Below are 57,671 nucleotides of genomic sequence, written 5' to 3' on the forward strand. Positions count from 1 at the left end.
AAATTGAATGGATGAGAATCCGAAAATATTATAACAAATAATAAAATGGCAAATCACAAGTCGGCATTAAAGAGAATTAGAAGAAACGAAGCAGTTCGTTTACGTAACAGATATCAGCATAAAACTACCCGTAATGCTATCAAAAGATTGCGTGCAGAAGAATCTAAGAAAGATGCAGAGGCTCTTTTTCCAAGTGTTGTTAGTATGATCGATCGTTTAGCTAAGCGTAACATTATACATGATAATAAAGCTGCCAACTTAAAAAGTAAATTGGCAAAGCACGTTGCTGCATTGTAAATTTCTGCTATTATAATATTTTAAAGCCTTCCAATTTGGAGGGCTTTTTTTGTTTGTAACAGTTTCTGCAAAGATGTTGATGACTTAACTAATTATTGGTCTATTTAAACGAGCGTTTGCTGCTGTTCAAGAAACCAATAGTTAGCACACTGTACATTAATACAATTAGAATGTTTAATGCCAATCTTAAATTATAATATTCCCACAAATCATATTGGGTATATCCTATAATCAATAAAAAGGGCGATGTAGAATAAAATATGATCAACGAACTATTTATCCAGAATACGAGATTATAGCGATTGATGATTTTTGCTCCTGCGTCGTATTTTTCTTTGAAATTAATGAATATGCAATATAGTAATGTTAAAGAGGCAATGGTGTATGCATAAAAGAGGGTAATGTCCATAGGGTTTTGAAAAAAACAACTTATAATATAGCTAGACATGGCTATTATTGACGTCCATAAAATTCTATTTCTATTTATTTTATTCGATGAAAGTTTCCAATAGGCGTAATAGAAATAGGGGAAAAATACAAGGTCATACAAATTGTAGATGATTTCATTATACTGGCTATCTTTTAAATCGTTGAAAAAGGTATAATCAGGAAAATACTTAATCATATAACCCAATAATTCATTGCAAAAAGTATAGGTAATTATGACCGGAAGATATTTAAAAACGGTATCAAAATACTTTCTATACGTTTTAATAGATGCTATTAATGCAATGCCGTAAATAATTACAAAGTAACTTCTACTGAAAAAATCCAATATCATTTGGGGCATATTTTAAAAATCTGTCCGAGGTGGTGGTCCGCCATTTCCGCGGTTTAATGCAAGACTGGTTGCTCTGGTTTGTAAGCTTGAATTTAAAGTGAATGTTGGTATTATGCTGGCATATGATTTTTCAGTTTCATCATGTCTGTAATTACCTATGCCGTTAATTTGATTCATTGTTAAGTCACGTATCAATTTTGCTTTTCCATTTTCTCCAATATAAAAGGCGTAATCTTCTCCTTTTTATTTAATGTGGGAACTATAAATATAGAGTTCTGTCTTGGGTGTACAAATGGTTTACCGTCAGGGAAATTTCTTTTGGTAGGGTAGTTTGCAAAATACAGGCGTAATTTAGTTACTTTTTCTACACCTGCATTTTTAGCTTCTTGGTCAACATAGGCTATATAGTTTTTTATGGTTTGGTAATCAAAATCTACAAATCTACCTACTTGAAATTCTTTTTCTGGGGCACGTACCTTTTGTTCATATTGTTCAATTATATCAGCTCTATGCTCTGTATAATTATTATATAACGTACTTGCTTCTTTTATAGAAATAATGCCTTCTGGAGCACTTACTGTAGCTATAGGGTGTGGTTGCTCAATATCCTTTTTCTCTTCTTTCTTGCAGTTAATAAAGGCTATAAGCATACTTGAGTATAAAATTTTACTGATTAGTGTGTGTGGTCCTTTCATTTTCTGAGAATTAAAATGATTAATTAGAAAACTAGTAAAAGACTGGGGAGAGTTCTTTTGTTGGAGCAATAAAGATATTAAAAATAAATTTGAGACAATGTAAAACATTGTATGTCAGTAAGAAAAGTGTATAAATGAAAAAATCCCGATTTCTAAAGAAATCGGGATTTTTTATGATATTAGAAAAAGTTCTATTGATTCATCGTCATCAAGAACTCTTCGTTATTCTTAGTTTGTTTAAAGCGTTGCTCTATAAACTCCATAGCTTCTACAGGGTTCATATCCGCAAGGTACTTACGCATTATCCACATACGTTGTAGTGTGTTTTCGTCTAACAACATGTCATCTCTACGTGTACTAGAAGAAGTAAGGTCAATTGCAGGGAAAATTCTTCTGTTTGCAATCTTGCGATCTAATTGAAGTTCCATGTTACCTGTACCTTTGAATTCTTCAAAGATAACTTCATCCATTTTAGATCCTGTCTCTGTTAATGCCGTGGCAATAATAGATAATGATCCGCCGCCTTCTATATTACGTGCGGCACCAAAGAATCTTTTTGGCTTGTGTAATGCGTTGGCATCAACACCACCACTCAATACTTTACCAGAAGCTGGTTGTACCGTATTGTATGCTCTTGCCAAACGTGTAATAGAATCTAAAAGAATTACTACGTCATGACCGCATTCTACCAAACGCTTCGCTTTTTCTAAAACAATGTTTGCTACACGTACATGCTCTGTTGGTTCTTTGTCGAACGTAGAAGCAACTACTTCGCCACGTACGTTACGTTGCATGTCGGTTACCTCTTCTGGTCTTTCATCTATTAATAAGATAATTTGATATACTTCTGGATGATTTGCGGCAATACCGTTCGCAATATCTTTCAATAGCATTGTCTTACCGGACTTTGGTTGCGATACGATCATACCTCTTTGTCCTTTACCGATAGGGGAGAACAAATCGATAATACGGGTAGATATGGTACTTTGGCGTTCTGCCAAATTAAATTTTTCTTGTGGGAATAAAGGAGTCAAATGTTCAAATGATACACGATCACGAACTATCTGAGGATCTATACCGTTAATTTTATTCACCTTAATAAGAGGGAAATACTTTTCACCTTCTTTTGGTGGTCTTACGTTGCCCAGTACGGTATCGCCAGTTTTTAAACCAAAAAGACGAATTTGCGATTGAGAAACGTAAATATCATCTGGTGATGATAAATAGTTATAATCAGAAGAACGTAAAAAACCATATCCGTCTTGCATGATATCCAATACTCCTTCACTGGCAATAATGGAGTCAAACTCATACTCAGGTTCCTTGTACCTATTTTTTAAGTCCTTGTCAAAATTACTTTTGTCGTGGCTGGGTCTAGGGTTAGGTTTTTTATTGTGATTGTTATTCTGGTTAGAATTCTTTTTGTTAGGCTGGTTTGCAGCTTTTGGTCTAGGTCTAGGTCTTTTTTGTTCTACAGGTTCCTTAGATACACTTTCTGTATTATTCTCTTTCTTCACCGGGGCAACTTTCTCAGGAGTAGTTTTTTCTTGAGTTGGTTTTGCAGGTACCTTAGATTCTGTACTGGTATTTTTGACAACACGTGGTCTAGGCCTTGGCTTCGGTTTTGGTTTTGCCTCTGCAGGTTTGCTGGTCTCCTCTGTTGCGGCAGGAACTATAGCTGCGGCAACTTTCGGATTTGCAGCTTGCACGTCCAAAATTTGATAAACTAAATCTAGTTTTTTTAAGGTTTTGAATTTAGGAACCTTTAGTCCCTTAGCAATTTCCTGAAGCTCAGGTAGCTTTTTTGATTTTAAATCTGAAATCTCAAACATTAAGTAGTAGAATAAATTATATGTAGTTTGTATTGTAAGAAGTAACTGTTTTAATTGGATAATCTCAAGGAGATGTTTTCCTTACTGGTAGGCGTTATGGCATGATAACGTAGCAATATTACAAATTATTTTGAATAAAAGGGTTATATTTTTTGAAAAGACATGTATTTTTGCAGTGTAAACTGGTAATTGATTATATGATTCAAAGAATACAAAGCATTTATTTGTTAGTCGTAGCAATACTTACGGGTGTTCTACCGTTCTTCTTTAACCTATGGATAGATATTGATGGTGTTGAAGTATTTGCAAATAATGAAATGCTTATATCTATTGCCTTTTATGCAAGTACTGTTCTTGCCGTTTGGGCCATAGTACAATTTAAGAATAGAAAATCTCAGTTTGTTATAAACAGACTGAACATGATATTGAACCTTATTTTATTAGGATTTTTTGTTTATCGATCACTAAACTTATCCGGAGAGACTTCGGTCTCTGAGAAGGGTATTGGGATGCTGATTCCAGTATTTTCTATCATTTTTTTATTTCTAGCAAATAGAGCTATAAAAAAGGATGAAGATCTTGTAAAATCTGTTGATCGCTTGCGTTAAACCTATAATCTTAGTAGTATTAGTGCGTTAAAACCCGGGGTAGTTTCCGGGTTTTTTTATGCCCTTTTCCTTATTTATGCAATAACTCCTTCTTTATATATCACAAAATTATTGCAGCTTTTCTCTCTAATGTGATTAACTGTTTACTTTTTCTTGAATTCTTCGTGATACCCCAATTTTATGTTTGTACCCAAGAAACAGCAAGGCAAACGATAGTCGTTGGTTACCTGTTTTAAAACTAAACATTTTAAAAATTAAAATTATGAAAAACAGAAAATTTACTCTTGTATTACTAGCTAGTGTTATGACAACTTTCTTTGTCAGTTGTTCAGATGATGATGGGGAGGTGGTAACTGTTACCGAAACGGAAACTGTAGAGGTAGATTCGTCATTGCCGGTGGGTGATTTAATGGTTAACCTAAGCGGTAATCTAGTTGCTGAAAGCGGTACGCCTACACAAGGTTTGGTTGAAGTAGGTGTTGATGCGGACGATACAAACTTTGTTCGTTTTGCAGATGACTTTACTACTGAATTAGGAACTGGTACCGTTGGAATCTTTTTGTCTACTTCTGAAGTTTTTACGGCTGATCCGGCAAACGGAAATCCAGATTTAATGTTAATAGGTAACGTGGCTGACAACGGTGAAATGTTCATTAAACTAGATGCTGCACCAGATGCTAAATACACACACATTATTCTTTGGTGTGCTACTGCAAACATACCATTTGGTAATGTTGCTTTGAACTAATAAACTATTTGCAGCCTTTGGGAATAGAGACACATGGTTCTGTTTTTCTATGTCTCCCAAAGGCTTTTTATAAAGGTTATATCTCTATAACTTAAAATCAAAGAATTATGAAAAATTTAAAAAGCATCATAGTCATATGTTGTTGCTTATTCACTTATAACGCCCAGGCACAAAGTGGATGGACGAGAGAGGCAAAAGCATTTTATGTTCAAGCATCTGCAGCACATTTCTCTTCTAATAACTATTATACTACAGAAGGAAGATTGGCCAATGAGGGAAGTACTTTTAATACCAGCGCATTCTTAATTTATGGTGAATATGGAATAACCGATAGGATTACGGCAATTCTCGATTTGCCCCTGGTGCGTTTAAATAGTTTTAGTACTACCGAAACTGTTGGCGGAGTTGGGAATATTCAATTAGGCGTAAAATATAAACTTTTAAAAACCTTCCCGTTATCGTTACAACTTGCCTTAGATATACCCACCAATGATGGCAGTAATTTTGCGCAATCAAAAAATGCCAATGCCTTTGGTCAATTTGATGAAATAAATCTTCCGGTTTCTGATGGCGAGTTTAATGTTTGGACAACACTTGCGGCATCTCATGGTTTTGATAATGGTAAAACATATGCTTCAGCTTTCTCTAGTGTAAATTTTAGAACAGAGGGTTTTAGTAACCAATTACAAGCAGGGGTAGAATTGGGGCATTTGTTTTTTAATAGACTATATGTAATAGGAAAATTGAAAATTCAAGAGCGGTTATCTTCCGAAAATAATGTACAAAGTGGTTCGTTCTTGTTTGGTGAGGGTACTACATTTACCAATTACGGGGTTACTTCAATGTATAAGGTTACCGATCATTTCAACGTGGTAGCCCAATATTCCGATTATGCCGGCTTTTTGGTTGAGCGAAAGAATATTTATGATGGTGGCACATTTTCTTTGGGCGTTTCGTTAGAATATTAATTAGTGAGATACAGGGTTTGGTTAAACATTAAAATCCTGTATTTTATCTTTTGCCCAATTCTATTACCTCAAGGTCTTTGATGTTATCTCCTTCTATGACAAAACGCAACATAGTACGTACTTGGTGAAAACCATGTTTACCACATGCTCCCGGGTTCATGTGTAAAACGCCTAATTTTTTATCCATCATTACTTTTAATATGTGCGAGTGTCCGCAAATGAACAATTTTGGCGGATTCTCTTTTATAATGTTTCTTGTTCTAATGTTATATTTAGGAGGGTAACCACCAATATGGGTAATTAGTACATCTACACCTTCACAGAAAAATCTATTGTTTTCTGGGAATTCTTTTTGAATGATGTGATCGTCAATATTACCGTAAACACCTTTCAAGGGTTTTAATTTTGCAATGGCATCAGTAACTTTTAACGAACCAATATCGCCGGCATGCCATACTTCATCTGCCCATTTCACGTGCTTTAATATAGCATCGTCTATATGTGAATGTGTATCGGAAAGTAATAGGATTTTGGTCATTTTTAGTTTTGGTTATGCGGATAAGAAGATTGAATTTAATGGTTGCTTAAGTATTTAAAATGGTAATTCTAATGTTTAGAATTACAGCTTAATCCATTCAATGTTAAAACGTATCCTTTTTAATACCTTTGTGAGATACAAAACTAGTACATCCTTTTGAGATTCTTCATTCAATTTTCATACTTCGGTAAAGCTTATCATGGCTGGCAGTACCAACCAAATGCCATTACGGTACAAGAAGTGCTAGAAAACGGTATGTCTAAACTTTTAAATTCTAAGGTTTCACTTATGGGTGCCGGTCGTACAGATACCGGTGTTCACGCTAAAGAAATGTATGCCCATTTTGATGTTGATGCTATTGATAATATTGAAGAATACGTTTTTAGACTAAATTCTTTCTTGCCGAATGATATTGCGGTAAATAGCATATTTGAAACAAAAGAAGATGCCCATGCCCGTTTCCATGCTACTGCTAGAACTTATGAATACCATATTGATAAAAAGAAAAATCCTTTTGCTACAGAACTTGCCCATTATGTAAAAAAAGAGCTGGATATTGAACAAATGAATACTGCGGCAGAATTGTTGTTGGGTAAAAAAGATTTTGAATGTTTTTCAAAATCCAATACAGATGTTTTTACCAATATTTGCGATTTAAGAGAAGCACATTGGCAACTAGAAAATGACAAACTTATTTTTACGATCACTGCGGATAGGTTTCTAAGAAATATGGTCAGAGCTATAGTTGGCACCTTAATTAATGTGGGTTTGGGTAAATACCCGGCAGACTATGTTAATACCATATTAAAAAGCAAGGATAGAACAAAAGCAGGTGTTTCTGTTCCTGCAAAAGGACTATATTTGACCTCTATTGTTTACCCCAATACTATTTTAAAGAATGGATAAGGATTCTGGCAAAGCATTTGACACACGTCTTTTTAAACGCCTACTCGCCTACACAAAACCGTATAAAATTACTTTCTATGGCGTTGCTTTGGCCGCAATTCTATTATCCGGTTTTGCCATTCTTACGCCTTTGATCGTAAAAGAAATTATAGATACCGCTATTAAGGGCAACAATGATGAGATGTTGCTTTACTTAACTATTGCTATGTTGGTAGTTTTATTGGGGCAAGTAATTTGTCAATTGGCATTTAACTACTATGCCAACTGGCTTGGAGAATCCGTGATTAGAGATGTTCGCATCAACCTGTTCAAAAAGATGCTTTCCTTCAAGATGACCTATTTTGATAATTCATCATTGGGCGTATTGGTGACCAGAGCGGTGGCCGATATGCAACGGATCGGAGAGATTTTTAGTCAAGGATTTTTTGTTATTGTTGCAGATTTGTTGAAAATGGTCGTTGCTGCCATAGTAATGCTTTTTATTAATTGGAAACTCTCGTTAATAGTCTTTGCCTTGTTGCCCGTTATCGTATATGCTACAAGATGGTTTCAAAAAGCCATGAAAGTTGCTTTTACGGAGGTTAGGGCAGAGGTCTCCAATCTTAATTCATTTGTTCAAGAGCGTATAACGGGTATGAAGATAGTGCAGCTGTTTACCCGTGAAAAAATTGAGAGTGACAAGTTTAGGGAAATCAATGAAAAGCATAAAAAAGCATGGTTGAAAACAGTATGGTATAATTCTATTTTCTTCCCAATCGCTGAAATTGTTTCCTCTATTACCGTAGGATTGATTGTATGGTACGGCGGATTGCAAAATGTAGCTAATATTTCTACGGATATAGCAGGTACTGTATTTGCCTTCATTATGTTGATAGACTTGTTGTTTAGGCCACTTCGTCAAATAGCAGATAAATTCAACACGTTACAAATGGGGATGGTTGCCGCCAATAGGGTATTTAAAATTTTAGATACCGATAGCCACATTCAAGATGTAGGTTCTTATCAAAAACAAATTGTCAATGGCGATATTAAATTTGATGATGTTCATTTTGGATATTTAGAAAATGAAGAGGTCTTACACGGTATTTCTTTTGATGTAAAAGCGGGGGAGACCGTTGCTATAGTTGGCGCTACAGGTGCCGGAAAAAGTACCATTATTAATCTATTAAATAGATTTTATGAAATTAACAGCGGGTCTATATTAGTTGATGGGGTAGATATTAAAGATTACGATCTAGCATCTCTGCGTTCTCATATTGCCGTAGTACTGCAAGATGTCTTTTTGTTTGCCGATACTATCGCCAATAATATTTCTTTAAAAGATCCAAGTATCACAGTTGAAAATATAGAGAATGCGGCCAAGGCTATAGGTGTAGATGAGTTTATTTCTAGTCTGCCAGGTGGTTATCATTATAATGTAAAAGAAAGAGGTACCATGCTTTCTAGCGGTCAACGACAATTAATTGCTTTTTTAAGAGCCTATGTTAGCAACCCTAGTATTTTAATTTTAGACGAAGCTACATCATCAGTAGATACCTATTCAGAACAATTGATACAATTGGCAACTGATAAAATAACTCAGGGAAGAACCTCTATAGTTATTGCCCACAGATTGGCAACTATTAAAAAAGCCGACAAAATTATTGTAATGGATGCGGGTAATATCGTGGAAACCGGTACGCACAAACAGTTACTAAAAAAGGGAGGATACTACAGTAATCTTTATGAAGCCCAGTTCTTAGCTGAGGAAGTTGCTTAATTATGGTGCTATTTTTTAAAAGTATCTGTGAAAAGGGCTATGTAAACAACCCCAATTATTATCATCATCAAAGTACATATTGCAGCAAATAAAACAAGAAAGAGTAAAAGTTTTAATATGGTCTGCTTTATGGTCAAATTATAAAGTTTGTAAAATACCCGGGTGAAGTATCCAATTTGGAATACTAAATTGAACATGGAAACGTAGTAGAGTAATTTAGAATTCCACAAAATTAACATATAAATAATATTGATAATTATGGACAAATGTGAGTAAGCATAGATGTTTATTATAAAATGTTCACTAAGGTTGAATTGTTTTTTATTGATAAATACGAGTCTTGAAATCAAAGCCAAAAATGGTAGCATGGCCATGTAAAAGAGACTTTGATATTTGAATAAATACGTATTCCATTTCTTTTGAAAATCTTGTCCAAATTTTTCCGCTTCAGTTAAGGATGAAGAATTTTCATATCTAAAATCAAAATCTAAGGCTTCAGGAAAAAACTCAGTGTACACATAAACAAATAATCCCCCAAAAGTAAGGGCTATCGTAAAATAGCTTATTGGGTTTAGGTATTTCTTTCTTACACCATTAATATAGCCTCCGATAACTTTATCAGGTTTTGTAAAAAGATGCTTGAAGGTTTTTAAAAAAGTATTGTCAACATTGAAAAAACGTTCTGTGGCATCATTAATAAGATTCTTCACCGTAAGTCTATTTCGAATTACCTTAGCACCACAATCAGGACAATAAGTAAAATCTGTTCTTAAGTTGCTTTGGCAGTTCTTACAATTCATTACACCAAATCTTGTTTGATCATATTGCCTAATTGCGTTATGGAGTCATACAGCACAAATTCTCCATTTTTAATGTAAGAAATCAGTCCTGTTTCTTCACTGACAACAATACTTATTGCATCGGTCTTTTCGCTAATACCTACGGCAGCTCTATGTCGTAAGCCAAAACGTAACGGAATATTACGTTCGTTAGATACTGGTAAAATTACCCTTGTAGCAACTATATAATTACCAACAATAACGGCTGCTCCATCATGAAGTGTACTGTTTTTGTAAAAGATACTTTCTAAAATAGGTTGGTTAATTTCAATATTCATAGGGTCTCCCGTACTTTTTATAAAATCAAGTGAGTTGTTTCGTTCAATAACCAAAATAGCTCCGGTTTTACTACTTGCCATTTTTTCACAGGCTTTAAGTATGGCATCAACATCGGTGTCAGTAGATAAACCTTCTTGCTTTAAAAACTTAAAATGCTTTACAAAGTTTCTTTTGTTCGCAAAATTGGTAGAGCCGATCATTAAGAGAAATTTTCTGATCTCTTGTTGAAAAACAATGATCAATGCAATAAGACCTACTTGCATAAAAGCCCCTACCATACTGCTGATCATTTGCATGTCCAATAATTCGGTCAATTTCCAAAAAGCCCAAACTATAACAATCCCAATAAAAATATTGATGGCAACAGACCCTCTAACAAGCTTGTAGATGTAGTAAAGAAGTACGGCAACAAAAATGATGTCCAGAACATCCGTAATCTTAAAGTCAATAAAATTTAAAAAATCCAATCGGTACCGTTTTAGTAAAATTAAGAAATTAGATAACAAGAAATCAATTTAACCCTGAGCATTTAATTGTTCAAAGAGTTTTATACATTCCACAGCTTCTTTAACATCGTGTACGCGTAATATTTTTGCTCCCTTTTGCAAGCATACCATATGTAACGCTGTTGTTCCATTCAATGCATGCTCAGCAGTAGTATTCAAAGTTTTGTATATCATTGATTTTCTACTGATACCTGCTAGTAGTGGATGTTCGATCACATTTAAAACTTCCATGTGATTTAAAAGCTCATAGTTCTGTTTTAAATTTTTTGCAAATCCGAAACCTGGATCAATGATCATATCCGTAATACCCAAAGCTTTAGCTGCTCCCAATCTTTCTGAAAAAAAGAAAAGTATTTCTTTTAAAATATCTTCGTAACCGGTTTTTTGCTGCATATTTTGTGGAGTTCCGCGCATATGCATCATAATGTAGGGTACCTTCAATTCTGCAATTGTGCTTAGCATGTTTTTATCCTGTACTCCCGCAGAAATATCGTTTATTATTGCAGCTCCTCTTTCTATACATGCTTTGGCAACATTACTTCTAAAAGTGTCAATAGAAAGTACTGCTTCTGGAAAATTCTTTAGAATCAAATTAACTATTGGGGTAATTCTTTTTAATTCTTTTGCCTCATCAACTTCTAAAGCGCCTGGTCTTGAACTGTAGGCACCAACATCGATAAAGGTGGCACCTTGGAAAAGCATTTTTTCAACTTGTTGCAGTATACTGGATTCGTCCTTATATTTTCCTCCGTCAAAAAAAGAATCTGGAGTAACGTTTAGAATGCCCATTACCTTGGGCTGGTCTAGTGATATGAGTTTACCGTTGCAATTTATGGTCATCATCAATTATTATCAGGAAATTGTGGCATTTTCCAAGTTTAAACCATCTATCTTGATGGTTACAATTTTTTAAGCGAAATTTACACAAATTAGATAGAATTACATGCTAGATACGGCAAAGGAATACGATGAGGTAATTCAGGTTTGTTTAAATCTGTACCAGAAAAAAATGTCAGATTACGGTAGTGCATGGCGCATATTACGATTGCCATCGTTAACGGATCAAATTTTTATAAAAGCACAACGCATACGTAGTCTTCAAGAAAATGAAGTTAGAAAGGTTGACGAAGGTGAGCGATCTGAGTTTATTGGTATCATAAATTATTCTGTAATGGCCTTGATTCAGCTAGAATTAGGGGTTGCCGATCAACCGGATCTAACTACTGAAAAAGCAGTTGAATTGTATAACAAGCATATAAAGGTCACCAAAGAATTGATGTTGAACAAGAATCACGACTATGGTGAAGCTTGGCGAGATATGAGAGTAAGTTCACTTACAGATTTAATTTTACAGAAACTTCTTCGTGTAAAACAAATTGAGGACAACAAAGGCAAAACCTTGGTAAGTGAAGGTATAGATGCCAATTATCAAGATATGATCAATTATGCAGTTTTTGCATTGATACATTTAGGTTCAGAATCAGAAAAATAAGAATTGAATGAAGTATTTAGTAGGGGTCGTTAGAATTTTTGTTGGTGTACTTTTTATTATAAGCGGCTTTATAAAACTGAACGACCCTGTTGGGTTTTCTTTTAAGTTAGAAGAATACTTTAGTCAAGGTGTTTTGGATTTGCCTTTTTTAACTCCGTTCGCATTAGCTATTTCTATACTTGTAGTGATTGCAGAAGTAATGGTGGGAGTTATGCTAATACTTGGATATAAACGTAAAATTACCATATGGACATTGATTGCGATGATCGTATTCTTTACGTTCCTAACTTTTTACTCTGCTTATTTCAATAAGGTTACAGATTGTGGCTGCTTTGGCGATGCTATAAAGTTGACGCCCTGGGAGTCTTTTACAAAAGATGTAGTGCTATTGGTTCTAATATTGATTATTTATGTTGGTAGAAAGTTTATTACACCCTTAGTAAATTCAAAAATGTTGATGACAGCCTTAGCGGTATCATTTTTTGCCTGTATAGGTTATGTATATTATGTGCTGAACCATTTGCCGGTAATAGATTTTAGGCCTTATGAAATTGGTAAGAACATTGAAGAGGGTATGAGTGTACCGGAGAATGCTCCAAAAGCTATTTTTGAATATAAATGGAAGTTCAATGTAAACGGTAATGAAGAAATTCATGTGACCACAGGAGATTACCCTTCGGTAAACGGTGAGTTTATAGATGTGGAAACAGAAGAGATTCAGGCAGGATATGAGCCACCTGTCCATGATTTCACCATAGAACAAGAGGGTGAAGATTTTGCAGCTTCTTTACTACAAGAACCCAAACTGGTAATGGTGATTGCGTATGATTTAAGAAAATCAAATTTAGAAGAGTTCAATACTATTAAGGTAGTGGCAGATAAGGCAATAAAAGCGGGTTATAAAGTAATTGGTATGTCGGCATCGGGTCCTGATCAAACAAATGCGTTGATAAAAGAATATAATTTAGATTTTGAATTCTACTTTACCGATGAAACTACATTGAAGACCATAGTAAGATCAAATCCTGGTGTATTGGTCTTAGAAAAAGGTACTATAAAACAGAAAGTACATTATAACGATTTAGAAGATTTGATTTTCAATTAAAATTTGAAACGAAAACAATATAATTAGAAACAAAAACAACATGAGAGCAAAAATAGTAGCAGGTAACTGGAAAATGAATAAGAATTTAGCCGAGACCGAAACACTTTTAGCGGAGTTGTCTGCAAAATTGCCGGATACCGATGCAGAAGTTATGGTAGCACCAACATTTGTGAATTTATCTTCCGCAGTTCATGCATTAGAAAGTTCTAAGATAGAGGTTATAGCACAGAATATGCATTATGCCGAGAGTGGGGCGTATACAGGTGAAATCTCTGCAGATATGTTATTGAACATTGGTATTGATACTGCTATTATAGGACACTCAGAAAGAAGAGCTTATTTTGGGGAAGACGATGATATTCTTTCAAAGAAAGTTGCAACTGCTTTAGGTAAAGGTATACGTGTTATGTTTTGCTTTGGTGAAGAATTAGAAGATCGTAAATCTGGTAATCATTTTAAATTGGTGGAGAGTCAGTTAAAGAATGTTCTTTTTGATTTGGAGCCATCTGCGTGGTCTAAAATTGTTTTGGCATATGAGCCGGTATGGGCAATTGGTACAGGTGAAACGGCTTCTCCTGAGCAGGCTCAAGAAATGCATGCCTTTATTCGTAAAACCATTTCAGAAGCATTTAATGCTACTATTGCCAATAACGTAACCATTCTTTATGGTGGTAGTGTTAAGCCGGGCAATGCCGAAGAAATCTTTTCTAAACCAGACGTAGATGGTGGTTTGATCGGTGGCGCTTCTTTAGTTGCGGACGATTTTATTGCTATCATTAAAGCTATTTAAGCTAGTATTTATAAATGAGCGATAACACATATATTGAATACCGTTTTACGGTAGAACCTAAAGATCCGGCTTCAGACCTTCTTATTGCAGAATTGGGCGAAGTCGGTTTTGAAAGTTTTATAGAAGAGGAAGATGATGTTTTGGCATATATTCAAAAAACTGAATGGTCTGTAGGTATATTAAAAGATCTTCCTATTTTACAGAATTCCAGATATAAATTTACATATGACTACAAGGAAATAGAACAAGAGAACTGGAACGCTACTTGGGAGCAAAATTTTCAACCTATAATTGTTGATGATATTTGCATGATAAGAGCTCCTTTTCATGAGGCTATTGATGTGAAGTATGATATTGTCATTGAACCTAAAATGAGTTTTGGTACTGGTCATCATGAAACTACACATATGATGTTGCAACATATCCTACAGTTAGATGTGAAGAATAAAACTGTTTTAGATATGGGCAGTGGTACGGGTGTTTTAGCAATTTTAGCAGCTATGCGGGGCGCAACTGACATTGATGCCATTGACATTGATAATTGGTGTTATTTGAATGCTAAAGAGAATGTTGCGCGTAATAAAATGGATTTCATTTCTGTATACGAAGGAGATGTTACATTGCTTGAAGGTAGGAAGTATGATTTGATCATTGCAAACATTAACAGGAACATTCTGTTAGCGGATTTGCCTAGTTATGCGAAATCCTTAAATTCAGGGGGTGTTTTATTGTTAAGTGGTTTTTATACAGAAGATTTAAAAATGATTTCACAAAAATGCACAGATTTAGCGTTAAAATTTGAAAAAAACCTTGAACGCAATAATTGGGTTGCGGCAAAATATGTAAATTAGAAGGTATTAATTGGAATATGATGAGTACAAGAGAAGAAATTTCCGAAGAATTACTTTTAGAAGAAGAAACGGTTCAGCAGAATGAAATCGTTCTTTTTAATGATGAAGTCAATACATTTGACCATGTTATAAACACACTTATGTCTGTATGTGAACATTCTCCGGAACAAGCAGAACAGTGTTCCTTGATCGTACATTATAATGGAAAGTGTACGGTAAAAACAGGGGAGTATGAAGAGTTAAAACCAAAATGTTCTAAATTATTACAGGCTGGGCTAAGTGCAGAAATCGTTTAATGAAAACACGTAAAACTTGGAATGTTGTTTATTTTAAGTTTTCAATAATAAAAAATCCCTTGATCAAATCAAGGGATTTTTTATTTTTAAATCTCTATAGAGAATTTAAATAAGTCTGTAAATCTATAAAACTTATACTAAGGGTACTCCGTTCAATCTTTTTTCAATCTTCTTCTTTTTGACTGTAACTTCTTTCATTACATCCATCAAGTTAGAATCTTTAGTTTCCTTGTATATTTCGTTAATGCTTAAAATAAGTGCTTTTGCCTCTCTTGACGCCTCTACTCGGTCACTAGTAGACATATTACTCATTTTTCGACCTATAAATTCCTGAGCTTTTTCAAGTAACTCCATTTGCTTCTTTTTTTTCAAAGTTAACATAATATTCAAATTACGCAATTCTTTGTCAATTGTATATAGTTATAGAACTATTAGATAATAGTATTTATGAACAATTTAACGAAATAAGTATGTTTTGACCTCTTTTTTGTGTTGTTAATAGAATTTTGGGGATATTTTTCTAGCTCATTTCAATTTGTTGCCATGAATGGGCTTAATAATTGTAGCTATTTCATTAGCTCAAGGTGTATTTTTGTGAATCGTACAATTTCTAATAATAAAGTTAGGTATTATCACATTTTCTGATTGATTTACTTGCTAAATATATAAAATAGGATATATTTGTGTAATCGATTGCATTAAAATTTTAATCTGTTTTATGAGATAGTAAAATTGTCGTGACTTCTTAAACTATAAATAGTACGAAAGTTTTAACGCTATATTTTACAATGTGTATTATGTATTCAGGTTTTATAGATTGGAATGTTCATAACATCATTTTTGATGGTAAACCATTTAAATGACAATCAATAAATGAAGAACAATGAGTAATTCTATAGCAAATAATAATACGTTTATTACCCATGATTTTCTTTTGGAAAATCAATACTCGCAAAGGTTATTTCATGACTACGCATCACAAATGCCTATCATAGATTACCATTGTCACTTGCCGCCAGCTGAAATTGCGAGGAATAGACAGTTTAAGAACCTTACAAAAATATGGAATGATGGCGATCATTATAAATGGCGGGCCATGAGAACTTTTGGTATAGATGAAAAGTTTATTACAGGTAATGCTACAGATAGGGAGAAATTTTTACAATGGGGCAAGACTGTACCATATACCCTAAGGAACCCGCTATATCATTGGACACATTTAGAACTTAAACGCTATTTTAATATTGACCTGCTGTTGAATGAAGACACTGCAAATAATATTTATGATGATGCAACAGCAAAACTTCAAACACCTGAGTATAGTTGTCAAAGTCTCATTAATAAAATGAATGTTGAGGTTATCTGTACTACGGAAGATCCTATTGATAGTTTAGATAATCATGTAAAACTTAAGAACAGTCATTTTAATGTAAAAGTGAGCACTGCATTTAGGCCCGATAAAGCTATTGTAATTTCCAGCGAATCTTATCTAGATTATATAGAAAAGTTATCTACAGTAAGTAAGGTTTCTATTAATTCATATAAATCTTTGTGTGATGCGCTCTTGTTACGTTTAGATTATTTTGAGGAAAATGGATGTTCATTGTCAGACCATGGCTTAAGTTACGTTCCGTTTAGAGCGTTTACGGATGCTGAAATTGAAAACATTTTTCAAAAGAGAAGGAATAAAAAGCAATTGACTTTAGAGGAAGATGAGAAATTTCAAACTTCAATCTTATTATTTCTGTGTGAGCAATACCATTCTCGCGGGTGGATTCAACAATTTCATTTAGGAGCTTTACGAAACAACAATGCTAGAATGACCCAAATTCTAGGTCCTGATTCTGGTTGGGATTCCATAGGTGATTATTCGCAAGCCAGAACTCTTTCCAGCTTTTTAAATGCTTTGGATAGAAAAGATAAACTAGCCAAAACTATTTTATACAATCTAAATCCATCGGACAATGAAGTTTTGGCCACTATGATAGGTAATTATAACGATGGTAAAGTAAAAGGTAAAATGCAGTTTGGTTCCGGTTGGTGGTTTATGGATCAAAAAGATGGTATGACAAGGCAGTTGAATGCATTGTCAAATATGAGTCTAATTAGTTGTTTTATAGGAATGTTGACCGATTCTAGGTCATTTCTCTCGTTCCCTCGGCATGAATATTTTAGAAGAATAGTCTGTAACCTTTTCGGACAAGAGATGCAGAGAGGAGAACTGCCAAAAGATTTTGATTTGGTGGGTAAGATAATTCAAGATATAAGTTACAATAATGCCAAAGAGTATTTCAAGTTTTAATTAAAAATGTAGGTCTTTTCTAATCCTGTTAATCTATTTATATGAAAAGTGTTCAAATACTATCGTTCTTTATTTTGGTCATAACGTTTATAGGTTGTGAAATTCAGACCGATGTAAAAACATTGCGTTTGGGACATGGCTTAGATGTTAGCCACTCTGTACACAAGGCAATGGTAAAAATGGGAGAAGATTTATTGGAGCGATCGGGAGGTAGACTAAAGCTTGAAATTTACCCTAGCCAACAATTGGGCACGGAAAGAGAATGTCTGGAACTACTACAAATAGGTAGTTTGGATATGACTAAAGTATCTGTGGGGGTGTTAGAAAATTTTGCCCCCAAAATGAAGGTCCTTGGTTTACCATTTCTATTTAGAGACCGTCAACATTCCTTTAACGTACTTGATGGCCCTATAGGGGAAATGTTGTTGAACGAAGGTGAAAAATATTGGTTAAAAGGTTTAGGGTATTATGATGCAGGCAGCCGTAGCTTTTATACCATGAACAAACCAATAGAAAAACCAGAAGATTTAGTAGGAGAAAAAATACGTGTTATGGAAAGTGCTACCGCTGTAAATATGGTCAAGGCATTAGGTGGTTCGCCAACTCCAATTTCATGGGGTGAGCTTTACACGTCGCTTCAGCAAGGTGTGGTTGATGGTGCCGAGAATAATCCACCAAGTTTTTACCTCTCTCGCCATTATGAAGTATGCAAATATTATTCTCTAGATGAACATACAGTGCTACCGGATGTTTTGTTGATAGGTACTTATGTTTATGATAAATTAAATGAACAAGAGCAGAAATGGTTGAACGAGTCTGTAAAAGAATCGGTAAAATATCAGCGTATCCTTTGGGCAGAAGCTGAGGAAGAGGCTTTGCGTGAAGTTCAGAAAGCAGGGGTAGAGGTAATAAGACCGGATAAATCTCTTTTTGCAGAAAGGGTTTCAGGAATTTTCGATAGTTATAAAGATGATCAAGAAATATATCCGCTTATAAAACAAATTCAAGCAACTAAATAGTTTACTATGCGTAATAAAATAGATTCCGTTTTAGGCAAGACGTTGGTACTTATCATGTCCATCATGGTCATCAATGTGCTCTGGCAAGTTTTTACAAGATATGTCACCGGTAACCCTAGTTCATTTACAGATGAATTAGCGCGCTTTTTAATGATTTGGATAGGTGTATTGGGCGCAGCATATGTTTCTGGTAAAAATTTGCACGTAGCCATAGATATTTTACCTCTTAGGCAAAGTAAACAAACACAAAAAAAGTTAAAAACAATCGTCACCTTTTTGATCATACTATTTGTTTTTTTCGCTTTTGTGATCGGTGGTTCAAGGTTGGTTTATATTTCCTATGTATTAGGGCAACAATCACCAGCATTACAATTGCCTTTGGCAATTGTTTACCTAATTATTCCCATAAGTGGCCTGTTGATTATGTATTACAAAATTTTCGACTTAAAACAAATGAACTCATGATGGAGCATTTACCAATTATCGTTTTAGTATTAAGTTTCATATGCTTACTGTCAATAGGGACGCCTGTAGCTTGGAGTATAGCAATTTCATCTTTATTGACCATGTTGGTGAGTATACCTGCCATGCCGGCATTTACTACTGTATCTCAACGTATGGCAACTGGTCTGGACAGTTTTGCCTTGTTGGCAATTCCATTCTTCGTATTGTCTGGTGAGCTTATGAATAAGGGTGGTATAGCTCATAGGCTCATTGCATTTGCCAAAACTTTGGTAGGTTCTTTTCCTGGTGGTTTGGCATTAATAAATGTTATTGCCGCAATGTTAATGGGGGCCATTGCCGGGTCTGCAATGGCATCGGCATCCGCAATGGGCAGCATTTTGGGACCGGAGATGGAAAAGGAAGGGTACTCCAAGGAATTTGGTGCAGCGGTAAATATCACTTCTGCAACTACAGGTTTAATTATACCACCTAGTAACGTTTTAATCGTTTATTCATTGGCAAGTGGCGGTGCGTCTATTGCCGCGCTATTTTTAGCAGGATACGTTCCTGGTATTATGACCGGTCTATTTTTAATGATCGTAGCCGCTTTTTGGGCAAAAAAGAAGAAGTACAAAGTAGGTAAACGAAGTAGTTTAAAAGAAGTTGGGAAAACATTTATAGACGCTTTACCCAGTCTATTTATGCTGGTAGTGGTAATTGGTGGTATAGTTACCGGTATTTTTACGGCAACAGAAGCTTCGGCCATTGCAGTTTTGTATAGCTTGGTGTTAGGTTTTATTTACAAAGAAATATCCCTACCTAAATTACCTCAAATTTTACTGGATTCTTCAGCTACCACGGCAATTGTTATGTTGTTAATCGGATCATCAATGTGCATGTCATGGGCATTGTCCTATGAAAATATTCCGCAAGATATTAGTACAGGACTTTTAAGTTTAAGTGATAATAAAATTGTTATTCTTTTAATTATCAACTTACTATTATTGTTCGTGGGTATTTTTATGGACATGACCCCGGCTGTTTTGATCTTTACGCCAATTTTTTTACCCGTTGTAACTAAATTGGGACTGGACCCGGTGCATTTTGGAATTATCATGGTGCTCAATCTATGTATCGGGTTATGTACACCGCCCGTAGGTTCTGTTTTGTTTGTTGGGGTAGGTGTGGCCAAAACTACTATTGAAAAGGTGTTTAAACCATTATTGCCGCTGTTTATAGCAATGATAGTTGCCCTTTTCTTGGTCACTTATATTCCACAATTAAGCTTATGGTTGCCAAGCTTGTTCAATTTGTAGAATTATGTGGGTCGCATAAATTGCGCGATTAAAGCTGAAGATAAATAATGAATTTATAGCGTAAAACCTATTTTACCTTGCTTGATGATTTCCTAACGATCAATCTTGCCGGAAGCACAACATTAGTGTTAGTTTTTGTTGCAGCTTTGTTTTCAATTTGTTCCAAGAATACTTTAGCGGCCATCTTTCCCATTTCTACGGGTGATTGGTCTACAGAACTGATAGATGGCTCCAAAAACTGAGTAAACGGCTCATTACTAAAGCCCACTACGCCAACATCTTCAGGTATTCTAAAAGATTTACTTTGTAAAAATTTAACGGCACCTAATAGACCGTTATCGGTAGAAGAGAAAATGGCATCTGGTGGTACGGGCAGTTCCATTAGTTTTTTTGCAGCTTCCTTACCTGCTTCCATAGTGTTTTTTATGGTAATTATGTAATCACTGTTATATGTAATACCATGTTTTATAAGAGCGTCTTTGTAACCTTTAAATCGGTTGCTATAGAGTTCAATATTTTGATTTACGTTAAAATGGGCTATTCTTCTGTATCCTTGATCAATTAAATGTTCGGTGGCATCAAAGCCACCTTGGTAATCATCTATTGTTACCGTGCTAATGCCATCAAACTTTAAAACACGATCAAAAAATATAAACGGTGACGATTTTTTTAAAACTTGATGTAATTGATTTTTATTCTCATTTGTAAAAGAGGTGGAAACTAGAATTCCATCTACCTGCGCATTTATTAAATTCTGTATAATTTTCTTCTCGCGGTCATTCTCTTCATGGGTTTGGGAAATAATAACATGAAACCCCTTAGGATATAGTTCTTCTTCAATACCGCGAATAACGGATGCAAAAAAGTTTTTATTGATAAAGGGTACTACTACGCCAACATTATTGCTCTTGCCACTTTTAAGTGCTACGGCAAGCCTGTTTTGTTTGTAATTTAATTTTTCAGCCGTCTCAAGAACAAGATTGCGCGTTTTTTCACTTATTTTAGGATTGTTGTTCAAAGCCCTAGAAACCGTAGCTGCAGTTATTTTAAGCTCTTTTGCAATATCGTAAATGGTGGCTTTCTTGCTCATAAAAATAGTAGAACGAATTTACGATTATTGAACCAAAAATTCTTTCTGCAAGTGGCTTAAATACTAATTGATACTATATTTTAAAGCAAAAACCTTCTTCTAACTTTTTCTGATACTTGTCTTCATCGAATTTAAATAGAAATGCTCCTTTTTTTGATGAGCTCATATCCTTTTCATTCAATTTTCTTAAAAGGTCAAAAGAATTGAACTTATTTATGAAATTTCTTTTATCCAGTTCAGTATCCAAAATTGCTTCGTACATTTTTTGAAGTTGGCGCATGGTAAACTTCTCAGGCAAAAGTTCAAACCCAACGGGCTTATTGGTAATTCTATTACGCAACAGTGTAATTGCATCTTTCACCATTTTATTATGGTCAAAAATTAAACTGGGCATATCCTTAAGATTAAACCATTTTATAGGATTTTCTTTTAGGAGATCTTTACAATGATGTGCAATATCTATAAGTGCAAAATAAGAAACTGAAATTGTTCTTTCTTTAGGGTCACGATCTACTTTTGAGTAAGAATGAACTTGCTCCATGTAAATATTGTTGAGTCCGGTTAATCTTTTTAATATTCTAGAGGCAGCATCGTTTAGGTTCTCTTTTTGTTTAAGAAAACCACCAATAAGCGACCATTCACCCATTGCCGGTTCAAAATCTCTTTTCACAACTAAAATTTTTAGTTCTTCTTGGTAAAATCCAAAAATAATGCAATCTACGGCAAGCAAGACTTTGTCTTCTTTGCAATATGTATTCAAGACCATGTTTTAATTTTTGTAGGTCTAAAAATAACAAGAATCTTATGAATTAAATTTCTTGAAAAAATAATTGATACTAGATTTTAACCCTACAGTGAGCTATTTATTAGAAGGTTATCTGTATGTAGAAACTTTTTTATTACTAATATATGAGGTGTAATTTTATTGAACGTAAATTTATTTTTTTGTCGATATACTCAGCGGCAACCTTAATTTTTGTCTCTGTTTTCGTGTTAAAAAATAGTACGGAGATTGTCTATATTTTTCCATTTCATGACAAGTTGAAGTAAACATCATAATAAGTAAAAATTATTTTTTTAACATTTAATGTTTATATAATTATATTACTTAACATTAGATTGTTGAATTATTATACAGGTTAAAAAAAGATTGAAAAATTAATAGTTTATTATGTTTTGTTCCTATTGTTTTTATAAACTATTGCAATTAATGATGAGAATATGAAAAGTATAGTAAATGAAGATTTACAAAAAATACTAACTATTAATAGGAGCCATTATGGGCGAACCTCTTTCAATGAGGATGTGGAGTTATTACAGCTTAAGAAAAATGACGGTATAGAGGTAAATATTATTACGTACGGTGGCAGAATTACATCTATAAAAACGTTGGATAAAAAAGGGGATTTAGATAATGTTGTTCTTACTCTTGCAAATTTAGAGTTGTACGAAAATGAAAATCCATTTTTTGGAGCAATAGTAGGGCGTTATGGAAATAGAATTGCCAATGGAAAATTTAAATTAGATGGTGAGAAATATATTCTGGCACAAAATAATGGAACCAATTCTTTGCATGGTGGTGAAAAAGGTTTCGATAAAGTAATTTGGGATGTAGAGGAAGTCAAAGAATCATCAACATTTGTCTCTTTAAAATTAAATTACGTTAGTAAGGATATGGAAGAAGGCTTTCCAGGTAATTTAAAGACAACGGTAACTTACACTTTGCATAATAATAACAGTCTTGATGTTTTGTATGAAGCTACTACAGATAAAACAACCGTTGTAAATTTGACCCAGCATTCGTATTTTAATTTATCGGGAGATTTCACAAAAGCAATTACGGACCATGAAGTAAAGATTAATGCGGATAGGTTTGTACCGGTAAATAATTTGTTGATACCAAATGGAGAATTACAATCTGTGGATAATTCGCCTTTTGATTTTAGGTCTTCAATTAGAGTTAGCAATGCCTTAGATAATCACAACGAGCAAATTAAAATAGCCCGTGGTTTTGATCATTGTTGGGTTTTGAACGGGGCGGCAAAAGGTTATCGTTCTGTTGCCACTGCTTACCATTCTCTAACGGGCAGACTTATGGAGGTTCTAACAGATCAACCGGGAATGCAGTTTTATACCGGTAATTTTTTAGATGGTACATTGCCAATACCAACTGGTGGAGTATATAAAAAGAGAAGCGGATTCTGTTTTGAGACGCAACATTTCCCTGATTCTCCAAATCAGCCACAGTTTCCTAGTACTAGGCTTGTTCCCGGAGAAAAATATGCTACCAAAACAACCTTCAAATTTTCTGTTGTTTAGTCAGTTGCTAGCTTGGTCAATATTTAGCCATTCTCAGAATTTTTGTGTTAAATTTTAATTTCTAATATGTATGTGTTGTACTATTAATTTTGGTTATTGAGGTAATTAGATTCATGAATTCAAAATACATTTAGTTCCATAAAATGAAAAATTATGCAAAAACCAAATAAAAGATTACAAGAACAGACCTGTATTGTTACAGGTTCTAGTGATGGTATTGGTGAAGCGGTTGCCAAAGCAATGGGAATGGAAGGAGCCAATATTGTTGTTAATTATCATAGTAGTAAAGAAGAGGCGGAGGAAGTGGCACATTGGATCAGTGAGAATTCTGAATGTGGAGATGCCATTGTCATCAAATGCGATGTTAGTAAAGAAGATGAGGTGCAGAATATGTTCCAAAAAACGGTATCAAAATTTGGTACTGTTGATGTATGTGTTGCAAATGCCGGTTTACAGTTAGACCACCCTATACATGAAATGCCATTATCTGATTGGCAAAGAGTGATAGACGTGAATCTTACAGGTCAATTTCTATGTGCCAAAGAGGCTATAATAGAATTTAAGAGAAGGGGTATGCGACCTAAAGTGTCAAATTCTTTAGGTAAAATTATACATATGAGTTCTGTACATGAAGTTATACCATGGGCAGGTCATGCTAATTATGCGGCAAGTAAAGGTGGCCTGGTCATGCTTATGCAAACTATTTGTCAGGAATATGGACCAGATAAAATACGTTGTAATTCCATTGCACCCGGTGCAATTAAAACGGATATCAATAAAGATGTATGGAGTACAAAGGAAGGGTGGGAAGGTATGCTAAATTTAATACCGTACAAACAAATTGGTGTGCCCGATGATATTGGTAGTGTAGCAAGCTGGTTGGCATCAGATGAGTCTGAATATATAAATGGAACAACAATTTTTGTAGACGGTGGTATGACCTGTTATCCGGGTTTTACGGCCAATGGATAAAATAAGACAAAAAAAAGCCACCCAATGGGTGGCTTTTTATATTGTTGGTACAATGTTTATTTCATTATAGGAGTATAATCAAACTTTTGTCCGCCTACAGATGCATCGGCCATTAGACCGGCTTTTGGTAATGCAAATACTGCAACACCATCTCTATATTTTGCATTAACAGATACACCGGATTTTAATGCTACCGCTGATGCTTCAGCAGAAAATTCAAAATCACCTTCTTTAAATTCGGCCAAATCTTTCTCGGTTTCAAAGAATATTATCTCGGTAATAGCTTGTCCACCTGCTTGTAGACCTACACTTAGTTTTTTCAGATCGGCCATACCTACCATTTCACCATTTTCATATACAACACCATTACCCGATGCACCACCAATGATAAAACCGCCTTTTCCTACATTAGGGAAAATTACATATCCCGCAGAATTATTGAAAAATTGATCTAGACCAACTTCCATAGTCATTAGTTTTTCTTTGGCATTATCGGCATCCTTAATAATTTTCTTGTCTTTCGTACTTTGGGCATTTACCCCTATCGCTAAAAATAATATGGTTGCGAATGTTATCGATTTTAAAATTTTCATTTGTTCTATTTTTAAAGATTTATAATTTTTTCTTTGATTCAAATTTACGGTCATGGCTCCACGTTCTTTACCTTAATCCCTCTTAGTTTTAGCTCAAATGAATGTTAAGTATTTGTAAATCAGTTAATTGAAAGTTAAAATTTGCTTTAGGATGCTTACATTGAAGAAGTAACTGCCTTAAACAAAACAAATTACGGCTTCAATGTAATTCTTAAAAATTTGTTAATTAATTCTATAAGTTTTATATTCATAAAAGATTTAAAGAGACATGAGATGGCGAATAATGAAAATATAATAGATTCAAAAACTATTGCGAACATGCTAATAGTCTTGGCATTGATGCTTACTGCAATTTATTGCCTGAATAATTACGAAGAAATTGAAAGTGAAGTAAGTTCTGCAATTGTTAGTTCTTTGGTAGATGTGAACAATAGCTTGGCAGAGCATGAAGCACCCCGCAAATAATTAAATTTCCCAACCAATACTAAAATTTTCCCGTTCAATGTAATGGGCAGGTCTGTTTCTAACCAGTTTTTTAACTCTTCTTGCCAACCAGAATGTTAGCAATTAAGGCGCCAACGATCATTATAATTCCCAAAAGACTCCAAAGCGAGTATATATCACCAAACCAAAAAATACCAACGGTTATCGTAAATATTACTTCTATATATTTTAATGGTGCTACCAAATTTGTTTTCGCAATTTGAAAAGCTTTGGTCATGAACACTTGACCAAAAAAGCCAAAAATGCCCAAGCTTGATAATAATAACCAATCAATACCTTTAGGGTTGACCCAATTACGGATACTCAATATACCTCCAATAACGGTACCGGTAAACATGAAGTAATTAACGATAACCAACGGGTGGTCGCCATTACCTATTTTACGTATCAAGACATAGACCAGCCCGCTAAAAATAGATGCTGCCAATACAAGTAATAAGCCAGTAGTATCTATATTTTTATCAAATCCTTTTAAAACCAAAACACCTGCAAACGCAAACAAAAATAAAAACCATTGTATGGGTTTTAGCCTTTCCTTAAGTAAAAATACCGCGAATATAGCGGCATAGATAGGGGCAAGGTATCTTAATGATACCGCCGTGCCAACGGGTAAATATTTTAATGACATAAAAAATAAGCTCATAGCCGTTAATCCTGCTAGGGCTCTATAAATCATATATTTACGATTGTTTCCTAGAATAGGTATCCCTTTTATTAATATGTAAGAGGTACCTAAAATTAAGGAGCCTATAGTTCTAAAAAAGACAATTTCAAATGTGGGGAAATGATCTAAGTATTTTACGAACGAGTTCATTAAGCTGAATGAAAACGTACTAATAATCATAAATAGAATTGCTTTCTTCACGGTCTAGAATTGAATGTGCAAAGTTACTGGGGACAATATGAATAAAGTATCTATGCTATTTAAAATATCTATTTAGCTATAACTTTTATGATAATCTGAAAATTGAGGTAAGAATTATAACTGTTCTATTTTGTTTTGTCGTATCCTTTCAATTTTAGGCAGAATGTTGGGTTATTTAGCCTAAGCATTTTCAGTTATTTTATTGGGTAAAATTTTTATTGATATAGATTGCCGTTTGATTTTTTTAGATCTCTTAACTTGGCATTATAAGATAGATGTGTGTATTTCATTTGTTTCTTAAAATAATACACCGATAATTATTTAATTAATATAAAATGAACGAATTATTATCCTTAAAAGATAAAAATTATGCACTTTCAGGTGGAACAGGAACCTTAGGTGGATCCATTGCCCAATATTTAGTTGAAAATGGTGCTAAAGTTTTATTGTTAGGAAGGTCAGAAGATAAATTAAAGGATAAGCAGAACGAGCTGAATGCGCTTGTACCAAATAGTACATTCGTATTTAAGGTCGATGTCATGAATGAGTCTGAACTTGTTAAGTTGAAGAATAATATAAAAGAAGAATTTAAACACCTTGACGGACTAGTAAACCTAGCTGGCGGTAATATTCCGGGAGCAACCTTAAAGCCAGACCAAACAATTAGGGATATTTCTATGGGTGATACTAGAAAGGTTGTTGATATTAATTTATTCGGTACGGTTATACCAACTGTAATTTTAAGTGAATTAATGGTAGAGCAGGGCTATGGCTCAATTGTTAATATTTCTTCAATGGCCGCAAAACAAACTATTTCTAGAGTTCTTGGGTATTCAATGGCCAAGAGTGCCGTAGATATTTTCACCAAGTGGATGGCCAATGAACTGGCTTCTAAACATGGAGATAAAATTAGGGTAAATGCCGTAGCGCCCGGGTTTTTTATAGGCAATCAAAATAGACGTTTGTTGACCAATGAGGACGGTTCCTTTACCGAAAGAGGTAACAGTATTATTAAAAATACGCCAATGGGTAGATTTGGCGATGCGTCTGAGTTAAATGGTATGGTTCATTACTTGCTTAGTGATGCATCTAGTTTTGTTACCGGTAGTATTTTTGATGTAGATGGTGGCTTTACTTCCTTTTCTGGAGTGTAAATGCAATTTTTAAAGTTTGGCTATTCTTGTAATCGATTACCTAATTTACCATTAATTTTCATGCGCTTAATTTTTTATAGTTTACTTGTTTTCTTCTGTCTTTTAATCTCTTGTAATTCAGGTTATGATGAAACAGAAGTATCTTTAGATTCATATGTTGTAGAGGACGGATTCAACTTAAAGGTTTTGGCGGCAGAACCACTACTTAAAGCTCCTGTTGCCATAGATTTTGATGCTAAAGGTAGAATTTGGGTAGCGCAAATGCCTGGGTATATGAACGATCTTCAAGGGTCTGGTGAAGAAGAACCTTCCGGCAGTATTGTTATTCTTGAAGACTTGGATAAAGACGGTGTCGCAGATCATTCTAAAATATTTATGGATAGTTTGGTAATGCCTCGGGCCTTGGCGCACGTTTATGGTGGTTTACTGTATGCAGAACCTCCATATTTATGGTTCGTGGATATTGAAAATGATAAGCCGGTAAACAAAGTTATGGTTGATTCAATTTATGCGGTTGAAGGTAACCCGGAACATCAGCCAAACGGATTGGAACTGAATATTGATAATTGGATATATAATGCAAAGTCTAATTTTAGATATCGAAGAATTGATGGTGTTTGGAAAAAAGAACCCACGACGTTTAGAGGCCAATGGGGCATTACCCACGATAATTTTGGCCGACTTTACTACAATGATAATTCTAGAATTTTATTGGGAGATTATGTGTTGCCAAATACACTGATAGATAACCAATATTATACACCTAAAGCTAGCGTAGATAAACTATTGACCAATGATCAAAGGGTGTATCCTGCTTTTGCGGGGTCTGTAAATAGAGGGTATGCAAAGGGAGTTTTGAATGCAGATAGCTTACTCGTCAATGCTACGGCAGCTTGTAGTCCATTGGTTTATAGAGGAGGGAGCTTTACTCAATCTTATTCCGAGAATGTTTTCGTATGTATTCCTGAAGGGAATTTGATAAAGCGTTTGCGTTTAAACTTTATGGGAGATGCTACCAAAGCAGAACAAGTTTGGCAGAATAAGGAATTTATAACCTCTTTAGATGAAGGGTTTAGACCGGTAAGCTTAAAGAACGGTCCCAATGGTAGTATGTATGTGGTAGATATGCATAGAGGTATGATTGGGCATCATGCATATATGAGTCCGTATCTACGGGATAAAGCAAAGGCTAAAGAGTTGGATACCATTGTTAACTTCGGAAGGATTTTTAAGGTATCTCATAATAATGCAACTAGTAATTATTTAACGGATTTTGATTCTTTAAATGGTAGTGAATTGGTCTCTTTGCTACAAAGTGATAATGGATGGATTCGTGATCGTGCCCAGCATTTTTTAATCTTTAAGGAGCTGAAAACGGTTATTGACGACGTTAAAGACCTTGCATTGAACAACAAAAATCCTTTAGGTCAACTACATGCACTATACGTTTTGGAAGGCTGGAATGCCTTGTCCTTCGATTTTCTTGTAAGTGTTATTGAAGAAAGTAATAGTGATGTAGCTTCTCATGCTTTGGTGATTATAAAGGATTTTATTTCAGAAAAGTCAATTGAACAGGCAAGTCATATTTTTAAGAGTGCTTTAGATAGGAATGAATTAGGTTTAGATGTTTACCTAGCCAATGTTCTAGGTCACTGGGTTAAAATTGATAAGGATCGATTTCAGCCTTTATTGACCAAAATCTTAGAGCGAAGGGAGCTGAATACCACTGTAATAGATGCTGCAATCAGTGGAGTGGAAAAGGTAGATGCCGTTTTATATAATGATCAGGTCATAAAGAAAAACCTCAAAAACACCCCTTTTCTCAGTAAGCTTGAAAATGCGATAACCAATAGAAAATCTGATAAGAAGAATGCTATTTATACTCGTGAAGTAATACGTGAAGATACGCGTACTAGTGGGTCTAAAATGTTTTTTCAAATTTGCGCCTCGTGTCACGGTGCAGATGGTAAAGGTATTGATGGTTTGGCACCACCACTTATGGGATCTGAGCATGTTAAGAATACAGAGCGTTTGGCATTGATTATATTACACGGGTTGGAAGGTCCTGTTCATGTAAATGGAGAACGTTATGATATAAATTTGGCAATGCCCGGACTTATTAGAAATGAATCTATAAGCGATCAAGATATTGCCAATATTATATCATATGTAACCAATGCTTTTTCTGATCGATCCAGAAGTTTAAGCAACAAGCGAATTAGTGAGTTGCGAAACGTAAAATCATCTACGGGGATGGAGTTTACCGAACCGGAATTACAAGCTTTAGATAAAAAATAGAACTATTTTAAGCTTTTTCTAATTCCCATTTCCAAACCTCTTAATTCAGCTAAACCTCTAAGTCTACCAATGCCAGAATATCCCGGATTGGTTTTCTTTCTAAGGTCGTCTAACATTTTATGCCCGTGGTCGGGGCGCAAGGGCATTCTAGTGTCGTTACGACCAGCGGCTTTTCTTTTATTTTGCTCATTGATCAACGCTTTCATTACCGAGTACATATCAACATCACCTTCTAAATGATTCGCTTCATGAAAATTACCATCGGCATCGCGCTGTGTACTACGTAAATGAATAAAGTGAATTCGGTCTCCTAAGCGGTATACCATGCCCGGTAAATCATTGTCCGGTCTTACACCAAAAGACCCTGTACAAAATGTTAATCCGTTATTAGGGCTATCAACGGCTTTATAAAGATCAACAATATCTTGTTCCGTACTTACCACTCGTGGTAAACCTAAGATAGGAAAAGGCGGGTCATCTGGATGAATACACATACGAATACCCGATGCTTCGGCTACCGGAATAATTTCAGATAAAAATTCAAATAGATTATTCTTCAATTCTTTTGGTCCTATAGCATCATAGGTTGCTAAAATTTCATTGAATTCCTCTAATGTGTACCCTTCTTCTGCACCAGGTAAACCGGCTATTATGTTACCGATAAGCTTGTTTTTGTCCGCTTCTGAAAGCTTTTGGAAATAGGCTTTGGCAGCATTTTTTTGTGTCTCGGTATAAGTGTCTTCCGCTCCGGGTCTTTTTAACAGATATAATTCAAAGGCAGCAAAGGCATTAGCTTCAAACCGAAGCGCGGTAGAGCCATCTGCCACTTCGTAATCTAAATTGGTACGTGTCCAATCTAAAACGGGCATAAAATTGTAGCAAACCGTATCTATGCCACATTGTCCAAGATTGGTAATAGTTTGTTTGTAGTTGTCGTAATAAGTTATATAATCTCCTTTTTGGGTCTTTATTTGCTCATGAATTGGAACACTTTCTACGACCGACCACGTTAAGCCGGCAGCTTCTATAGTGTTTTTTCGCTTCATTATTTCATCTACGGACCATATAACTCCGTTGGGAATATGGTGCAATGCGCTAACAATTCCTGTTGCACCTGCTTGTTTTATATCTGATAACGATACTGGATCATTTGGTCCGTACCAACGCCATGTTTGTTCCATTCTTTTAAATAAATTTCTAAGATAATATATTAGAATTACACATCTTTTATTTCCCAACCAGGCTCATAGGTTCTAGACCATAATTTCATGGCTTCCCTATTAAAAATACGACCTGTAGTTTCATCAACTTCAAATGAATCATCTATTCTAGTAGCTATGTTTGCATAATGTGTTAACATTTGGCTAATAGCACCCTCATCTATAGGAGAGGTTAATTCGGCTTTTCCCCTAATGGCATCAAAGAAGTTGACAGTGTGTAGAGTTGACATATCGCCACCACCACCTAGTGCGGTACCTGCCTCTTCACCGGAAGAAAGGTTTTCTTTAATGAAATTTCCTTTTTGGTCAAATAACTTATAACCGCCGCGATCAATATATGCAGTACCTTCTGAACCTGAAACTATGGTGCCTCTACCATATTTATTGCCAAATTTATGATAGCCGGTTCTACTATTTCCATCCCACTTAATAGTTTTGTTTCCAGCGAATTTAAAAGTTGCTTCCATTGTGTCATACATTTCCCAGCCATCATCTTTATAATGATACTTGCCAGCATCTACAGATACGTGTTTGGGATAGGTAACACCCAATGCCCAACGTGCAATGTCAAGTTCATGGGTTGCATTGTTGCCCATTTCCGCGGTACCATAGTCCCATCCGTACCAATGCCAATTATAATCCCAAGTGTTGTCCGTGTACGCTCTTCTTGGAGCCGGTCCTTGAAAAAGTTCCCAATCCAAACCTTCTGGTGGGTTTGCTTTGGTTTGGTGGGGTACACGACCTCTTGCACTAATATAGAATGCGGTTGCCTTATATACATCACCAATTACGCCGTTATGTATATCTCTTATAATTTCTTGAGATTCTAGGGCAGATCTTTGCTGGTTGCCCATTTGAACTACTTTATCAAATTTCTTTTGATAGGCAACCACCAACTCACCTTCGCGCGGGTTATGGCTACAAGGTTTTTCTAAATAAACGTGTTTGCCGGCTTGCATTGCCATACAGGCACCTGGTGCATGCCAATGATCTGGTGTGGACATAAATATGGCATCAACATTTTTATCGTCCAATATTTTTCTGATGTCATTCTCCAATTTTGGTTTGCTGCTAATTTTAGAGGCTACTTCTGTGGCAGCTTTGTCTCGCTGACTTTTCATTACATCACATAAATAGGTAAGCTCAACATTATTTTTTTTATGTGCTATAGCAGGTATATAGGCACCATACCTTCTACCTAAACCTTGAATAGCTACATGAATTCTATCGTTTGCACCTATTATTTTAGAATAGCTCTTTGCTGTCATCGCATTCGCGGTACTACTGGCTATTGTAGCCCCAACTGCACCCAAAGCTGTTTTCTTAATAAAATTTCTTCTGTTTGAACTCATCGTATTTATTCTTTTGTATTATTTATAGCTCGGATTTTTACATTTTTGAACGATACCAAATCTCCATGGTCCTGTAGTAGTATTTGACCTTGATCCAATTCCCCGAAATTGGGCCACTTGGCATATTTACTTTCAGAAACCAATGTTCTATATGCATCACTTTTTCTTTCATATTCAAGAACTTTGGTCCCGTTTAGCCAATGTTCTACATGGTTGTTTTTAGATATGATATAAGCTGTATTCCATTCACCTATAGGTTTAATGGGTTTGTTTACATCTGCTTGAATTAAATCGTAAAGAGAGCTAACAGTTCTGCTGCCTTCATGGTTTCCTTTTTTTGCATCGGGGTGAAGGTTGTCATCCAATATTTGATATTCCAGCCCAATTGAAGAGCCTTCACCTTTATTGATCTTAGTGTCAACATAGTATTTAATACCACTGTTGGCTCCTGGGGTTAATTTAAAATCAACTTTCAATTCAAAATCTCCATAAAGTTCTTTGGTTACAATATCACCACCTGCGGCAGACTCTTCCCCTCCAGAAGAAAGTACGCTTAGAACGCCATCTTCAATTTTCCATCCTTTCTCAGGGAATTCTTCTAACTTGGCACCTCTCCAACCATCAGTAGTTTTTCCGTCCCAGAGAAGTTTCCAGCCGTCTTTCTTTTCATCTATGGTCAGTTGATTTTTGATAATAATTGGTGTTAAAGGAGAATTTCTTGAGTATTTAGAAACACTATCGGTTATGATTCTTACATTTTTCCAAATAATATCTGTTCCTGCTTTTTGATCTTTGTGTATGCTATGCACTTGTAGGCATATAAAGCCTTTTGCGGTTTTATCATCTATAAGATATGCGGCTGGTACGTCATTTACCCAAGTTTTAATCGTATCACCTATAGCTTCAATTCTATAATGGTTCCAATCGTTTTGCTTAAAGGCTTTTTGTGCAGCGGGATTATCGGTCATAGGGTTTAGCCAACCACGCCTTGACTCATCATAAATACCGCCGCTCCAGGCTCTTTCAGAAGGGTCTATTTCAACTTGATATCCATGTACCCTGCCATCTCTATATGTTGGTATACTATTACTTCTAATTTGAATTCCCGAATTCATGGTAGAATCTACCTTATAGTCTAATTCTAATATGAAATCGCTATACATTTCATCGGTAGTTAAAAATGTATTAGGTGTGTTGTGTGTTGTGGTTCCTACTATGGCACCTTCTTTAATGGCATAGGTTGCATCTCCTCCTAATTTATGCCATCCTTTTAAAGTTTCTCCATCAAAAAGATTCACCCAAGGAGCATCGTCTTTAGGAGTTTCGGCGCAACTAATTAGAAATGTAGCTGTTGTCGCAAGTAATAATTTGGTCTTTAATAGGTGATTTTTCATTTTTGGTATAATTGTGCGATTTAATGCGAAATATATATAATGTAATGGATTACATTATATAAAAATATTAATTTATGTTGCATTTATTGTGTAATTAATAATTTTATTCATTAATTATTCAAATATTATGAAATACTGAGGATTGTTGTGGATAATAAATGTTAAATGTCAAGCAATTGACAATCGATAATGCTCGTAGGTAGATTGTCGCAATTTTTCTCTAAGAGTTAGTAGTTAATGAAGGATGATACTACTATAATGTGGGCAATAGAAATACCAATATATCGGTTATTTTTTAGTTATAAGTTTATAGGAAATAATTATTCCATTTTGTAACTACTAGGTATTAAGTGTTCTTAGGAAGGTTTCTGTTATATTTTCAAAATAAGTAATGTTTAATGGTGATCGCTCTTTACAGATTAATTTATAGCTATTACAATTTACACTATAATGCAAATAATAGAGCCAATAGCAATACATGTTACTTTTATTCCATTATTTTTAGTGAAAGGTAGATTAAAACAGGTTGGGTTTAGATTTCTTAATTAACTAAACTAACTATGAAAGTATTTGTGTAAATGGTTGTCATTATTTAAACCAATAAAAAAAAGCTCCATAAAAATGGAGCTTTTTTTAGTGACCTCGACAGGATTCAAACCTATTGTTGAAAATGCTTAAATCCTGGAGAATCTGCGAAATTTTATTTTTACTGTTGTCTATTTGTTATCTACTTATCTTAAGGTAGTATTTTAAATTACTTCGTCTTTAAATTAAAGATAGAAAAATGTTAGTGTCGTTTTTTGTTAAATAGTCAAATTATCATTGGCACTTAACCCCACCACTAAAAATAAAAACCCTTCTCGTAGTGCTCAATTACGTAAAGGGTTTTTTAAACTAACTCAACACGAACTTAACTTTAATTATTTGGCTTTGGATATGGTTTATTTCTCACCGGATCGCTTAAGCTATGACCTATGCCGTTATTAAAAACATAATTATAATTTCTAAGCCTTTCATTATTGCCTCCTCCAGTTGCCGTGCTAGGCAAAGGTGCAGGTGACCTATTAACATCAATTCTTAGTTGGCTATCTCTTCTAAGAACAATTTTACCATCTTCACCTGGTATTAATGTTTGAAACTCGTAGTTAACGTCACGAACCAATAATGGGTCGTTCTGGGTTATATACGTGGTAATGATATGGTATTGAAGTATTAAGCGTAATACATCAACATCTGCCCTTGCCATAACTTCCGTAGGTGTTTCACCTTCTTCTATATCTGCTGATCCTGTCACTAAGGCGATGATATCACCATTACCTTCAAAAGCATTATTGTTCAGCATTAGAAATGTTCTGCCATTGTTTGCTGTGTTGTATTCGGCTACCATATCAGCGGCCTCTATAGCAGCTTTAAAATAGTTCAGGCCGTCACCGTTCAGGGTGCCATCTTCGTTCAGTTTTAGTACTTGTGGAGTATTAAGGAATTGCCAAGCTGTCATTTCACCATATGGGTCTGTAAGATCAACTTCCGGTTCAAAGACGAAACGCTCTTGTAAATCAATGTCGCATCCTATTAATGCAAACATCAGTAGAAACGTTCCACAAAATTTTAGTGCTTTTATTCTTTTCATTTTGGTGTGTATTTTTTAAGATTTATTTTTTAATACCCTGGTGTTTGTTCCAATAATGGGTTTTCAACTAAATGCTCATCAAATATTGGAAAAAGCAGTCTCTCGTCCGTTAATGTACGGCCACCTGTAAGTGTATCTAAAATTGGGTTTAAAATTTCAAGAGCTCTTCCTGTTCTTCTCAAATCCCACCAGCGTTGGCCTTCGCCCAAAAGTTCTAGCTGACGCTCGTCTAATATAAATAGCTCACGTTCTTGTTCTGTAGCCCCAAATTCAGCCGCTTCAACTAATGGTAGTTGTCTTGCAGTTCTAAATTCATTTATGATTTCCAGGGCTCTTAATTCATTACCAAGTCTATTCTCTACCTCTGCTAGATATAATACAATGTTAGAATAACGGTAAAGAACCATATCACTATCATCTAATGTTTGATTAAAATTTGCCTTATTGTATTTGGCCATTCTAGCATTACCTACTCCCTTTAGTTCAAGATTGGTAATACCTTCTCGTGATAGGTAATATCTGTAATCTCCATAAACAAACTCTTCTTCACCTTCTTCGTTAGTAGTGGTAAGCACTGGGTCAGTGTCAGGATATTTAGTTACCCATTCAAGAGAATCTATAGGAAATTTTTCGCGCCATTTTTGTTCCAGTGCCGGTGATAACGTAAAAGAAGGTATACCTGCAAAGAACAAATTAAAAATACCTGCTCTGTTTCGGTTGCCACTACCTGGCTCTTCGTTTAAGCTGAAACCGATTGACATAATCAATTCAGGACCTTGTTGTATCTTTAATGGACCGGAGCTAGATGGATTAGGTGCAAATGGGTCTATGTTATCGTTTAAAAACAAATTCTGCCAATCTCTAGCACTGGTAACCAAACTGAATTCATTGCTCTCCACAATCTTAAGAAGAGCTTCTTTGGTTTTTATATCATCACCTAAAAAACCATAGACCTCGGCTTGTAGTGCCCAAATACTAGTTAATGAAAATCTATATGGTCTACTTACTATATCCATATTTTCCTCTGCGGCAAGCATGTCAGGTATGATAACTTCATTAATTATCGTATTGGCTTCTGTTCTAGGTCTTTGTAAATCTGGACTAGCACCAATAACGGGTTCAGTGAACAATGGTACGTCTCCCCATACTCTAACCGCTTGGAAATATGCATAAGCTCTCATGGCTTGTGCTTCTGCCAATAATTCCGCGTCAAAACCACTAATATTAGGTACGTTGGCAATTACCAGATTAGCTCTGTTGATCAAATCGTAATAATCGTTCCATCTTAAAACACCTGCATTACCAGAAGTAACGTCGTTGGTAGTAAGCTCAATATTATTTGCGTTGGCACCATCATTTCCATTTATGTAACTATCACCTCTAAATTCTCCCCAATAATAGTGTTTTAACCGAAATGCAGGTTGCATACCGTCGTACATTCCTATTACAGTAGCTAAGGCATCATTATTATTTCTGAAAAAATTATCTGGCGAAATTTCACTGATCGGTGATTCATCAACTAAATTTTCACATGATGATATAGATAGGGCTCCCAACAGAATGGCAACACTACCTATTATATATTTATTTAATTTTCGTAGTTCCATTTTAGTTTATTTAAAATTTAAGATTAAGACCTAGGATTACTTCACGGTCATTTGGAAACCTTAGGTTGTCCACCCCTGGTTGTAACGGATTACCTCTTGTTCCTAATTCTGGATTAAAGCCTGGATAATTGGTCCAAGTAAGCAAGTTGTTACCAGATATATAAAAAGAACACTTTTTAACAAAACCAAACTGCTCTAAAGCTTTTTTAGGCAAGTCATAACCCAGTCTAACAAAACGTAGTTTTATAAAGCTACCGTCAGTTACATAGAAACTATTAGGTCTGTCCCTGTTTTGTGGGACCCTGGTTAATCTTGGATAAACCGTAATGTCTCCAGGATTTTGCCAAGCACCCTCTATACGGTCTGGACCCGGTGTCTCACCTCCTGAGTTTAAATCATTTCTAGCTTCGTCCCAACGTCTCCACGTATCGTTTCCTAAAGTAAAGTCAAACAAAAAGCTAAGGCTTATATCTTTATATTTAAAATCGTTTGAGAATCCACCAAATGATTTTGGTAAACCATTTCCTATGGTCTGTCTGTCTTCGTTTGTTATGACGAAATCACCATCAACATCATCCCAGAAGATATCACCACCTTGGGCAACACGACCGTCATTTCTTATTTGGTTCACATCTCCGGTAAACTCTGATCCGTTAAGGGTATAATTCACAAACTCTCCAGAATTGTCAAAATTAGGTGTCAGCTGAACGCCATCATTTGTAAATGCGTTAGATTCATCATATTGAAAAACCCCTAAGTTTTTAAAACCGTAAATATTACCAATTGGTTGACCTTCTTCAATTAAGTAGTCACCTGATTGAAATGATGTACCACCGAAGAGTTGAGTAACCTCATTTTCTTGAAAACTAATGTTGAAATTACTATTCCAACTAAAATTTTTGGATTGTATGATGCTTCCACCAATATTTAGGTCAATACCTTGATTTCTTACTGCTCCAACATTCTGTCTTATGCCAGAGAAACCAGACTCCTCCGGTAGAGGTACATTGGCCAATAAATCTTTGGTATCTTTTCTCCAAACATCAAAATTTATAGTAAATCTATTCTTGAACATTCCTAAATCAAAACCTAGGTTAGTGGCAACCGTACTTTCCCAACTTAATTCTGGATTTCCTAATCTGGTAGGTGATACTCCGCTAATACCATCGTAAACTGCACCAGGTGTAAAAGCAGATGTAAATTCATAATCCCCAATTCGATCATTTCCGGTTTCACCATAACTGGCTCTTAACAAAAGGTTGTTGATTTTACTATTACTGTTCTTGAAGAACGGTTCATTGCTTACTCTCCACCCAATTGAACCTGAGGGGAAATAACCAAATTCATTGTTGTCTCCAAATCTTGATGAACCATCTCGTCTTAACGTTGCACTTATAAGATAGCGGTTATCAAAGTCGTAGTTGAAACCTCCAAAGAGTGAGTAAAGGTTACTTTTTGTGTTAAAAGTTTGCCCTCCGTTAATACCTATACCATTTGGATCAACATTGTTAAATGTCTGTACGTCTTCTGAAACGAAAAGAGCATTTGAAATTCCAAAATTTTCCTCACTTCTACGAAGTATTTGCATACCGGCAAAAGAGGATACACTATGTTTACCAAAATCTTTATTATAGTTTATAAAATTTTCTTGTTGTATATCATAGTCGATTCTATCTCTAAGGCTACCCAAAGGATTTGTGTTTCTAGGGTTTAAAACCAATAAAGGTTGAAAATCATTATTACGTCTCAATCTAAAGTTGATACCTAATGTAGATTTTATAGAGAAGGACGGAGTAAATTTATATTGAACAGAATTAAAGCTTTGTGCCCTCCACGTTCTTAACTTTAATTGTCTAAGTTGCGCTTCGGCAACCGGATTTTGTCTACCACCAAATTCTGGGGTAAAACTACCGTCCGGTTCAAATACAGGATAATAGGCAATACGTTCAACAAGTTGCTGAAAAACCTGATTTTCATTTAATCCACTAAATTCTTCAAATGATGCGTTAAAGCTTGTACTTAACGTTAGTTTTGTAGATGGGGTGAAATCTAATTTAAATCGGCTATTGATTCTTTTAAAACTACTGTTGATAACAATACCTTCTTCATTTAAAAAACCGTTGTTCCAGTAAGCTTTTAGTTTTTCGCCACCTCCACTTACTGCTACGTTTACCTGATTTCTTATACCAGCCTTGGTAATCAATTCTTGAAGATCAAATGAATTACGGTTTCTAAGACTTAATGAATCTCGTTGCAGTCCTGTGGGATTTTCACGTTGTGCCGCAGTACGTCTTACATCTTCGTAAAACAAGCGTTGTCTGGTATTGGCAACCGGTATAGCTCCGTTTAATGTGTTTATTCCACTTACTACGTTTACATCTATGGTAACATCACCTCTCTTACCAGATTTTGTGGTAATCAAAACAACACCGTTTGCACCACGTGTACCGTAAATTGCAGTGGTGGCACCATCTTTTAAAACCTCAAGGGAAGCTATATCATTTGGGTCTATATTGTCTATATTGTCCAGTTGTTGACCGTCTACTACATATAAAGGTCCCGTACCACCGGCACTAAACGTTGATGTACCTCTTACTCTAATATCAAAACCAGCACCTGGACCTCCGTTACTTGCAATTTGTACCCCGGCCAATCTACCTTGTACACCTTCAAAAGCATTTGAAGGAGTTACCTCGGCAATTTTTTCTGATTTTACAGAACTTAATGAGCCTAATACCTTCTCCCTAGAAACGGATGAATAACCTATTACGACAACTTCATCCAGGGCTTCGGTATCTTCTTCTAATGTCACATTTATGCTAGAGGAATTAACCGTTACATCCTTGGTATTAAAACCAATATAGGAAAAGGTCAATACTCTAGAACCTGGTACTAAATTAATAGTATAATTACCATCAAAATCACTGGACATACCGTTATTTGTCCCTTTTTGTACTACGTTAACGCCGGGCAAAGGTTCTCCGTTAACGTCGGTAACTGTACCTTTTACGGTACTTACCTGTGCAAAAGCTGATGTACTGGTTATCATGAACATGATCATGGTAGCCAATACAGAGAAGGTAGCAATACGCGAGCGTTTGTTACACTTTTTTTTCATTTTGAGTTGAGTTTTGTTAATATTAAATTGACTTAATCTAATTTTTAAGGATTTTTATTAATTATTAACCAATAAAACGACCTAAAAATTATTAGATTCTCAACAATTATATTAACAAGAAGTTGTGAAGGCATCCTGTACTGTACTGTAGGGATGGTGGTAAGAGGCGTCAAAAAAAATAGGGTTAAATCGTTAATTATCTGAAAGTCAAATTTTTAATAATTGTTTTTATAGTCTTGCTGCAAAAAAAATATTAGAGAAGAAAGCATTAAAATAAGGATATGTTATTTAGGGATAAAAATTTGTTTAAACAGAGTGTCTGTCAATAAAATTAAAATCGTTTTTTATTTCTACTCTTTTGTTTTCAACGATCATTTTAGCCGCTTCTTCACCCATTTTTTTAAAGTCTGTACTAATTACGGTTATACCCAATAATTCTTTTAAAGGTGTGTCATTGTAAGATATTATGCCAATATCCTCACCTAGTTTATAATGTCTATCTCTACTTTGTTTTACCAAATTGACTAAATCCGATTCTTCTATTATAATATATAAATCCCCCAATTGTAATTCCATGCTGTCATAAATTTCATCAAGTATTTCGTAGTCCATATCATGTTGAATACAAAATCTCTTAAAACCTGTTACAATACCTTTAGGGTATGGATAAACACCTTTGCTAGGGTATACCAATATGACTTTTTTATATTTTGATAATTTTTCTAATCCGGCGGTAAGGGCATTATAAATATCTTCCGTAAAGTCTTGATATACTCTGCCTGCCTCTTTTGATAAACTCTTTAAATTCCGGTCCATAATGATCAGCTTTCCATTTGGTATGGAATGAATTGCTTTTAAAATATCATCGGTACAACCCATATGCTGAAGATTTTCATTTTTAAAATGAGGCATTATAACATAGTAATCGTATAAGTTTTTTTTATTTTCAATTATGTTGCTAAATACTAAAGGTTCACAGTGGTAAATATCTAAATCTACATGGGTATTCGCATCTAGACTATTTACAAATGAATTGAAAATTCTCATTTTGTAAGTACTTAACTTATTAATAAGAAAAAGCACTTTTGCTTTTATGGTTAGATCTGTTTTTGATATGTAATACCCTTTACCTTTTACCGATATAATTATATTTTGTTCTTTTAATAGACCGTAGGCTTTTTCTACCGTATCTCTAGAGAGTAGGTATTCTTCGCTTACCTCGTTAATTGAAGGGATTTTTTCTCCCATACTCAATACACCTTTATGGATGCTATTGATTATAGAGTCCATAACTTGTTTGTATTTAGGAATACGGGATTCAGTGTCTACATAAATATATTCAAGTTTTTTCAAGTTGTGCGGTTTTAGTTTTATGACCTAAATTAGGGTATATACAGAATTAATCAAATTCAAACTTATGTAATCTTTTTGGCTTTTTATTTTTTTTATCGAATTTAACTAACAGTATAGTACAGGATGCGTTGTTTTTATTCATGCTCTATTTTCGTTGACAACCATAATTTAAAAAAACAGATTAATGCAGGTCAAAACATATAAACACGTAGATTATCTTTGGGACGAATCAAAAGCGTCAGAGCTAGGGGACAACCAGGTAGAGTTGTTTCTTTACAGGTCAAATATTTTAGGAGCAGACCTTCGTATAACAAACTTCGGTGGTGGTAATACTAGCTGTAAAACTATTGAAAAAGATCCTCTTACAAATGAAGAGGTTGAAGTAATGTGGATCAAAGGTTCTGGTGGTGATATTGGGACTCTTACAAAAGCTGGTATAGCGGGCCTGTATACAGAGCGACTTAGAAATTTGAAGAATGTTTATGGTGGTCTAGAAGATGAAGACCGTATGGTAGGGCTGTTTAATCATTGTATTTATGATTTGGACAGCAAAGCTCCTTCAATTGACACCCCTTTACACGGTTTACTTCCTTTTAAACATATAGATCATTTACATCCTGATGCATTAATAGCGGTAGCCGCGGCAAAAGACAGCGAGAAGGTTACCAAAGAAATTTGGGGAGATACCATGGGGTGGGTGCCATGGCAAAGACCAGGTTTCGATTTAGGTCTGCAACTTGAAAAGTGTTTAAATGACAACCCTGGTATTAGAGGTATTGTATTAGGTAGCCATGGTCTTTTTACTTGGGGAGATACATCATACGAGTGTTACCTTAATAGTTTAGAGGTTATTGAAATGGCCTCTGAATACATTGAGAAAAAAATTAAAGAGAACGGTAGTGTATTTGGTGGGCAAAAAGTAGAAAGTCTTCCTGAAGAAGAGCGCAAGGAAAAAGCAGCTAAACTTATGCCGTTACTTAGAGGACTTTGTTCTTCAGAAAATCAAATGATCGGTCATTTTACCGATACGGATGTAGTATTGGAGTATATTAATAGTAATGATTTGGAAAGATTGGCACCTATGGGGACTTCTTGTCCGGATCATTTTTTAAGAACCAAGATTCAACCATTGGTTCTTACCTTAAGTACAGATGAGGATTTTTCCAATAGTGAAAAGGTATTGGAAAAACTTACTCCTGCATTTGAAAATTATAGAAAAGAATACGCTGAATATTACGAAAATTGTAAAAGGGATAATAGCCCTGGAATGAGGGATCCTAACCCGGTAATTATTATTTATCCTGGGGTAGGTATGTTCAGTTTTGCAAAGAATAAGCAGACTACAAGGGTGGCAAGCGAGTTTTATATCAATGCCATAAACGTAATGCGTGGTGCCGAGGCCATAACCGAGTATACATCTTTGCCAAGACAAGAGGCATTTGATATTGAATATTGGTTGTTGGAAGAAGCTAAATTACAGCGTATGCCAAAAGAAAAACCATTGTCTAGAAAAGTAGCTCTGGTTACCGGCGCCGGTGGCGGTATTGGTAAAGCTATAGCGGATAAACTTGCTGAAGAGGGTGCCAATGTAGTGCTTACCGATATTGTTGAAGATCGGTTGGTTGAAGGTGTGGCAACCTACAAAAGAGATGTAGCCAGCTATGCTGTTTGTGATGTTACCAATACGGAGTCTATAGCCAATGCCTTTAAAAAAGCATGTTTAGAATTCGGCGGTGTAGATATCATAGTTCACAGTGCTGGTTTGGCCATTTCCAAACCCTTGGAGGAAACTACCGACAAAGATTGGAATTTGTTACAGAACGTGCTAGTTAAAGGTCAGTTTGACCTGGCTAAGCAAGGTGTTGCCGTAATGAGAGATCAGGGCTTAGGAGGTAATTTTATTAGTATAGCCAGTAAAAACGGATTAGTTTCTGGACCTAACAATGTTGGGTATGGTACCTCTAAAGCAGCGCAACAACATATGAGCCGTTTATTGGCAGCGGAACTAGGCAAAGATAAAATTAGGGTTAACGTTGTAAATCCTGATGGGGTAATAGTTGGTAGTAAGATTTGGGAAGGTGACTGGGCCGAAGGTCGTGCCAAAGCGTATGGAATAACTGTAGATGAGTTGCCTGCACATTACGCTAAAAGAAATTTATTGAACGAGATCATTTATCCAGAAGACATTGCTAACGGTGTTTTTGCCTGTGTAGGAATTTTAGACAAATCAACAGGTAATATTATTAATGTCGATGGCGGTATGGCCAATGCATTTGTAAGGTAGTTGTTTGTAGTTTTTTTAAAAGCTTTTATAGATGAAAATCTATAGAAGCTTATTTTTAATGGGAAATTAATATTTATGAGAGTAGACGAAAATCAATTAGACGAAATAAATAAAAAACATCTGTCCTTACATGATGAGAAATATAATTTTTTGGGCAACATATTGTCAAAACAAGGAAAAGATGTTGATGGCATCCTTAAAATGCTTGGAGATTTTCAGGTAGCCATTCCTAGTTGGGCATTAGGAGCTGGTGGAACCAGATTTGGACGCTTTGGCTTTCAGGGAGAACCTAGTACGTTGGAGCAAAAAATAGATGATGTGGGTATCATTCATAAATTAACCCAAACGGCCGGGGCGATCTCTTTACATATTCCTTGGGATGTACCAAGTGATTATAAAGCTATCAAAGAAGTAGCTGCCTCTCATAATATTGTTTTTGATGCTGTTAATAGTAATACTTTTCAAGATCAAAAAAATGCTAAAGAGAGCTATAAGTTTGGGTCATTGTCCAATATTAACAAAGCTTCTCGCGATCAAGCAATTGCACATAATATAGATGTTATTAATATAGGTAATAAATTAGGCTCTAAAAGTTTAACAATTTGGTTGGCAGATGGATCTAATTTTCCTGGTCAAAGCAATTTTCAGCATGTACTTCAAAATACAGAGGATAGTGTTAAGGAAATATATAAAGCACTGCCGGAAGACTGGAAAATGTTTATAGAATACAAACCCTATGAACCAAATTTTTACAGTACTGTAATTCAAGATTGGGGAACGTCATTTATGCTGGCGAATGCTTGTGGCGAAAAAGCATATAGCTTGGTGGATTTGGGACATCATTTACCCAATACGAATATCGAGCAGATCGTATCAACATTGATGATGAAAGGTAAATTAGGTGGTTTTCACTTTAATGATAGTAAATATGGAGATGATGATGTTACAGTTGGTAGTATTAAACCTTATTCTTTGTTCTTGATCTTTAACTCTTTGGTTTACGGAATGGAAAACAATCCTCAAAATCCATATCCGGCTTGGATGATAGATGCTAGTCATAATATCAAAGATCCTTTAGAAGATTTGATACAATCTTTAGAGGCAATTCAAGAAGCTTATGCCAAGGCATTGTTAATTGATCAAAACGAACTTGCTGCAGCACAAAAGAATAATGATGTTGTAAAATGTCAAGAAATTCTTCAGAATGCTTATCGTACAGATGTGAGACCTTTAATAGAAAAAGCAAGAGTTGGTAGAGGAGGAGCAATCAACCCTATAGAAACTTATAGAGCATTAAAAGTAAGAGAAGGTTTAATAAAAGAAAGAGGAGTGAACTCGGTAGCATCGGGATTATAAATGAAGAGTATGAAAACCAACGTAACCGCAGTATTTGATATAGGAAAGACCAATAAAAAGTTTTTTCTATTTGACGAAGATTATCAGGAAATCTATCGAGAATATACTCGATTTGAGCCTATTGAAGATGAAGACGGTCATCCGACGGAAGATTTACATTCGTTACAGATATGGTTAAAAGAGGTTTTTGATAGAATTCTTAATGCTAAGGAACATAATATAACGGCCATAAATTTTTCTACTTACGGTGCCAGTTTTGTACACCTAGATGAAAACGGAAAAGTACTTACCCCTTTGTATAATTATACAAAACCAATGGATGAAAAGGTTTTGAATGATTTTTATGAAAAGTATGGTCCTAAAAATGAATTTGTAAAAGCTACAGGTTCTTCTGATTCGGGTATGTTGAATTCAGGCATGCAGTTGTTTTGGATAAAACACACGAAACCGGAAATCTATGAGAAAATTGCATTTTCATTACATCTACCCCAATACTTAAGTTATGTTTTTACGGGTATTCCGTTAAGTGAATACACCAGTATTGGTTGTCATACAGGCTTGTGGAACTATGCAGATAAAGATTACCATTCTTGGGTTTATAAAGAAGGTATAGATCGTATACTGCCCCCAATTGTTTCTACTGAGACAAGTATTAATATGAATTATAATGGTAAACGCATTAAAATAGGCGTAGGTATTCATGATAGTTCTGCGGCATTGCTACCCTATGTAAGAAGTATTAAGCAAAAATTTATCTTGGTTTCTACCGGAACATGGAGTATTGCCTTAAACCCTTTTTCTCAAAAGCACTTAACAGAAAAAGATATAGAAAAGAATTGTATTAATTACATGAGAATTAACGGCAAACCAGCGAAAGCAAGCCGTATATTTTTGGGTAATGAATATAGTTTGCAAGTAAAAAAATTGACCCAGTATTTTAATGTGCCCAATGATTATCATAAATCGGTCGCTTTTAGTTATGATACGTTTTTTGCAATAATGAAAGATTTTAATTATTGCTTTAAATGGGAAAGTATTGCTGATAAAAATATGCCGGCAGAAACAAAATTCAATTTTGATCAATTTGAGCATGCCTACCATCAACTAATGGTTGAGTTGGTTTTATTACAGGTAGATAGCATAAAAACTGCGGCTGGTAATGATGATATAGAGAAATTATATATAGATGGCGGTTTTAGTGATAATGATGTCTATATAAAGTTGGTATCCCATTACCTAAGAAATATGGAATTACGTACCACAGATTCATCATTAGGTTCGGCTTTGGGTGCCGCCATTGCTATATCTGACACGAAGCTTAATTCAAAATTCTTAAAAAAGAACTACGCGTTGAAAAAACACGTTCCCTTTATTATCAAATAAGTAGAATTATATGTCAAAGGAATTCAATTCAGATTATCCATCTGTAGACGATTTACGAAATAAAGCAATGAGGAGAATTCCAAAGTTCGCTTTTGAGTATTTGGATGGTGGTTGTAACGAAGATGTTAGTATATCTAGAAATACTTCAGAAATACGGGAGGTTCAACTACAGCCCCGTTATCTAAGAAATCATGGTACAAGCTCCATTAAAACTAAAGTTATGGGAATGGAGTTCGATGCCCCTTTTGGCATAGCACCGGTAGGTTTACAGGGGTTAATGTGGCCAAATACACCTGCAATTTTGGCAAAGTCCGCCTTTAAGCATAATATACCTTTTATACTTAGTACGGTAACTACTATGGATATTGAAAAGGCAAGTGAACTTACAGAAGGTAATGCTTGGTTTCAATTATATAATCCTGTAGACGATGCTATTCGCGATGATATTATTGACAGGGCCGAAGCAGCAGGTTGTCCTGTATTGGTGTTACTTTGTGATGTTCCCACCTTTGGTTACCGACCTAGGGATTTCAAAAATGGACTGGCACTACCACCTAAAATGACTGCAGCGAACATTATGCAGATTTTGGGCAACCCTACATGGGCATTGAATACACTTAAGTATGGCCAACCCTCTTTTGAAACTTTAAAACCTTATACTCCAGAAGGACTTAATTTAAAACAATTGGGTGCCTTTATGGACAAAACATTTTCCGGTAGGCTAAATGAGGAGAAAATAAAGCCGATAAGGGATAAATGGAAGGGTAAATTGGTATTGAAGGGAGTAGCTTCGGAACAAGATACACAAGATGCAATACGCATGGGGTTTGATGGCGTTATCGTTTCCAACCACGGTGGAAGACAATTAGATGCAGCTCAATCAACCATAAACTCGCTACAGGAAATTGCTGCAAAATACAGTGATCAAATTGAAGTTATGATGGATAGTGGTCTACGGTCAGGTCCTGATATTGCTAGAGCCATGGCAAGTGGTGCAAAATTTACTTTCATGGGACGTTCCTTCGTTTATGGAACTGGAGCCCTTGGGAATAAAGGAGGCGATCACACCATTAGTATGTTGAAAATACAGTTTAAGCAGGTAATGGATCAGCTTTGTTGCGATCGTGTCGAAGATTTGCCAAACCACCTAATTAAATAAAAATAACCAAAATTATGAGCCAAAACCATCACGAAGAAGATATTGTTGAAGAAATTGCTGGCGGTGAATTTGAAAGAGAACCGGTTCCCCAATCTAAATTAAAAAGCTGGAAAAGCTTTCTTGGCATGTACGCGGGCGAACATGCTGCAGGTACAGAATTTGTTATTGGTCCCCTGTTTTTAACAACGGGCGTTAGTGCTTTTGATTTGATTGTAGGGTTATTATTGGGCAATTTAATGGCAGTATTAAGCTGGCGTTTTCTAACATCGGAAATCGCGGTTAAAAGAAGACTTACCCTTTATTATCAATTGGAAAAAATTTGCGGTAAAAAACTGGTCATCGGTTATAATTTGGCCAACGGTATTTTGTTCTGTTTTTTGGCGGGTGCAATGATTACCGTTTCGGCTACTGCCGTAGGTATACCTTTTAATATGGAGATGCCAAAATTGACAGATACTTTGCCTAATGGTCCTACTTGGATAATTATAGTACTGGTTATCGGTGCCGTTATTTCATTAATAGCATCTAAGGGTTATGATACCGTTTCCAAAGCGGCTAACTGGATGTCTCCAATTATCGTTCTGGCATTTGTAGCTTGCGGTATTGTTGCATTACAACAATTGGGTGTTGGTAGTTTTGAAGATTTTTGGAATATTTGGGGTGATGGTGGTGAGCCATTTCCGGGTCAAGTTAAGTATACTTTTTGGCATGTTTTCTTTTGGTCCTGGTTTGCAAATGGGGCCATGCATATAGGTATGTCAGATCTTTCCGTTTTTCGTTTTGCAAAAAAAGCAAGTTCAGGGTGGACAACTGCCGCAGGTATGTATGTGGGGCATTATATGGCGTGGATAGCAGCGGCTTTGTTATATGCCGTTTACGTACAATCACCTGAAGCTCAAGCATTATTGAGCCAAGGTCAGGCTCCTAATGTTGCTCCGGGTCCTTTGGCTTACAACGCAATCGGGGTATTCGGTATCCTTGCTGTAGTATTGGCAGGTTGGACAACCGCTAATCCTACAATATATAGAGCTGGCCTTGCATTTCAAGCGATCATGCCTAAGACGTCTACATTCTGGGTAACCATTTTGGCAGGTTCTATTGCTACGGTTGCTGGTCTTTTTCCGGCATTTGCCATGAAATTACTGGATTTTGTAGCACTGTATGGTTTTATTTTAGCTCCTGTAGGTGCGGTAATCGTATTTGAACATTTCTTTCATAAACAAGTAGGTATCGTAAAGAATTACGCAGAAGTATCCGGAGAAAAGTTTAGCAAATCGGTACTATTGGCATGGGGTATAAGTTTTGGTCTTTTTTATTTTATATCTATTCAATTTGAAGTTTTCTTGTCCTTTGTTACTTTACCTGCATGGTTACTGTGCGGCGTATTGTTTTTAATATTCAGTAAAAAGTTTCAAAAGAAATTTTAACTATATAGCGTATACTACTTTATTAAGTACTATTGCTATCGTAAAGCCAGACCAAATCTAGTACATTTTATTAGTTTTATTATTTAAATGTATATGTCGTTATGAAGGTTATTAGGTGGGGTATTATTGGTTGTGGAGATGTTGCTGAAGTAAAAAGCGGACCAGCTTTTAATAGAATTAAAAATTCAGAATTAATTGGTGTCATGCGTCGTAACCGGGCAAAAGTGGAAGATTTTGCCAAAAGGCATAATGTACCCTACTGGACAGATAATGCCGATGATTTATTAAACCATAAGGATATTAATTCTATATATGTTGCAACTCCGCCCTCAACTCATTTACGGTACGCTTTAAAAGCTTTGTCCCTAGATAAAAATGTATATCTAGAAAAGCCAATGACTTTGACTTCTGTGGAAGCTGAGATGATCGGTGAGGCGGTAAAACAATCAAAAGGAAAACTAAGTGTAGCGCATTATAGAAGAAAATTACCGGCTTTTGTAAAGGTTAAAGAATTAATTGATGCTAACAGTATTGGTGAAATTTTAGTTGTAGATATACAAATTCTTCAGCCTAAAAAATCTAAAATAGTTTCCCAATCAGAAGAAAATTGGCGTTTGGATCCCAAGGTTTCTGGTGGCGGATTATTTTATGACTTAGCACCGCACCAAATTGATTTAATGTATCATTATTTTGGTACTTTTAAAAGCATAGCAGGGTTCTCTACTTCAGTTACAAATGAGATGATAGAAGATACGGTAAACGGCATAATAGAGTTTAATAACGGTGTTCAATTTAGAGGGGTTTGGAATTTTAACGGATCAGAAGTTAATAATAAAGAAGAATGTATAATATATGGTACAAACGGTAATATAAATTTTTCTTTCTATGGTGAATGTGTGGTTTTAAAAACTAAAAATAGAAATGATGTTTTAAAATTTAGCAACCCTAAACATATTCAAGAACCTATGATTGCATCTGTGGTATCTTATTTTAATGGGGAATCTGAAAATCCTTGTTCTGTAAAGGAGGGGATTATAGTAATGAAAGCTTTAGAGAAATTAAGTGGGCGTCAGTAAATGATTTACCGATCACTTACCGACTTTGCCCAAAATTTAGCTATTAAATATTACGTTTTTTCAATTCTTCCACAGCATGGTTTGCGGCTCTCGCTGTAAGGGCCATATATGTTAATGACGGATTTTGATTTGCAGAAGAGGTCATACAAGCACCATCTGTAACATAAACGTTAGAAACCTCGTGTAGTTGATTATGTTTGTTCAAAACCGATGTTTTAGGGTTATGTCCCATTCTAGCAGTTCCCATTTCGTGAATGCCACCGCCCATGTGAGATTTTCTTTTGTTGGCCCTTACATCTTTAAAACCAGATTTTTCCAGCATTTCTTGTGCTTGAATGATCCAGTCTTTTTTCATTAACCTTTCATTTTCCTTAAACTCGGCATCGAATACAATAGTGGGTAAACCGTATTGATCTAGTTTGTCATAGTTTAGCCACATGTGATTTTCATGGTAGGGCAGTACTTCTCCAAACCCACCTAGATTTATTCTCCATCCGCCAGGTTTTAACATCTCTGCTTTATATTCTGCTCCGTATTGGTACTCCGGTATTACCGTACTATAATCACTGCGGCCGGCACTACCTTGATATCCATAACCTCTAATGAAGTCTTTTGTACTTGATTTTGAATCTATATTTCTAAATCTGGGTATATAAAAACCATTAGGTCTTCTTCCTTTGTAATATTTGTCATCATAACCATCAATTTTTGCCGATGCACCACCGCCTAACTGATGGTCCATAATATTGTGGCCAAGTTCGCCACTTGCGTTACCCATACCGTTTGGAAAAGCGTCTGATTTAGATTGCATTAATATTGCTGTAGATGCCATTGATGAAGCACAAAGAAAAATGACTTTTGCCTTGAATTCTATAACCTCTTTGGTCATTCTATCTATTACACGAACACCGGTTGCTTTCTTTTTGTTTTTATCGTACAAAACTTCCGTTACGATAGAATTTGGTCTCAAGGTCATATTTCCAGTGGCTTCGGCCATTGGTATGGTTGAAGAATTGGAACTAAAATATGCACCATATGGGCAACCACGTTTACACCTATTTCTGTTTTGGCAGGTTCCTCTACCGGCACCGGGTTTTGAACCTTCGGTTATATGGGCCACCCTTCCAATGGTAAGCACTCTATTGTCATAATTTTTTTCAATACCATTTTTAAAATGCTCTTCAACACAATTCAATTCCATTGGTTTCAAAAAAACACTATCTGGTAAATGTGGTAGACCCAGTGATTCTCCACTTACACCAACGTGTTTTTCTACGTAGGTATACCATGGCTCAATATCTTTATAGCGAATAGGCCAATCAACACCTACGCCATCTTTGGCATTCGCTTCAAAATCTAAATCTGACCAACGATATGTTTGTTTGCCCCATATTAAAGAACGTCCACCAACTTGAGTACCTCTAATCCAATCAAAGCGTTTGGCTTCGTCATAATCATACACTGAGTCATCATTAAAAAAATGCCTCGTGAACTCGTCTATTTTCCAACGTGACTGTTTTGGGTATTTTGCTTTTATTTCAGAAGAAAGTGTGCCTGCATTTGGTACATCCCAAGGGTCTAAGTGCATATGCGGGTAGTCAATTACATGATTGACCATTCTACCACGTTCAAGCACAAGTGTCTTTAGACCTTTTTCACATAATTCTTTTGCTGCCCAACCGCCACTAATACCAGTACCTACAACTATGGCATCATAGGTTTCGTCCATTATATTTTTTGACATTATAAATTTTTAGGGTTTATTCTAAAATTACAGTTTTGTAGTAAAGGTAGTGTCCTGTACTATACGGCAAACCTTAAAAGTATAGGTAAATTGGCTTTAGAATTATTGTTGTACGGTTACTTTTAATGGGTTTTTTAGTCTTTCCGCAAACATGTTCAAATATCCGTTCCATTCTTTCTGCGACTTAAATTGATTACTTTTTTTCCAGCCAAAACCTGCATAGTATAAAGCCATATTTTCAGTTACCTTAATATTTGCAAATAGATTACTTTCATCTTTTTTATCGGTAATATAATGGTCATAACCGGTCATTTTATAATCAGGTACTACAATTGCCGTACCTAACTCAGAATTATCATGTGGTTCCCAATAGCTTACCCAACCATTTTGGTCGTTTACCGCAATTTCTCCATCCTTGTCATGAAGCGTAAGTCCTGCGGATATAGTATCTGTACCCTTTATCGTAATCTCAAATTTTGACAGATTACTGCCATAATCCAGTGAGATTTTCTTTTCCTCGGAAATCATATTTCCATTTGCGTCCCAGTTTTCATAAGTTAATACAAAACTTGTTCTTATGGGTCCTGTAGTAATGGTTTTCCACGTGGTGAAGTTTTTAGAGTAATAATAAGTAGAATCTACTTTTTTTGCTATACCGCCAACACCTCGGCTAACACCAACATGAAAATTATCTAGACCCTCACCATCATCTTTATGGTAACTACCTTCGGTATTTAGTTCTTTATGGTACCATTTATTGATGATTGGGTAATCTACCCTTTTTAACCAAGCGTCTATACCGCTAGATAGTGTGCCGCCTTTAACGCCATCTTCTTTCATTTTTTGAGCAACTGGACCATATGTCCTAAAGGCTACCCTATTGTTCTCCCAAGCATAATCATCGGTACGTTCAGGTGCAAATCTTGAATAACAAGCAGATATAGTATCTGGCACTTTAATTTTTTCTTTAACAATAACTTCAAAAGTCTTTTTGCTAAGAGGGGGCATTTTGGGCTGAAACAGAAGAATATCCATCCTATAATCACCATCGTTATCTACAACTTGCGATATTAATTCCTTCTTCGAATCTAGATCTCTGATTACTATTGTCTGATCTAAATTTTCAATTTTAAAATTATCCAAATCAACAGAAACAGTTTCAAAAGAACGATTTGTTCCCGAGGTATTTTCAATAACTATTTGTGGGTTGGACAAACCTTCTTCTTTACAGGAAAAAAGACAAATTAGTAAAGAGGAACTTAGTAATAGGATAGATTTTCTCATAAAACTCTATATTTAATTTTCATTACTTGGTTTACCAATAGTGGCTAAAATTCCGCCATCAACATAAACTACATGACCATTAACGAAATCACTCGCTTTTGATGCCAGGAATATAGCCGTTCCAGCCAAATCATCAGGGTCTCCCCATTTTGCGGCAGGTGTTCTATTAATTATAAACTCGTTAAAAGGGTGCCCATCTACCCGTATGGGCGCAGTTTGTGAAGTGGCAAAATATCCGGGACCAATACCATTGGTTTGGATGTTGTGCTTGGCCCATTCCGTAGCCATATTTTGGGTAAGCATTTTTAGGCCTCCTTTTGCGGCTGCATAAGCTCCAACAGTATTACGACCAAGCTCGCTCATCATAGAACAGATGTTTATTATTTTACCTTGTTTTCTCAGTATCATACTTTTTACAACATGTTTAGATACTATGAAAGGACTTACCAAATCAATATCAATTACTTGTTTAAAATCTGCTACCTCCATTTCTTCTAAAGGAGTACGTTTTATTATACCGGCATTGTTTACTAAAATGTCAATAGGTCCTAACTGACTTTGAATATCACTTATTGCGTTAATGACTTGAGATTCATCTGCTACATTGAATTTGTAGCCAACCGCATGAATACCTTCACTTTTATAAAGGGCAACGGCATCATCAATTTTTTGTTGAGATGAATTTCCGTTGACTACAATGATTGCGCCGGCTTTACCTAAACCTTTGGCCATGGCCATTCCTAGTCCGTGGGTGCTACCGGTTACCAAGGCAATTTTTCCTTTTAAATTAAACAGTTCTATACTCATATTTCTATTTTCTATCTTAACTCAGTTATTTTAGCAACGTCCATATCGTTATAATCTAAATTTTCTCCTGCCATACCCCAGATAAAAGTATAGTTGGATGTGCCTGAACCGCAGTGAATTGACCAAGGTGGTGAAATGACTGCTTCGTGGTTTTGCATCCAGATATGGCGAGTCTCTTGTGGTTGCCCCATAAAATGACAAACAGATTGTCCTTCTGGTACATCTAAGTAGAAATAAACTTCCATTCTTCTATCATGAACATGAGCGGGCATGGTATTCCATACACTACCGGTCTTTAACTCTGTCATTCCCATTTGTAGTTGACAAGTGGTTACTACGCCGCCAATAATCATTTGGCTAACCGTTCTGTGGTTAGCGGTTTCTAAAGAACCAAGTTCAAGTTTATTTGCATCGGCAAGACTAACTTTTTTGGTTGGGTATGTAGTATGTGCAGGTGCTGAGTTCAGATAGAATTTAGCTACATTTTTTTTGTCATCGCTCTTAAATGTAACTTCTTTGGCCCCCATACCAATGTAAAGTGCGTCTTTATGACCCAAACTGTAAACTGTACCATCTACCTCTACTTTACCCGAACTACCTACATTTATGATACCTAGCTCTCTGCGGTCTAAAAAGTATTTTGATTTTAGCGGATCAATGGCCTCAAGCTTTAGCGGTTCAACAGGTACTGCAGATCCTGCAATATACCTATCGTAGTGGGTATAGGTAAGATTGATTTTGCCTTCTTGCATTAAATTGTTGATTAAAAACTCTTCGCGTAATTCAGTAGTGTCATATTGTTTTACAGCTTCAGGACTAGAAGCATATCTAGTTTCGTATGATATTGACATTTTTATTGTTTTAATATTAGTTAAGTATTGATTTTCTTATTCCTAATTCAAGACCGCGTAGTTCCGCTAATCCTCTTAATCTACCGATGCCAGAGTAGCCTGGGTTGGTTTTTTTAGTTAGGTCATCTAACATTTTATGACCGTGATCTGGTCTCATGGGCATTCTTATATCTTTTCTTCCCACTTTTTTTCTTTTTTCCTGTTCAATAATCAGCGCTTTCATTACAGCATACATATCTACATCACCTTCCAAATGATTGGCTTCGTGAAAATTACCGTTGCTATCGCGTTTGGTACTTCTTAAATGTATAAAGTGTATTCTATCGGCAAGGCGCCTGACCATTTCGGGCAAATCGTTGTTTTCCAGAACCCCAAAAGAACCCGTGCAAAATGTGAGCCCGCAGTTGGGGCTGTCTATGGCCCTGTATAGTTCAAGTATGTCTTGTTGAGTACTTACTACTCTAGGCAATCCAAGTATAGGATATGGGGGGTCATCTGGATGAATGCACATTAAAATCTTGGCCTTCTCTGCAGTAGGCATGATGTGTCCTAAAAAATCATACAAGTGCTTTTTTAGGTCTAAAGGCGTAATATCTTTATAATTAGCTAAAATACTATTGAACTCTGCTAAAGTGTAACCTTCTTCGGCACCAGGTAGACCCGCAATAATATTTTTGGTCAGTTTTTCTTTTTCACTTTTGGTTAAAGAATCAAAATAGGTTTTAGCTGAAGATATTTCTTCTTCTGTATAACTTTTTTCTGCGTTTGGTCTTTTTAACAAAAAAAGTTCAAACGCAGCAAAGGCCTTTGCTTCAAAACGTAGTGCAGTAGATCCATCTTCCATTTGATACTCTAAATCTGTACGTGTCCAATCTAACACGGGCATAAAATTATAACAGACAATATCTATATTGCATGAACCTAAATTGGCTAAAGTTTGTTTGTAGTTTTCTACATAGTGCATATAGCCATCTGCCTGGGTTTTTATAGATTCATGTATAGGTACACTTTCTACAACAGACCACGTAAGACCTGCTTCTTCTATACAATCTTTTCTTTTCTGTATTTCTGATATAGGCCATATCTCGCCATTGGGTATATGGTGCAATGCAGAAACTATACCTGTGGCCCCGGCCTGTTTAATATCAGAAAGAGATACTGGATCTTCTGGTCCGTACCATCTCCAAGTTTGTTCTAACATATTTTATAATTGTTTTATACTCCACTAAATGCGCTAAATCCTCCGTCAATTGGTACCACAATGCCGGTAACAAAGGCAGCATAATCTCCGCACAACCATAATGTAGTACCCACTAAATCTTCTGGTTCTCCAAAACGCCCCATAGGAGTTTGTTCTATTATTGTATTGCCCCTGGCAGTCAAAGAGCCGTCTTCTTGCGTTAATAATGTTCTGTTTTGGTCGGTTAGAAAAAAACCGGGCGCCAAAGCGTTTACTCGAATACCAACTTTAGAAAAATGAACGGCCAGCCATTGTGTAAAATTAGAAACAGCTGCTTTTGCGCCACTATAAGCTGGTATTTTCGTTAATGGCGTAAAAGCGTTCATGGACGATATGTTCAAAATGCTACAGCCTTTACGACCGATCATGTCTTGTGCAAATACCTGTGTAGGTAAGAGTGTACCAATAAAATTAAGATTAAAAGTAAATTCAATACCCGTAGTTTCTAGATTAAAAAAGGTCTTAAAACCTTCTGTAGTATTCATCAAATCTTCTTCTTCTAAATATGGCTTACTGGTAGTTCCCAATGGATGGTTACCTCCAGCTCCATTGATCAAAATATCACAAGGGCCTAAATTGTCATCGACTTCTTTTTTTGCTTTCTCCAATGAACTTTTGTCAAGAACATTGGCTACAACCCCAATAGCTTCGCCGCCAGTTGTATTAATTTCATCTGCTACTCTTTGCGCTGCGTCTTTGCTAAGATCTAATACGGCAATTTTATAACTTTCTTTAGAAAGTGCTTTTGCCAAAGTGCTACAAAGTACACCACCAGCACCAGTTAATACTACTACTTTTTTTATCATTATGCTTTATTGTTTTGTTTTGTCAGCGTTGTTGTAAGTATAGTTTGACACTATTCTCAAATTTTAAAATTTTAATTTAAACGAACTAAGGACTTACTTGAACAATAGTACATTTTAAGGGGTCAATTCGTTCATTTTAAATATTACAAGTCTACTTTTTACTTTTCTTTTATGCATCCTGTAGTATCTTGTTTAATACAGATGATTTGAATGATTTTACCTTTGAAAACTATATCCTAAAGATTTTATTTGTGAAGAAATTTGAGTAAAATTATTGATGAAATTTTTGACGAAAAGGTCAGGGGTTAATAAGGTTATTAATTTCGTGTGCTAATTTTTTAAATATAACTAGTGTGTTTAAGGTTATCTAAAATTGCTTATTTACTACCCCTATTTCTAAAGAAGTTTACACTT

The 57,671-nt window shown here is 35.5% G+C and carries 52 protein-coding genes; 26 read left to right on the forward strand and 26 right to left on the reverse strand.

All coding sequences use genetic code 11. The features are described 5' to 3' along the window. The first annotated feature begins 45 nt into the window (after nt 1-45). Nucleotides 46-297: a 30S ribosomal protein S20 gene (rpsT, locus tag PXC01_RS08155; RefSeq protein WP_036152561.1), complete on the forward strand. Its 252-nt coding sequence runs from the start codon at nt 46-48 to the stop codon at nt 295-297. Nucleotides 298-397: 100 nt separating this feature from the next. Here the strand turns inward: rpsT and PXC01_RS08160 are convergent, their stop codons facing one another. The 4 genes from PXC01_RS08160 to rho form a co-directional block, all read right to left on the reverse strand. Next, on the reverse strand, nt 398-1,078 hold the full coding sequence (locus tag PXC01_RS08160) for a hypothetical protein (protein ID WP_276471792.1): 681 nt from the start codon (nt 1,076-1,078) through the stop codon (nt 398-400). A gap of 12 nt (nt 1,079-1,090) precedes the next feature. Then, nucleotides 1,091-1,255, reverse strand: a complete 165-nt coding sequence (locus PXC01_RS08165; RefSeq protein ID WP_276471793.1) for a hypothetical protein — start codon at nt 1,253-1,255, stop codon at nt 1,091-1,093. Nucleotides 1,256-1,269: 14 nt separating this feature from the next. Next, on the reverse strand, nt 1,270-1,773 hold the full coding sequence (locus PXC01_RS08170) for a hypothetical protein (protein ID WP_276471794.1): 504 nt from the start codon (nt 1,771-1,773) through the stop codon (nt 1,270-1,272). A gap of 191 nt (nt 1,774-1,964) precedes the next feature. Then, the gene (gene rho / locus PXC01_RS08175) at nt 1,965-3,605 is read right to left on the reverse strand and encodes a transcription termination factor Rho (protein WP_276471795.1); all 1,641 of its coding nucleotides are present in this window, start codon (nt 3,603-3,605) and stop codon (nt 1,965-1,967) included. 197 nt (nt 3,606-3,802) lie between these two features. Between rho and PXC01_RS08180 the strand changes: the two genes are divergently transcribed. From PXC01_RS08180 to PXC01_RS08190, 3 genes are all read left to right on the forward strand, one after another. Beyond that, a complete protein-coding gene (locus PXC01_RS08180) occupies nt 3,803-4,213 on the forward strand; it encodes a DUF4293 domain-containing protein (protein ID WP_276471796.1) in 411 nt (136 codons plus the stop codon). A gap of 262 nt (nt 4,214-4,475) precedes the next feature. Then, complete coding sequence (locus PXC01_RS08185) at nt 4,476-4,961, forward strand: hypothetical protein (RefSeq protein ID WP_276471797.1); 486 nt, start codon at nt 4,476-4,478, stop codon at nt 4,959-4,961. 107 nt (nt 4,962-5,068) lie between these two features. Then, nucleotides 5,069-5,929 (forward strand): hypothetical protein, encoded by an 861-nt coding sequence (locus PXC01_RS08190; protein ID WP_276471798.1) that lies wholly within the window; start codon nt 5,069-5,071, stop codon nt 5,927-5,929. 43 nt (nt 5,930-5,972) lie between these two features. Here PXC01_RS08190 and PXC01_RS08195 read toward each other — a convergent pair whose 3' ends face one another. Next, complete coding sequence (locus tag PXC01_RS08195) at nt 5,973-6,467, reverse strand: metallophosphoesterase family protein (protein ID WP_276471799.1); 495 nt, start codon at nt 6,465-6,467, stop codon at nt 5,973-5,975. 156 nt (nt 6,468-6,623) lie between these two features. Between PXC01_RS08195 and truA the strand changes: the two genes are divergently transcribed. Further along, complete coding sequence (gene truA, locus PXC01_RS08200; RefSeq protein WP_276471800.1) at nt 6,624-7,373, forward strand: tRNA pseudouridine(38-40) synthase TruA; 750 nt, start codon at nt 6,624-6,626, stop codon at nt 7,371-7,373. Then, entirely contained in the window at nt 7,366-9,132 is a 1,767-nt protein-coding gene (locus PXC01_RS08205) for an ABC transporter ATP-binding protein (RefSeq protein WP_276471801.1), read from the forward strand. Before truA ends, PXC01_RS08205 begins: the two co-directional genes overlap by 8 nt. An 8-nt stretch (nt 9,133-9,140) precedes the next feature. On the opposite strand, the gene PXC01_RS08210 is transcribed toward PXC01_RS08205, so the two are convergent. The 3 genes from PXC01_RS08210 to folP are packed head-to-tail and all read right to left on the reverse strand — an operon-like array spanning nt 9,141 to nt 11,596. Beyond that, entirely contained in the window at nt 9,141-9,932 is a 792-nt protein-coding gene (locus tag PXC01_RS08210; protein ID WP_276471802.1) for a DUF3667 domain-containing protein, read from the reverse strand. Then, the gene (locus PXC01_RS08215; protein ID WP_276471803.1) at nt 9,932-10,717 is read right to left on the reverse strand and encodes a diadenylate cyclase; all 786 of its coding nucleotides are present in this window, start codon (nt 10,715-10,717) and stop codon (nt 9,932-9,934) included. Before PXC01_RS08215 ends, PXC01_RS08210 begins: the two co-directional genes overlap by 1 nt. 48 nt (nt 10,718-10,765) lie before the next feature. Next, nucleotides 10,766-11,596: a dihydropteroate synthase gene (folP, locus tag PXC01_RS08220; RefSeq protein WP_276472127.1), complete on the reverse strand. Its 831-nt coding sequence runs from the start codon at nt 11,594-11,596 to the stop codon at nt 10,766-10,768. Nucleotides 11,597-11,699: 103 nt separating this feature from the next. On the opposite strand from folP, the gene PXC01_RS08225 reads away from it, so the two are divergent. Genes PXC01_RS08225 through PXC01_RS08245 form a run of 5 tightly spaced genes read left to right on the forward strand, consistent with a single transcriptional unit; the run spans nt 11,700 to nt 15,290 of the window. Continuing rightward, complete coding sequence (locus PXC01_RS08225; RefSeq protein WP_276471804.1) at nt 11,700-12,248, forward strand: DUF1599 domain-containing protein; 549 nt, start codon at nt 11,700-11,702, stop codon at nt 12,246-12,248. Between the two features lie 7 nt (nt 12,249-12,255). Next, nucleotides 12,256-13,353 carry a BT_3928 family protein gene (locus tag PXC01_RS08230; RefSeq protein WP_276471805.1) on the forward strand — a complete coding sequence of 366 codons (1,098 nt, stop codon included), beginning with the start codon at nt 12,256-12,258 and terminating at the stop codon, nt 13,351-13,353. 40 nt (nt 13,354-13,393) lie between these two features. Then, nucleotides 13,394-14,143: a triose-phosphate isomerase gene (tpiA, locus tag PXC01_RS08235; protein ID WP_276471806.1), complete on the forward strand. Its 750-nt coding sequence runs from the start codon at nt 13,394-13,396 to the stop codon at nt 14,141-14,143. 14 nt (nt 14,144-14,157) lie between these two features. Then, nucleotides 14,158-14,994: a 50S ribosomal protein L11 methyltransferase gene (gene prmA / locus PXC01_RS08240; protein ID WP_276471807.1), complete on the forward strand. Its 837-nt coding sequence runs from the start codon at nt 14,158-14,160 to the stop codon at nt 14,992-14,994. A 20-nt stretch (nt 14,995-15,014) separates the two neighbouring features. After that, the gene (locus PXC01_RS08245; RefSeq protein ID WP_276472128.1) at nt 15,015-15,290 is read left to right on the forward strand and encodes an ATP-dependent Clp protease adaptor ClpS; all 276 of its coding nucleotides are present in this window, start codon (nt 15,015-15,017) and stop codon (nt 15,288-15,290) included. 132 nt (nt 15,291-15,422) lie between these two features. Here PXC01_RS08245 and PXC01_RS08250 read toward each other — a convergent pair whose 3' ends face one another. Continuing rightward, a complete protein-coding gene (locus PXC01_RS08250; protein WP_036157855.1) occupies nt 15,423-15,644 on the reverse strand; it encodes a hypothetical protein in 222 nt (73 codons plus the stop codon). A 529-nt stretch (nt 15,645-16,173) separates the two neighbouring features. Between PXC01_RS08250 and uxaC the strand changes: the two genes are divergently transcribed. Genes uxaC through PXC01_RS08270 form a run of 4 tightly spaced genes read left to right on the forward strand, consistent with a single transcriptional unit; the run spans nt 16,174 to nt 20,371 of the window. Next, a complete protein-coding gene (gene uxaC, locus PXC01_RS08255) occupies nt 16,174-17,592 on the forward strand; it encodes a glucuronate isomerase (RefSeq protein WP_276471808.1) in 1,419 nt (472 codons plus the stop codon). A gap of 41 nt (nt 17,593-17,633) precedes the next feature. Continuing rightward, nucleotides 17,634-18,611, forward strand: a complete 978-nt coding sequence (locus PXC01_RS08260) for a TRAP transporter substrate-binding protein (RefSeq protein ID WP_276471809.1) — start codon at nt 17,634-17,636, stop codon at nt 18,609-18,611. A gap of 6 nt (nt 18,612-18,617) precedes the next feature. After that, nucleotides 18,618-19,076: a TRAP transporter small permease gene (locus tag PXC01_RS08265; RefSeq protein ID WP_276471810.1), complete on the forward strand. Its 459-nt coding sequence runs from the start codon at nt 18,618-18,620 to the stop codon at nt 19,074-19,076. Then, nucleotides 19,076-20,371, forward strand: a complete 1,296-nt coding sequence (locus PXC01_RS08270) for a TRAP transporter large permease (RefSeq protein WP_276472129.1) — start codon at nt 19,076-19,078, stop codon at nt 20,369-20,371. Before PXC01_RS08265 ends, PXC01_RS08270 begins: the two co-directional genes overlap by 1 nt. Before the next feature lie 67 nt (nt 20,372-20,438). Here the strand turns inward: PXC01_RS08270 and PXC01_RS08275 are convergent, their stop codons facing one another. Together PXC01_RS08275 and PXC01_RS08280 are read right to left on the reverse strand one after the other, a co-directional pair. Then, nucleotides 20,439-21,461, reverse strand: coding sequence for a LacI family DNA-binding transcriptional regulator (locus PXC01_RS08275; RefSeq protein ID WP_276471811.1), 1,023 nt, complete (start codon nt 21,459-21,461; stop codon nt 20,439-20,441). 73 nt (nt 21,462-21,534) lie between these two features. Continuing rightward, a complete protein-coding gene (locus PXC01_RS08280; protein ID WP_276471812.1) occupies nt 21,535-22,227 on the reverse strand; it encodes an NUDIX hydrolase in 693 nt (230 codons plus the stop codon). Between the two features lie 455 nt (nt 22,228-22,682). On the opposite strand from PXC01_RS08280, the gene PXC01_RS08285 reads away from it, so the two are divergent. Then, on the forward strand, nt 22,683-23,780 hold the full coding sequence (locus tag PXC01_RS08285; protein ID WP_276471813.1) for an aldose epimerase family protein: 1,098 nt from the start codon (nt 22,683-22,685) through the stop codon (nt 23,778-23,780). Nucleotides 23,781-23,933: 153 nt separating this feature from the next. Then, nucleotides 23,934-24,752 (forward strand): glucose 1-dehydrogenase, encoded by an 819-nt coding sequence (locus PXC01_RS08290; RefSeq protein WP_276471814.1) that lies wholly within the window; start codon nt 23,934-23,936, stop codon nt 24,750-24,752. 56 nt (nt 24,753-24,808) lie between these two features. On the opposite strand, the gene PXC01_RS08295 is transcribed toward PXC01_RS08290, so the two are convergent. After that, nucleotides 24,809-25,345, reverse strand: coding sequence for a lipid-binding SYLF domain-containing protein (locus tag PXC01_RS08295; protein WP_276471815.1), 537 nt, complete (start codon nt 25,343-25,345; stop codon nt 24,809-24,811). 273 nt (nt 25,346-25,618) lie between these two features. Here PXC01_RS08295 and PXC01_RS08300 point away from each other — a divergent pair, with 273 nt between their 5' ends. Then, a complete protein-coding gene (locus PXC01_RS08300; RefSeq protein WP_276471816.1) occupies nt 25,619-25,810 on the forward strand; it encodes a hypothetical protein in 192 nt (63 codons plus the stop codon). A 70-nt stretch (nt 25,811-25,880) separates the two neighbouring features. Here the strand turns inward: PXC01_RS08300 and PXC01_RS08305 are convergent, their stop codons facing one another. Beyond that, entirely contained in the window at nt 25,881-26,714 is an 834-nt protein-coding gene (locus tag PXC01_RS08305) for a DMT family transporter (protein WP_276471817.1), read from the reverse strand. A 335-nt stretch (nt 26,715-27,049) separates the two neighbouring features. Between PXC01_RS08305 and PXC01_RS08310 the strand changes: the two genes are divergently transcribed. Next, nucleotides 27,050-27,868, forward strand: coding sequence for an SDR family oxidoreductase (locus tag PXC01_RS08310; protein WP_276471818.1), 819 nt, complete (start codon nt 27,050-27,052; stop codon nt 27,866-27,868). Nucleotides 27,869-27,928: 60 nt separating this feature from the next. Beyond that, the gene (locus PXC01_RS08315) at nt 27,929-30,166 is read left to right on the forward strand and encodes a DUF7133 domain-containing protein (RefSeq protein ID WP_276471819.1); all 2,238 of its coding nucleotides are present in this window, start codon (nt 27,929-27,931) and stop codon (nt 30,164-30,166) included. A gap of 2 nt (nt 30,167-30,168) precedes the next feature. Here PXC01_RS08315 and uxuA (PXC01_RS08320) read toward each other — a convergent pair whose 3' ends face one another. From uxuA (PXC01_RS08320) to PXC01_RS08350, 7 genes are all read right to left on the reverse strand, one after another. After that, complete coding sequence (uxuA, locus tag PXC01_RS08320) at nt 30,169-31,347, reverse strand: mannonate dehydratase (protein WP_276471820.1); 1,179 nt, start codon at nt 31,345-31,347, stop codon at nt 30,169-30,171. A gap of 35 nt (nt 31,348-31,382) precedes the next feature. After that, nucleotides 31,383-32,738: a Gfo/Idh/MocA family protein gene (locus PXC01_RS08325; protein WP_276471821.1), complete on the reverse strand. Its 1,356-nt coding sequence runs from the start codon at nt 32,736-32,738 to the stop codon at nt 31,383-31,385. A gap of 5 nt (nt 32,739-32,743) precedes the next feature. Next, complete coding sequence (locus PXC01_RS08330) at nt 32,744-34,132, reverse strand: 3-keto-disaccharide hydrolase (RefSeq protein WP_276471822.1); 1,389 nt, start codon at nt 34,130-34,132, stop codon at nt 32,744-32,746. A 916-nt stretch (nt 34,133-35,048) separates the two neighbouring features. Further along, nucleotides 35,049-35,762 carry a hypothetical protein gene (locus PXC01_RS08335; protein ID WP_276471823.1) on the reverse strand — a complete coding sequence of 238 codons (714 nt, stop codon included), beginning with the start codon at nt 35,760-35,762 and terminating at the stop codon, nt 35,049-35,051. A 29-nt stretch (nt 35,763-35,791) separates the two neighbouring features. After that, nucleotides 35,792-37,369 carry a RagB/SusD family nutrient uptake outer membrane protein gene (locus PXC01_RS08340; protein ID WP_276471824.1) on the reverse strand — a complete coding sequence of 526 codons (1,578 nt, stop codon included), beginning with the start codon at nt 37,367-37,369 and terminating at the stop codon, nt 35,792-35,794. 10 nt (nt 37,370-37,379) lie between these two features. Next, nucleotides 37,380-40,487 (reverse strand): SusC/RagA family TonB-linked outer membrane protein, encoded by a 3,108-nt coding sequence (locus PXC01_RS08345; protein ID WP_276471825.1) that lies wholly within the window; start codon nt 40,485-40,487, stop codon nt 37,380-37,382. A 306-nt stretch (nt 40,488-40,793) separates the two neighbouring features. After that, nucleotides 40,794-41,840: a GntR family transcriptional regulator gene (locus PXC01_RS08350; protein ID WP_276471826.1), complete on the reverse strand. Its 1,047-nt coding sequence runs from the start codon at nt 41,838-41,840 to the stop codon at nt 40,794-40,796. A gap of 184 nt (nt 41,841-42,024) precedes the next feature. Between PXC01_RS08350 and PXC01_RS08355 the strand changes: the two genes are divergently transcribed. The 6 genes from PXC01_RS08355 to PXC01_RS08380 all read left to right on the forward strand — a co-directional run bounded on the left by PXC01_RS08355 (nt 42,025) and on the right by PXC01_RS08380 (nt 50,525). Further along, complete coding sequence (locus PXC01_RS08355; RefSeq protein ID WP_276471827.1) at nt 42,025-44,124, forward strand: bifunctional aldolase/short-chain dehydrogenase; 2,100 nt, start codon at nt 42,025-42,027, stop codon at nt 44,122-44,124. Between the two features lie 75 nt (nt 44,125-44,199). Further along, nucleotides 44,200-45,480 carry a sugar isomerase gene (locus PXC01_RS08360; RefSeq protein WP_276471828.1) on the forward strand — a complete coding sequence of 427 codons (1,281 nt, stop codon included), beginning with the start codon at nt 44,200-44,202 and terminating at the stop codon, nt 45,478-45,480. Nucleotides 45,481-45,489: 9 nt separating this feature from the next. After that, nucleotides 45,490-46,863: an FGGY-family carbohydrate kinase gene (locus PXC01_RS08365; RefSeq protein ID WP_276471829.1), complete on the forward strand. Its 1,374-nt coding sequence runs from the start codon at nt 45,490-45,492 to the stop codon at nt 46,861-46,863. Nucleotides 46,864-46,873: 10 nt separating this feature from the next. Beyond that, complete coding sequence (locus PXC01_RS08370; RefSeq protein WP_276471830.1) at nt 46,874-48,022, forward strand: alpha-hydroxy acid oxidase; 1,149 nt, start codon at nt 46,874-46,876, stop codon at nt 48,020-48,022. Between the two features lie 14 nt (nt 48,023-48,036). Further along, nucleotides 48,037-49,449, forward strand: a complete 1,413-nt coding sequence (locus PXC01_RS08375; RefSeq protein ID WP_276471831.1) for a purine-cytosine permease family protein — start codon at nt 48,037-48,039, stop codon at nt 49,447-49,449. Nucleotides 49,450-49,550: 101 nt separating this feature from the next. Then, entirely contained in the window at nt 49,551-50,525 is a 975-nt protein-coding gene (locus PXC01_RS08380) for a Gfo/Idh/MocA family protein (RefSeq protein WP_276471832.1), read from the forward strand. Between the two features lie 43 nt (nt 50,526-50,568). Here the strand turns inward: PXC01_RS08380 and PXC01_RS08385 are convergent, their stop codons facing one another. The 6 genes from PXC01_RS08385 to PXC01_RS08410 form a co-directional block, all read right to left on the reverse strand. Next, on the reverse strand, nt 50,569-52,269 hold the full coding sequence (locus PXC01_RS08385; RefSeq protein WP_276471833.1) for a GMC oxidoreductase: 1,701 nt from the start codon (nt 52,267-52,269) through the stop codon (nt 50,569-50,571). 102 nt (nt 52,270-52,371) lie between these two features. Beyond that, on the reverse strand, nt 52,372-53,553 hold the full coding sequence (locus tag PXC01_RS08390) for a DUF4861 family protein (protein ID WP_276471834.1): 1,182 nt from the start codon (nt 53,551-53,553) through the stop codon (nt 52,372-52,374). A gap of 12 nt (nt 53,554-53,565) precedes the next feature. Further along, on the reverse strand, nt 53,566-54,360 hold the full coding sequence (locus tag PXC01_RS08395) for a gluconate 5-dehydrogenase (protein ID WP_276471835.1): 795 nt from the start codon (nt 54,358-54,360) through the stop codon (nt 53,566-53,568). A gap of 11 nt (nt 54,361-54,371) precedes the next feature. Next, complete coding sequence (gene kduI, locus PXC01_RS08400) at nt 54,372-55,211, reverse strand: 5-dehydro-4-deoxy-D-glucuronate isomerase (RefSeq protein WP_276471836.1); 840 nt, start codon at nt 55,209-55,211, stop codon at nt 54,372-54,374. A gap of 16 nt (nt 55,212-55,227) precedes the next feature. After that, on the reverse strand, nt 55,228-56,412 hold the full coding sequence (uxuA, locus tag PXC01_RS08405) for a mannonate dehydratase (protein WP_276471837.1): 1,185 nt from the start codon (nt 56,410-56,412) through the stop codon (nt 55,228-55,230). A 14-nt stretch (nt 56,413-56,426) separates the two neighbouring features. Then, entirely contained in the window at nt 56,427-57,257 is an 831-nt protein-coding gene (locus PXC01_RS08410) for an SDR family oxidoreductase (RefSeq protein WP_276471838.1), read from the reverse strand. Nucleotides 57,258-57,671 lie beyond the last annotated feature (414 nt).

It is taken from the genome of Maribacter huludaoensis (assembly GCF_029350945.1).
GTDB lineage: Bacteria > Bacteroidota > Bacteroidia > Flavobacteriales > Flavobacteriaceae > Maribacter > Maribacter huludaoensis.

Coding starts and splice junctions, on each gene's coding strand:
- rpsT (WP_036152561.1), top strand. CDS start 46: ATGGCAAATCACAAGTCGGCATTAAAGAGAATTAGAAGAAACGAAGCA.
- PXC01_RS08160 (WP_276471792.1), bottom strand. CDS start 1,078: ATGATATTGGATTTTTTCAGTAGAAGTTACTTTGTAATTATTTACGGC.
- PXC01_RS08165 (WP_276471793.1), bottom strand. CDS start 1,255: ATGAATCAAATTAACGGCATAGGTAATTACAGACATGATGAAACTGAA.
- PXC01_RS08170 (WP_276471794.1), bottom strand. CDS start 1,773: ATGAAAGGACCACACACACTAATCAGTAAAATTTTATACTCAAGTATG.
- rho (WP_276471795.1), bottom strand. CDS start 3,605: ATGTTTGAGATTTCAGATTTAAAATCAAAAAAGCTACCTGAGCTTCAG.
- PXC01_RS08180 (WP_276471796.1), top strand. CDS start 3,803: ATGATTCAAAGAATACAAAGCATTTATTTGTTAGTCGTAGCAATACTT.
- PXC01_RS08185 (WP_276471797.1), top strand. CDS start 4,476: ATGAAAAACAGAAAATTTACTCTTGTATTACTAGCTAGTGTTATGACA.
- PXC01_RS08190 (WP_276471798.1), top strand. CDS start 5,069: ATGAAAAATTTAAAAAGCATCATAGTCATATGTTGTTGCTTATTCACT.
- PXC01_RS08195 (WP_276471799.1), bottom strand. CDS start 6,467: ATGACCAAAATCCTATTACTTTCCGATACACATTCACATATAGACGAT.
- PXC01_RS08205 (WP_276471801.1), top strand. CDS start 7,366: ATGGATAAGGATTCTGGCAAAGCATTTGACACACGTCTTTTTAAACGC.
- PXC01_RS08210 (WP_276471802.1), bottom strand. CDS start 9,932: ATGAATTGTAAGAACTGCCAAAGCAACTTAAGAACAGATTTTACTTAT.
- folP (WP_276472127.1), bottom strand. CDS start 11,596: ATGACCATAAATTGCAACGGTAAACTCATATCACTAGACCAGCCCAAG.
- PXC01_RS08225 (WP_276471804.1), top strand. CDS start 11,700: ATGCTAGATACGGCAAAGGAATACGATGAGGTAATTCAGGTTTGTTTA.
- PXC01_RS08230 (WP_276471805.1), top strand. CDS start 12,256: ATGAAGTATTTAGTAGGGGTCGTTAGAATTTTTGTTGGTGTACTTTTT.
- tpiA (WP_276471806.1), top strand. CDS start 13,394: ATGAGAGCAAAAATAGTAGCAGGTAACTGGAAAATGAATAAGAATTTA.
- prmA (WP_276471807.1), top strand. CDS start 14,158: ATGAGCGATAACACATATATTGAATACCGTTTTACGGTAGAACCTAAA.
- PXC01_RS08245 (WP_276472128.1), top strand. CDS start 15,015: ATGAGTACAAGAGAAGAAATTTCCGAAGAATTACTTTTAGAAGAAGAA.
- PXC01_RS08250 (WP_036157855.1), bottom strand. CDS start 15,644: ATGGAGTTACTTGAAAAAGCTCAGGAATTTATAGGTCGAAAAATGAGT.
- uxaC (WP_276471808.1), top strand. CDS start 16,174: ATGAGTAATTCTATAGCAAATAATAATACGTTTATTACCCATGATTTT.
- PXC01_RS08260 (WP_276471809.1), top strand. CDS start 17,634: ATGAAAAGTGTTCAAATACTATCGTTCTTTATTTTGGTCATAACGTTT.
- PXC01_RS08265 (WP_276471810.1), top strand. CDS start 18,618: ATGCGTAATAAAATAGATTCCGTTTTAGGCAAGACGTTGGTACTTATC.
- PXC01_RS08270 (WP_276472129.1), top strand. CDS start 19,076: ATGGAGCATTTACCAATTATCGTTTTAGTATTAAGTTTCATATGCTTA.
- PXC01_RS08275 (WP_276471811.1), bottom strand. CDS start 21,461: ATGAGCAAGAAAGCCACCATTTACGATATTGCAAAAGAGCTTAAAATA.
- PXC01_RS08280 (WP_276471812.1), bottom strand. CDS start 22,227: ATGGTCTTGAATACATATTGCAAAGAAGACAAAGTCTTGCTTGCCGTA.
- PXC01_RS08285 (WP_276471813.1), top strand. CDS start 22,683: ATGAAAAGTATAGTAAATGAAGATTTACAAAAAATACTAACTATTAAT.
- PXC01_RS08290 (WP_276471814.1), top strand. CDS start 23,934: ATGCAAAAACCAAATAAAAGATTACAAGAACAGACCTGTATTGTTACA.
- PXC01_RS08295 (WP_276471815.1), bottom strand. CDS start 25,345: ATGAAAATTTTAAAATCGATAACATTCGCAACCATATTATTTTTAGCG.
- PXC01_RS08300 (WP_276471816.1), top strand. CDS start 25,619: ATGGCGAATAATGAAAATATAATAGATTCAAAAACTATTGCGAACATG.
- PXC01_RS08310 (WP_276471818.1), top strand. CDS start 27,050: ATGAACGAATTATTATCCTTAAAAGATAAAAATTATGCACTTTCAGGT.
- PXC01_RS08315 (WP_276471819.1), top strand. CDS start 27,929: ATGCGCTTAATTTTTTATAGTTTACTTGTTTTCTTCTGTCTTTTAATC.
- uxuA (WP_276471820.1), bottom strand. CDS start 31,347: ATGGAACAAACATGGCGTTGGTACGGACCAAATGATCCAGTATCGTTA.
- PXC01_RS08325 (WP_276471821.1), bottom strand. CDS start 32,738: ATGAGTTCAAACAGAAGAAATTTTATTAAGAAAACAGCTTTGGGTGCA.
- PXC01_RS08330 (WP_276471822.1), bottom strand. CDS start 34,132: ATGAAAAATCACCTATTAAAGACCAAATTATTACTTGCGACAACAGCT.
- PXC01_RS08335 (WP_276471823.1), bottom strand. CDS start 35,762: ATGAAAAGAATAAAAGCACTAAAATTTTGTGGAACGTTTCTACTGATG.
- PXC01_RS08340 (WP_276471824.1), bottom strand. CDS start 37,369: ATGGAACTACGAAAATTAAATAAATATATAATAGGTAGTGTTGCCATT.
- PXC01_RS08345 (WP_276471825.1), bottom strand. CDS start 40,487: ATGAAAAAAAAGTGTAACAAACGCTCGCGTATTGCTACCTTCTCTGTA.
- PXC01_RS08355 (WP_276471827.1), top strand. CDS start 42,025: ATGCAGGTCAAAACATATAAACACGTAGATTATCTTTGGGACGAATCA.
- PXC01_RS08360 (WP_276471828.1), top strand. CDS start 44,200: ATGAGAGTAGACGAAAATCAATTAGACGAAATAAATAAAAAACATCTG.
- PXC01_RS08365 (WP_276471829.1), top strand. CDS start 45,490: ATGAAAACCAACGTAACCGCAGTATTTGATATAGGAAAGACCAATAAA.
- PXC01_RS08370 (WP_276471830.1), top strand. CDS start 46,874: ATGTCAAAGGAATTCAATTCAGATTATCCATCTGTAGACGATTTACGA.
- PXC01_RS08375 (WP_276471831.1), top strand. CDS start 48,037: ATGAGCCAAAACCATCACGAAGAAGATATTGTTGAAGAAATTGCTGGC.
- PXC01_RS08380 (WP_276471832.1), top strand. CDS start 49,551: ATGAAGGTTATTAGGTGGGGTATTATTGGTTGTGGAGATGTTGCTGAA.
- PXC01_RS08385 (WP_276471833.1), bottom strand. CDS start 52,269: ATGTCAAAAAATATAATGGACGAAACCTATGATGCCATAGTTGTAGGT.
- PXC01_RS08390 (WP_276471834.1), bottom strand. CDS start 53,553: ATGAGAAAATCTATCCTATTACTAAGTTCCTCTTTACTAATTTGTCTT.
- PXC01_RS08395 (WP_276471835.1), bottom strand. CDS start 54,360: ATGAGTATAGAACTGTTTAATTTAAAAGGAAAAATTGCCTTGGTAACC.
- kduI (WP_276471836.1), bottom strand. CDS start 55,211: ATGTCAATATCATACGAAACTAGATATGCTTCTAGTCCTGAAGCTGTA.
- uxuA (WP_276471837.1), bottom strand. CDS start 56,412: ATGTTAGAACAAACTTGGAGATGGTACGGACCAGAAGATCCAGTATCT.
- PXC01_RS08410 (WP_276471838.1), bottom strand. CDS start 57,257: ATGATAAAAAAAGTAGTAGTATTAACTGGTGCTGGTGGTGTACTTTGT.